The sequence below is a fragment of the Marinimicrobium agarilyticum DSM 16975 genome (assembly GCF_000423345.1).
Lineage (GTDB): Bacteria > Pseudomonadota > Gammaproteobacteria > Pseudomonadales > Cellvibrionaceae > Marinimicrobium > Marinimicrobium agarilyticum.
Genome location: NZ_AUHU01000009.1, coordinates 123275 through 180858, shown reverse-complemented (window position 1 = coordinate 180858; position 57584 = coordinate 123275). Strand labels below are relative to the sequence as shown.

The following is a 57584-nucleotide window of genomic DNA, read 5'->3' as shown; positions in this document are numbered from 1 at the left end:
TCTTCCGGCTGGTCAACCGGCGCTACGAGCGGGCCAGTATCATCCTGACCTCCAACAAGAGCTTTACCGACTGGGGTGAGGTGTTCGGGGATCAGGTCATTGCCACCGCGATACTGGACCGGCTACTGCACCACTCGACGACCTTGAACATCAAAGGAGAAAGCTACCGGCTGAAGGACAAGCGAAAGGCCGGACTGATCGCGGCCAATACCGCGAAAGTGAATACCGACAACCCCAACCCAGAGGAGGAAACTGTTGCCATCAACTGACGCTGAAATCGTTAAAAACCGGACAATCTAAACCGGTAAAATGCGGACAAAGTGCGCCGGTGTTGACAAGTAACTCCCCCTCCCTGTTTTGGTCCTTCACTGAGATTCTCTCGCGATGCCAATAAGGCGAAACGCCGCCTGGATGTTGCTGCGTCAATTTTAATTATAATGATCGAAAAAGGACGATACCTATGCTCAAAAAACCTCTTTTTTTGGCCGCGCTTCTGTTTCCTCCAGCCGCCTTCTCTGACGACGTTAAGCCCCCGGTCTTTATTGATGTAAAAGACAAAGGGAAGTTCGATCTGTTGTTCGACCGTGCCAAGTCGACGGCTACGGGGGCGGCGGTAGGCGGCCTTATTGGCGCTGGAGTTGAGGCGGCGGTCCGTAGCGGCAACGATGAGGAAAAACTGGAACAGTTGCGGCCGTTTTTATCGGTTGAGACCTGTGAGACTGAATTGCTGTCGGCGTTTGAAGAGAAGCTAAGTGGTCGAGGCTACACCGTTGAAAATGAAGCCCCTTCAAAATCCAATGCATTGACTGTTGAGCTCGAAATAAAGGAGTGCGGCTTCAAAGTAGTGAATTCACAAACTCTGGCAATGGCCGCATTTATCAATTTTGAGACGCGCTCCGACGATACGGCGCTGCTTTCCTTAAACGATGAGACCTTTCATTTCTATGGGAAGGAGCGCTATCAATTCGCTGAACTGGTCGATATGGAGGGCGATATCAACAGCGCGCATAAGAAAGTATTCCAAAAAGCGGGCGTCCGCTTGGCCAATAAAATCATATACCGATAAATCAAGAGGATAGCACTATGAAAAAATTGATCGCACTGGCGTTCGCCGCACTGATTCAAGCCTGCGCTTTTACGGATGCGACGCTGGACGTACAGCACGACCCGTCAATAAGCTTTGAAGGTCCCATCTCTGAGGCGCCCAGCACCCGCTTTCTTCCGGCCACCCTTGAGGACAATCGCTCTGACAAGGCGCGCATTGGATGGAAGAAAAATGGTTTCGGGCAGAATACCGCGGATATGACCACGGCGGAGCCAGTCACAACCATCATTTCAGACGCCATTGAGACAGGCTTGTCCCAGAATGGGCATCATATCGTCGAGGACGGTCGCGTCAAAATTGAGGGTTCGGTCGACCGCTTTTGGTTTGAGACAGATCAGAACTTCTGGACCATTGAGTTTATTGGGGATGTTCAGTGTAGCCTGGCGTTCATCGATACACGAACGGGTGAGGTTTTCTATCAGTCCACCTATTCGGGTTCCCATTCCGAGAAAAAAGGGGGTGGGTTAAGTGGAACCTGGGAGGCGATCATGAGCCAAGCGGTTAATAAGCTTATTGAGGACATTACCTTCGATGAAGACCTTATGATGGCGCTTGAGGCGTTGCATGAGGGCGGATAATCGCGAACGGTCAATGATAAGTGGGGTTGAGCTTTGGCTTCAACCCCAAATCCCATAAATCACCACCGTCCTAGGCGATCGGCATGAGGCAATTTACGAGAATGATGCAGATCGTGATGAGTTCATAGGCGTGCTCGAAGAGGTTTGCAAGACCTGAAGTTGGGTGTGTCATGCCTATTGCCTGATGGGCAATTACCATCATCCTCTGATCGAGCCTCCGAAGGCAAATCTCTTTAAAGGTATGCGCCACCGTAACGGGATGTATACGAAGAGGTTCAATCGATCACACGGTTTAGTGGGGCATGTTTTTCAGGGAAGTTATAGTGAAACTTCAACAGGTGAAATTTAGAGTCGATGGTTTAAGTTGGAAATTTATGGTTTTTAGAACGATTTCGCTGAGCCTGGCGATTTTGCTAGTGTCCTCTTGCACAACTGGTCATAAAAAGCTGTCGGATGCTCAACGCTCCTCAATCGAAACCGTTGATGTGTATTTGTTGGTTGTTCAGGATGAGGTTTTCCCCATTATCGATGAACGAAACATTATGGCGGAATCTGGGAACGGGCTGTTTCCTTCAGTACTGGAGGGGGACATCGATGCCAAATCCAATCGAAAAGCTCACCAAAGCTTAAAACCGCTGTACGAGCAAATAGGACATCTAGACGCTCGGCGCATGTTCGCCTCTGATGTTAAACACTTCGTGCCTGAAACTTGGGAAGTTAACGGAATAGATCATATTGCAAATGCAGTTATTATGGATAAGGAGGAGATTAAGAAGCGAATTTTATCGCTTGGCGATCGAGAGCATTTTATTTACGCTGAATTGACTTACCACTTTTCAGAAAACTACCGGTATATGCTCGTGGAACTGGATGCAGGTTTGTATGATGAAAATATACCGCGGTACAAACTCAGTAAAGAGTATAAAGACGCCGAACCCATTTACCACGTGCGGTCGACGTATCAGTCAGATCGCGCTGTTGGATCAGAAAGCGAATTGATTGATTATTGGGTCCATGACAACGGAGCAGCATATGAGCAAGCGCTGGTGTCTGGAATCGAAGAGGTATCCAGAATGATGGTCTGGAGCATATTGGGTAAGTTTTCGGAGAAGTCGTGTTATCGCTCCGTCATGGGGCCAGTGGGCGACTCTCCCGCGAACGCAATTAAGGGCTGGCTGATAGAGGGAGATCATACTGGCCGACATATCATGCAAGACCATAGCGGATTTTTCTATTCAAAAAAAGGACGAGTTGTCTATCGCTTAAAAGGCCACAAGGGGAGCTGCAGTGAAGAACCGGATCTGTAACGTTTACGCTTGGTTGATCTGCTTAAGTGGGGTGTATTTCGCCTCAGGGGCGGGCATTGCGATGGCCGATGATGGGGGCGTATTGCCGACACTGAACTATTTTCCGGAGGCTTATCAGCCTCAAAAAAAGATGACGTTTCATCGAAAGAAGCAGTACGTTAAGGAAATGCGGAGATACATCGATGCTTTAGAAGGCTGTGAGGTCGCGCTTAAGCCAATCGAAGATAAAAGACAAAATACGATTACGGTGGGTGTTCATCGTGGGCGGTCGATAAGAGTTTCGGGCGTGGGGTCCTGGCTTGAAGATGTGTATTCTCACGAACTGACCAAACCCATCTATGAGCCGGAATTGGCAAGTCCTGATTTTACGCTGGAACCCTCTCTTACTCGTCTGTACACCTACGAAGCTGGTGGCGGCTATGAGGCTGTATCGGCTCTGAATGTGACAATTATCGACAATCAAAGAGTGGTTGAAACGCTCCATTACAGGGGCTTTGCTGCCCGTCTTCCGGTGTTTGGTAGGGAAGAAACTCAGCTAAACAGTCTCAGTCAATCGATGTGGCAATCGTTGAAGAACCTGGAGCTAGACCTGGACCGCCTCTGCGACCGTTATTCTGGTTAAACCTATAATCCCTCTCGGGCTAATAGATCCACTAACCCCAAATCCCATAAATCACCACCGTCGCGCTGGCTCCGGTCAGCGCGAACGCCAACAGTGCCAAGACTCCATCCCGCGCGATCAGCGCCAGGCCAAAACAGGTCAGCACGGCGCCGGCCAGGTTGGCGCTGAACGGAATGAACTCCATCGGGGGCATCATCAGCGCAATGGTCATGCTCGCCAGGGCGACGCAGCGGGTGGGGATATAGCCGCGGATCAGGTACGTCAGCCGTGGCTTGACCAGCCGATCGATAAAACGCGCGGGCTTGCGGGAGAGTTTTACGGCTTTATGAAGGCTTCGGGTTTTGACGGAGCGTCTGAGCATCCACTGGGGCAGCCAGAAGTGCTCCCGGTGCAGCATCAGTTGAATGGAAAACGAGAACACCATAATGGCGCACAGGGTGGGTACGCCGGGAATGTCGCCAATCAGGGGCGCCAGAACGATCAGCCCCACCAGCAAAAGCACCGGGCCGAACGACCGCTGGCCAATGGCATTGAGAATGTCGTCCACGGAAATGGTTTCACGCTCGTGAGCCGCCTCAACGACACGGTCCATCACTTCTTCAAGGTTGGCGACCTGCTCTTCGTTCTCCAATTGGTTGAACCTCCGTTCAGGGGTGTTAGTCTGTATTCATAATACACAGCCTGCCTGACAGCCACTATCTGCAAAGGTTTCCGGTCGCGGTTTTTGGCACGTCTCGGCGCCATACGCCTCTTCTGGCGTGGAACTGGCGCGTTGGTTGGTAGTGGCAGCCGTCTCTAGTCTATGCTGTATTCATTGAGTCAAAGGAGCGTTTCTATGCATTACGCGATTTCCACCACTTGGGGCCCCACCGACACCACTCGGGCGGCCATTCCCTTTATATTTGCCGCCACCGCACTGGAAGCCGGTGATTCGGTGACCCTCATGCTGTTCCACGATGCGGTGTCGCTCGCGGTGCCCGGCGTCTATGAGAATGTGGTCCCCTGCGGGCCGCCGGCAAAATTCTCCGAGGTGTTTTCACACCCCAATGCCGAGATCATTGTCTGCAAACCCTGCGCGCAGGTGCGCGGTATCCTGGCGGATAACCTGCGCGAACCCAGCCGCATGGGCGGTATGGGCGAGTTTTACCAGAAGGTTGCCCAGAGCGATTGCAAACCGGTGGCCTTCTAGCCTATGGCGTTACCGGAATCCAGCGAGACCGCCCCCGTCAGAAGTTGGAAGCGCTCGCCCCTGGTGGGCATGCTGGCCAGCCTGGCGTTTGTGGCGTTGGTACTCGCGGTGCTTTATAGCTTGGGCATTCACGAGGAAGTGGTGCGTTTGCTGGAATGGTTTGAGCGCCAGGGTGCGTGGGCCGGGGTGTTGTTTATTCTGGTCATGGCATTAGTCATGATCTTTCTGCTGCCCGGCGTTCTGTTCACCACGGGTGCCGGTTTTGTCTTCGGGTTGTTTGAGGGCACGGTTTATGTGGTGGCAGGCACAGTGCTCGGTGGTGCCCTGGCGTTTCTGATGGCGCGCTACCTGTTTGGGGAACGGGCCCGGGCTTTCATAACCTCGCGCTCCAAGCTGAGCCTGGTCAATGAGGAGCTGGCGCCCCATGGCTGGAAGGTTGTCCTGCTGACCCGGTTGATTCCGTTTTTCCCCAGCAAGCTGTCCAATTATCTGTTTGGCCTGACGAGTTTCTCTTTTTGGGGGTTTGTGGCCGGCTGCAGTATCGGTTATATCCCGTTTACACTGCACAACGTCTATCTGGGCTCTCTGGCCGCGGATCTGACGACCCTGGGGGTTCGCGAGTCCGGCCGAACCCCGCTGGAGTGGGCCATCTATGCCGCGGGCTTTATCGCCACGGTGGTGGCCGTGGTTTATCTCAATGTGCTGGCACGGCGTATTCTTCGTCAATACACCAAGGATCGCGAGTCTGTCGACGAAGCGATTGAGGAGGTAACGTGAGTTGGATGAAGTGGCTTCCCTGGCGCTATCTGGTGAAGCAGGCGGCGCGAAAGCACGGGTTCCTCGACCCCATCGCGCTGCTCGGGCGGGTGCATAGTTTTGCCCAGCCCTCGGAAGTGGGTGAGCCCATTGAGCTGTTGCGTGCCGGGGTGGTGTTTCACGCCCGTGGCCTGATCAACAGCCGGGTGATTCAGCACAACCTGGACTGGGTCTGGCCCTTCTGGATCGAGCGCCAGTTCAACCCGCTCGATCCGGCGTTTATTCCGCGCGCTTTTTCCATCACGCATATCAACCTCAGCCATCGCAACTGGACGGCGGTGGGCCATCCGGATGTGGACGAATTACCGGTGGTCGACCCGCGTGGGCTCCTGACCCCCTTCTTTGACAGCTGGTCCCTCGACGGTTGGCTGCTCGCGGAGGACGGCCGCTGCCTGCTGCCCTCTCGGGCAGAATGGGCGAAGCAGCGCCAGCAGCTGGCGTCTGGTCAGAGCGTTATTACCGAGTGCCGTCACGAGGGCCTGTACCTCAAAACCGAGGCGTGGGTGGAGTTGGATCACGGCCTGCCGGTGTGCAAGTTTCGGCTCAATGCCAAGGCGGACGCCGACGCGTCCCTGGTGTTGGCATTGCGACCGAGCAACCCCGAGGGCGTCAGCTTTATACACGAGGTAAAGCTCTCGGAGGATCGTCGAAGCTGGGTGGTGGATGACACCCGTGCGGTGAGTTTCAGTGAGCCGGCGAAACGCCACCACGTGTCCGACTACCGCCAGGGCGATGTCCATATCCATCTGAACGAGCGAGAGGATCAGACCGAGGGCCGCTGTGATGTCGGTATGGTGACCGCTGCCGCCCTCTTTCCGGTGAGCGCTGGGGAGGAGCGGGAGATGACCGCGACCATTCCTCTGTCGGATACGCCAGCCCAGCTGCCGGCAGACGCCTGGGAAACCGAGCGCAAACACGCGCGCCTGGAATGCCCGGAGCCGCGCTATACCGAACTGTATGAGGCGGCCGTTGCTTCTTTGATCCTGCATTCGCCCGATGATGTCTATCCGGGCCCATTTACTTACAAGCGCTTCTGGTTCCGGGATGCCGCCTTCATCATCGATTCTCTGTTGAGCGTTGGGCTGACCCAACGAGCCGAGCGCGCGCTTTCTCGCTTCCCTGCCCGCCAGACCCTCGGCGGTTACTTCCGCTCTCAGGAAGGCGAGTGGGATGCCAACGGCGAGGTGCTCTGGGTGCTTCAGCGGTACTGTCAGCTGACCGGTCGGCCGCCCGATCCCGAGTGGTGGGGGCCCATCGTCAAGGGGGCTCGCTGGATTCCGCGCAAGCGCCTGTCCGACGATCTTAACGAGCCCCATGCCGGGTTGTTGCCGGCCGGGTTCAGCGCTGAGCACCTGGGGCCCAACGATTATTACTACTGGGATGATTTCTGGGGTGTCGCCGGCCTTAAAGCGGCGGCTGAGCTGTTAAAAGACGAAGACCCGAAAGCCAGCGCCGAGTTTGCCGAGGAGGCCGAGAAGTTTCAGGCGGCGATTGACCGCACGCTGAAGCACTGCGAGCAGCGTCTGAAGCGGCCGGCCATACCCGCTTCCCCCCACCGCCGGATGGACGCCGGTGCCATCGGTTCTTTGGCGACAGGCTACCCGACTCGCCTGTCTGAGCCCAAAGATCCTCGCCTGCTGGACACCGTGGAGTTCCTGCTGGAGCGCTGCTTCGTTAAAGGCGCCTTTTATCAGGACATGATCCACTCGGGCCTGAATGCCTACCTGACGTTGCACGTGGCTCAGGTGTTGTTGCGGGCCGATGACCCGCGCTATCTGGAACTGGTGGATACCGTTGCGGATCTGGCCACCTCCACCGGCCAGTGGCCCGAGGCCATTCATCCGGCCACCGGCGGCGGCTGCATGGGCGATGGCCATCACGTCTGGGCCGCGGCCGAGTGGGCAATCATGATTCGCAACTGGTTTGTGCGCGAGGAAGGCGACGGCCTGATTCTGGCCAGTGGCGTTCCCGAGCGTTGGGTTGAGGGTGGGCAGCCCGTGCGCTTTGGGCCCGCACCGACGCCTTACGGTGCCATTACCGTCACTGCTCAAAAAACCGACACCGGGGTGAGCGTGCACTGGGAGGCGGATTGGCGAGATGCTCCCTCCAGGGTTGAAGTACGGGTTCCGGGCTACCAGGCTCAGACGGTGGAGGCTGAGCAGGCATCGGTGACACTTAAAGCTGTTTGAGGGAGCTTCTGTTGTTTGGATGAGCCTTTTGTCCAGAACAAAAAAAAGCCCGCAAATCCTTGCGGGCTTTTTTCGTGAAGTTGCATCTTCCTTGATCTGGGTACTCCGTCCTTGCCTGATCCACTCTCCTTAGTGGGCTACCCGGCGCCGGGCCAATCCCAAGCCAATCAATCCCAATCCCATCAGTATCAGAGCGCTCGACTCCGGTACGTCTACTACGGTCTTTCCAAAAATCGCGACATGTGAAATGGCGCCACCCGGTCCGGGGTAGAAATCTTGTAAGTCCAGACTGTCGGTGCCATTCCAGTCTGCCAGGCTGAACAGGTACTGAGGCAGGTTGCCATCTTTGACGATCAAGTAGCACTCGGGGCAAATAATGGACGGACCGCCTGTGAAGGTAATCAGTGCGTCATTGGGGTCGCCCCAGTACTCCGTTGAATAAGAGCCGGCGAAGCCTCCTTCATCTACACCTTGGTAATTCGATTTGTAAAACAGATCAAGGCTGGAGCTGGTGCCGACAATCGAGGCTACATTGCTGGCGTTAAGTGTGCCGTTTTGATCACTGGTCCAGTCGGCATCCGAGGGCATTAGCATCAATGCTTGCGCGTGGCCGGCGATCACCAATACCAGCGCGGCCATACCGTAGCGAAGTCCCTGCATTGAAATTTTCATGGAAGTTACCTGCGAATCAACGTACTGCGTCTCTTTAAAACCTCTTGCCGGTCTAACACCGGCATCGCCCAGAACAAAGCAGGTACTGTGCCAGATTCTCTAACTCCTTGTGTTGCATGCCGTTGCTTCGGCTCCGTGATTTTTTAAACGAGCAGTTTGTAAAGTTGGCCGACGCGAAAATCGACGGTTTGGCGGATTTATCGAGAGGTGGCCAGTGCGGACAGGCGTACATCCACCCCGAGTACTCGAGGCGTCCCACCAGGCATTGTCACCGGCACCGCGACGGTAAAGCAGAAGTCATCGGTGGCGTCTGAGCGGTAAACGTCGGTGATATGCGGTTTGCCGCTACTGAGAACGGCCTTGAACCAGTGACGCTCTCGCCAGTCTGTACCGCGGGCGACGGTACCATCGAGGTGGGAAAGCGCTTGGCAGAAAATGTTGTCGCTTAATTGTTGGCCGGCGCCGTCCACCAGATAGGCCAGCTCGAAGGTTTTGTCCCGACCCAGAGCCCGGCGCAGCGCGGCGTGAGTCTGGGGCAGGTCGTCCTGGCGCAGCGCGGGGTCCCGGGCCAGCTGTTCGACCTTCCGCTGAGCCTCTCGGTGTAGTTCCAGTTGAAAGCCGCCCAGGCCCTCAAGCAGTCGGTCACTCTGGTGGTGAACGGCATCGCCCAGCGTCCCCATTTGTTGGGCGCTGCTTCTGAGGTCGGCGGCGGCATGGGAAACGGTGTGAACCTGCTGATTCAGGTCGCCGATAGCCTGCCCGATTTGAGAAATGCCCGTGGCCATGCCGCTGACTTGGCCATCCAATTGATCCATGGCGCTGCGCACCGACCCCAGTTCGGTGCGCAGTTGAGTCACGCCCTGCTCCCCGTCGCAAACCGCTCCCTGCATCTGGTGGCCCGCCTCCGTCAACTGCGTCACTTCCTGACGGAAGCGATCAATGATCTGGGCGACCTCATCGGTGGCCTCTGTGGTGTGGTGGGCCAGGCGTCGTACTTCTTCCGCCACCACGGCAAAACCGGCGCCGTGAACGCCCGCACGGGCGGCTTCGATGGCGGCGTTCAGGGAGAGCAGGTTGGTCTGCTTGGAAATGTCTGCAATCACGCTGATGACATTGACCACACTCTCCAATTGGGCTTGAAGTTCTCCAATGGCACTGCCAAGTCTCTGTTCGCTGTGACTGATTGCCCGGATGTTTCCCAAAACGCTTTCGCTGCCAGCCTCGCATTGGCGCAGCGAGGTGGCCACCTGGGACGACAGCCGCGCTACCTCGGCGGCGCCGGGTACCAATTCGGCCTCAAGTGTGGCCGTGACCTCCTCGCTGGTGCTGGCGAAGGTACCGGCGGCCCCGGTCAGAGCCTGGCCGTTATCGTCTGCGCTTTCGGCGAGTTTGCGCAACCGCGGTGCTTCTCCGGCAATGGTGACGGCCGCCGAGACGCTGAGCTCGATTCGATGGTGCAGCTCCTGCACAAACTGATCAATGGCAAGACTGGAGGCATCTTGCCGGGCCAGTCGTCGGGTCAGATCCCGGGATTGCAGTAACTCGTAGAGAGGTTCCTCGGCATCGCCACGACCCCATGGCCAATTGATGGCTCCCATAACGCGCTCCAAAGGCAGGATAGGTAGGAAATGCCCCGGGGAATGGGGCTGCAAGGAAATCCAGCAAATAGAGTGCCATGTGGCGCTATAATCATTTTTTTTGGCCGGGCGTCAGCCGCGGCGGGGCGTTGAGCGAGGCGGAAAGCGTTGAAACCGCAGAGAGGAGCCGCCGTTGCGCACTGCAGTGGTGCACAACGGTCGGTCATTTACTCGCCGATGGTGTAAGACTTGACCCGGTAGCCCGCTTTCTCAAGTTGCTCCAGCAGGCTGTCCTCTCCTGCCAGATGCAGGGATCCGACCAGCACCAGTTCAACCGCCTCGTCCTCAAATAGCCCCTTGATCACGGGCAGCCAGTCCTTGTTTCGCTCCACCATCAGGGTCTGATACATCTCCGGCGCCTCTTCTTTCATGGGTTTACCCAGGTCCCGGTAGAGGGTGTCCATATCCCCGGCCTTCCACGCCGACACGGTGGTTTCCATCATCTGGTCAAAGCGGCGCAGGTCCCGCAATGTCGCTTTGATGATTTCGTCGCCATCATGTCCGGCCAGCGCTTTCATATAGCCGAGCACAGCTTGGGTGGATTCGAGCTGTCCGGTGGGCTTGTTGTCGGCTTTGGCCCGGTTGAAGTAGTGGGTATCCACGCCTTTGGTTATTCCCTTTTGCTGGGCGGTCATCACCGTCATCATCATGCTGACGAACGCCGGATCGAAACCGACGAACTGTTGGATGGGAAACTGATTCTGCTTGGAATAGCGCGCCAGTGACTCCCATACCTCGGCGCTGAGCTCGGTGCTGAGAGATTTTCCGGGCGGGTAGAGCATCAGCTGCATCATCTGTTGACTAAAGGCCGGATCCTGGATCTGGGCCATATCCGCTTCCAGATACAACGCGTCGGCCTCCTCGTAGGCGGCGTCGAATTCGGCGGGCAGAGGAAACTCAGTGGGATGCAATAGGTGGATGGTGCCGCCGAGTAATATCCTTTGCCCTCCCTTACTCACTTCGAAAAGCGTGGTCGAGGCGTGGGCCGAGAGCGTGAACAGCAGAGCCAGGGCGGCCCCGGTGGCGCGTAGAACAGTGGTCATGACGGGCAATCCTCTTGCGTTGTGGTTTGAGCTCTTTTTAGAGGGCGTAGAGCGCAGATCCTAAGGGTTGGTAAAGGCAAACGCAACGCCACTCGCGGGGGCGGTCAATCCGCCTGTCTTCTTCATAGAGTGGGCCGACGCCTGGCTTTCATAGTGCCAAGCAAAGCGGGCGAAATCGTGTCTCGCAAGATGTGGGAGATCGCTAACGCTTGACGCCCCCTGTGACTCTACACGGAAAGTGATACCATTCGGGCGAACTTGAACCGGAAATACCTATGCCAATCTGGGTTGATGCGGACGCCTGTCCCGTTGTTGTCAAAGAGATTCTGTGCCGCGCCGCCGAGCGCTGGAAAGTACCCACGACCTTTGTCGCCAACCGCGGCATCAACGTGCCGCCCTCCCCGTTTATCAAAACCCGTCAGGTGCGCGCCGGCTTTGATGTGGCGGACAATGAAATCGTGCGGTTGATGAACCCGGGGGATCTGGTCATTACCCAGGACATTCCGCTCGCGGCGGAGGTGGTGGACAAGGGTGGCGTGGCAATGAGTCCTCGGGGTCAGCCCTACACTGCAGAGACCATTCGTCAGCGCCTGGCCATGCGCAACCTGATGGAAGAGCTACGCAGTACCGGCGAGGTGACTGGCGGGCCCAGTGGCTTTTCCCAAACCGATCGAAAGCAGTTTGCCGACTACCTCGACCGATGGTTGCAGAAAAACGTGCGCCGCTGAAGCCGGTCCATCCCCCCTTCTGAGCGCCGAGGGTCATTTTAGTAACCGACTAGAACCACGCCCGCTGAAATTCCGTCACGTCCCCCATTAATCGGTCCCGTAGTGTTCGGGCGGTCGAGATCGGGAGGTAACCAATGGTGGTTGGCCCGTCCGTGGTCCATACCATCAGGTGGCTCAACCCCAGTTTGCGAAGAATCGGTGGCTCGTGCACGGCGATCTTTTGCAGCTTGCCGGTCGGCAGCCACTGCTCTTTTCGTCCGATAAAGCCATGGCGCACGGCCAGCCAATCGTTCTGAATGTCGTATCGGGTTTGCGACCACCGCCGCCAGAGTATCAGGACAAACGCCGGGTACCACAGCAGCGCCCAGCCAACGGCGGCTGACCAATGCTGACCGGTCGATAGCAGAATCGCCCCGGTGATGAGCGCAAAAAGCGTGGCGAACGTCAGGGTGTAATCGACAATGTACCAGGGGTGGATCGCTTTCCAGGCGGGCTTCGGGAGCGCGAACTGCTCCCGCAGTGCTTCCAGCCGCTCGGTGGTGAGCACCGGCACCACAAACCGCTGAGACAGCTGGGCGTTGCCTTGCTGGAAATGCCCGGCCTTGCTGATCAACAGGCTGTGGCGTCGCAGCAGCCGGGCGATCATGCCCTGGGTGATCTGCAGGCGCTGCATCTTGGGAAGGCGCAGCCCCCGTGTGCGCTGGGTGCCCAGGCCAAAGTGGGCCTGAAAGCGCTCGCCATGGCGCGCCAGCGAATAGTTGCCGTAGTACACCATGGCCACGATCATCGATACCGCAAACAGCAGCACGATACCCACAACGATAAACACCACGCCGGCCAAGAAAGCCGCCAAAAACGCCGACCAACCGGAATGGGTCAGTGTTTCCACCCAGGGCAGCGCTCGCAGCCAGGCGAGCCAGCTTTCCATGGCCGGGCCCATGTACTGGCCCAGGGGTGCCGCCAGCGGCGCCAGAAAGAGCAAGGCGTTGTGCATCAGGCCGTAGCGGGCGACTTCTTTGAAGGGCAGCCTCAACTCATAATCCGGAGCGTCATCTCCCTTCGAGTCGGAATCTTGAAACTGGGCCTGTGAGGTTGCGGAGGCTTTGCGGTCGAGAACCTGCTGGCGCAGTTGTTCTGCCACCGCCACGGGAATACCCGGGATGTTCACTTCCTGCTGTCCCGAGCCGGCACTTTCAAAACCGAGGGTGGCCAGCCCGAGGGGCCTAAAGTAGAAGGGATTGATAATGTCGGCCTGCTGAACCCGCTCGAAATCCAGGCTGAGGCGTTTGCGATGAAACAGACCCGAGCGAATCTGAATGCGGTCCTTCTCCACCTTAAAGCGAAAGACCCAATACTGCACCACCGCATTCAGCAGTAGCACGACCAGCACCAAGGGCACGCCATAAATGAACAATAGCTCGCGCCCTTTCTCACCGCCCGCCAGCGCGCCTGCCAGAAGGGGCCAGAGGTTGACCAGGTTGGGGATCGCCTTCAGAAAAAAGTAGACCGCGGAGACCGGCGAGACCCGCTGCCACTCACTCTCGCTCGGTGTCGACATGCCTGTCTCCCTCCGGGGTATCATTGATAGGGGCCGAGCTGGCTTCCTCTGTGGCACGTCGAGTGAGATGGGCTTTCAGTCGTTGGGCCAGATTGGTTTCCAGCCCCGGCACTTTGACATCCGACTTGAAGCCGCCGGCGGTGTACACCACCAGCTCGCTCAATCCATTGAAGCGTTCCAGCGGCCCCTGGGTGATTTCCACGTGTTGAATACGGTTGATCGCCACCGAGACGGTGCGGAACCACCAGCAGCCGGTGCGCAAATGCACGTCCCGCTCGCGCAACAGATACTGAGTGCGCCGCACTTTGCGCGGCACCCAGACCATCACCAAAAACAGCACTACCAACGCGCCAGCGATCGAAGGCCCCCAACTGAACGGCGTCACTGGCGTTGAGAAGAAAACCGGGAACCAGGGTCCGAGGGTAACGGCCAGGCCGATCAGGGCCAGCCGAAGTCGAAGCACGTTTCGGTAGCGAGGGTGAATGGGCTCCCAGGGTTCGGGCTCAAGCGGCGGTAACCGCCGGCTGTCGAGGGAGGGGTCTTCCAAGGTGGTCGCCATGGCGTATCCTTACTCTATTGTGATTATGAGGTGCCAAAGATTGTACCGCGTATGGGCCTTGTCGCAAGGGGATGGATAGTACCGTTACCCAAAGCCCTTGCCCGCTATAGGCACGTCAGGATCATAACCGGGTCACAGTAACGACGGTTGCGGGCGACTAGACTGAGAGGTACTCGATGACCCTCTCGATGGAGGCCTCCGATGCGCATCCTGGTGATCTGGTTACTGCTTTGCCTAATGTTGTCGGCCTGCGGCGGCTCTGGTGGGGAGGCAGGAAGCGATGCCTCCAGCTGGGCAGTTTCCTCCTCCACCCCTGCGACTTCCAGCGAATCGTCGGTTTCTTCTTCAACCAGCAATTCCAGTGTCGCCGTCAGTTCCAGTCGTGAGCAATCCTCCTCGGAAAGCATTGGATTGAATACGCGTCCGTCCAATGAGACTTGTCTGGCTGGTGCATCTCCGGATGGGAGCAGCGCCGTGTCGCTGGAACGAGCCTTTCCCGGAGTGAGTTTCAATCAACCCGTGGCGATGCTCCAGGCACCGGGGGATGACAGTCGGTGGTTTGTGGTGGAGCAGCCCGGCCGTATTCAGATGTTTGCCAACGACCCGGCCGTGAGTTCGACGAATGTGTTTGCCGACCTGCGCGAACGAGTGGATGACAGCGCCGCCGAGTCCGGACTGCTGTCCATGGCCTTTCACCCGGATTTTGCCGAGAACGGCGAGGTGTTTCTGTACTACCAGGTGTCGGAAGATACTACCCCGCCGATCGAGGACGATTGCTGCGTCAGCCAGCTGGTTCGCTACCAGACCAACGCCGATGGCACCGCTCTGGATGCCGACTCTGCCGAGGTGCTACTCCGCTACACGGCCCCTTACCGCTCAAAAAACCATTTCGGGGGGCGCTTGGGTTTTGATGACGACGGCTACCTGTATCTGAGCATTGGCGATGGCGGCGGGGCCGGGGACCCCGACAATCGAGCGCAGAACACCGCCAACCTTTGGGGCAGTCTGATCCGTATAGACGTCGACAGCGGCTCACCCTATGGCATTCCCGCCGACAACCCGTTTGCGGACCAGTCGGCTTTCCTGTGCGACTCGGATACCCAAATGCAGCAAAAGCAGGCCGCCGGGGGTGACTGTCCGGAGCTCTATGCCTGGGGGCTGCGCAACCCCTGGCGCTGGGCGTTTGATTCGGATACCGGCGTTCTATGGCTCGCGGATGTGGGCCAAGGCGCCTGGGAGGAAGTCAACCGCATTGAACGCGGCGGCAACTACGGCTGGGACATTCGCGAAGGGGCGCATTGCTACAGTGCCAGTAACTGCGACACCAGCGGGTTGATTGACCCGGTCGCCGAAGTCCCTCAGCCGGACTTCCGGTCCATTACCGGCGGTGTGGTTTACCGGGGCAGTGCCATTGCGTCACTGCAGGGGAAATACCTGTTCGGCGATTACGTCACCGGTCGGTTCTACGCATTGGCGGATAGCGACCCCGAGCAAGCGGGTTTGGAAATCGAAGTGCTGGACGACAGCACCGGCTTGGGTATCGCCTCCTTCGCGCAGGGTCCGGCGGGCGAGGTGTACCTGGTGGATTACGGTGGTGGCGTGCACCGTGTGGTCGCCAACGATCCGGAAAACGAGACCGGTGGGCCGCCGGCGCAGCTGTCCGATACCGGCTGCGTCAATCCCGATGCACCCTGGGAGCCGGCCGAGGGGCTGATTCCCTACCGGGTGAACGCGCCTTTCTGGTCCGACGGCGCCGACAAGCGTCGGTGGTTGGCGCTGCCGAATGATCAGACTATTGCGATCGATGAAACGGGTGATTGGCAACTGCCGCCCGGCAGCGTGGTCATGAAAAACTTTTATCGTCAGGAGGTGTTGATCGAAACCCGTTTGTTTATGCACCACACTGACGGTCGCTGGGCCGGTTACACCTACGCCTGGAATGACGATGGCACTGACGCCCAACGGGTCCACGGCGGCCGAGTGGAAACCCGACAGGGTCAAGCGTGGATCTACCCCACTGGCAGCGAATGCCTGCAGTGTCATACCGCGGCGGCGGGAAGGACGCTGGGCCTGGAAACCGCTCAGCTGAACGGGACCTTCCTCTATCCAGGTACGGGGCGCCGTGCCAATCAGTTAGTCACCCTCCATGCCATCGAAGTACTTGACTCTGAGCCTGGAACGGAACGATTGCCCGACCCCTATGCCGATCTTCAGGCCGACCGGTTAGCCGATCAGGCGCGCGCCTACCTGCATACCAACTGCGCCCAATGCCATCGCCCGCAGGGCCCGACCAACCTCAACATGGACCTGCGCTACAAAACGGCGTTGGGGGCGATGACTATTTGCAATGTGGCGCCGCAGAACGGCGGCTCGCCGGAGGAACGCCGGCTGCTTCCCGGCGATGCCAATGCCTCGGTGCTGGTGACTCGGATGAGCCTGCGCAATCATGCCGATCAGATGCCGCCCATTGGCAGTCATCGGGTGGATCAGGAAGGTGAAGCGCTGTTGCGGGAATGGATTAACGCCATGGCGTCCGACCGGTGTGACTGAGGGCTTTCCTGGCGTTTTCGAGGTGGTGCTCTCAATGCAATGCCGAAACGCCACATATCCTGCAGCCATAAAAAAGGAGCGGTGTCAGCCGCTCCCTTGGTGGGGTCACCCGGTGATCCGGTTACGCCGCTTTTTTCTGCTCAAACCAGTCTTTCGTGCCGCCTTCATAATCGAAGACACTGGTAAAACCGGCGTTCTCCAGCTTTTTGGCCGCCTGGGGTGAGGCGTCGCAATCAAAGTTCGCGCAGTAAACCACCACCTTGCGTTGTTTGTCACCGACGACTTTCTCAGTAACCTGCTCAAAGTCATCGTCATCCACCGGCACGTTGATGGATGTGCGAATGTGAGCGTCGTTGAATGCTTTGTTGGGAAGCACATTGATCAGCACAAAATCTTCGTGCTCGGCTTCATTCATGATCTTCAATTCATCGCGGCTAATGGCTTGCATAGGTACCTCCTGGTTGCTTCGTTCCAAAAATTGAGAGGCCGAGTGGCATCGGGCTGTTCTGAGTTCAGGCCGCTTTCGAGGCGATCGCCTCAGCCGTCTGTTCGGCCAAGTCGGTCTCGCGGCGGCGAAGAATATCGCCCAGGCTGATTACGCCTCTGAGCTGCTTCTCATCCTGATTGTTGAGCACCACCAACCGATAAATCTGTTGCTCTCGCATGCGTTTGGTGGCCGCCTCCAAGCTGTCGTTTTCAAAGCAATACAACACCTGATGGGTTTCCGCCCGTTCGACCGGTGTCTCGTCCGGGTTCCAGCCTTCGGCCAGCGCCCGAATCACCAAGTCTCGGTCGGTCACAACGCCCTCCAACCGGCCTTTGGCTTCGGTTCCGATGGCCAGAAAGCCACTGTCGAGGTCGCGCATCCGCCGAGCGGCATCGCTGATGCTGGTGTTGGGTGCAATAAACTCGCAGGACTGGGTCATCACGTCTCGAACTTGCATAACAACCTCCTTTCTTTTCCGTACCGACCGGCTAGAAATTCAGTTGTGCGACAAGGCCTACCGGCCGATAAAACAAGTGTCGAAAACGCCGACGTCAAAAAGGCACTCCGCGCTATGAGCGGAATTTTGCGTCGGCCCAAGCCGACTTCTCATTGCCTTGTGTTACTCATTGTAGACCCGGTTTGCCGCCTTGTGTTCCAGTTAGAATGAGACGGTTGCTCAAGCATCGCGAGTATGAAAATGCAGAATAAACGATGGCTCATCGAGAACGGTCCACTTACCGAGCGCGTGTGGATGCTGTGGTGCGTTTTCGAATGAGTTTAAAATACAGTTTGTTCGGTGTTGAAAGCGCCGGTACTTTTCCAACTGGAGCACATTCATGCAGTGTCCCAAATGCCAACATCCTCGTTCTGAAAGGCAGATGACCTGCACCCGGTGCGGCCTGGTGTTTCATAAATACGATGATTACCTGCGTCGGCGGGAACAGTTGACCCGGCCGGCTCGGCGATCCGGTTGGGGCGAGTGGCTGACCACCCTCAGGGCCTATCTTGCTGTACCGACGCCGTCCATGAAACGCTACTTGGGCGGGTATCTGGTGCTTTGGGGATTGTTTGTGGTGTGGGGCATGAGTTACCTAATACTGAGCGTGGAGGAGCTTGGCCGGGGGTTTCACTTTATGCATCAAGTGAACCTGCCGTTTCACGAGGCGGGGCATGTAATATTTGGCCTGTTCGGACAGTTTATCGGCTCCTTGGGGGGCACCCTGGGGCAACTGGCGATTCCGCTCATCTGTGCCATCGCACTGCTGAAAACCCGTCACGACACCTTTGGTGCGAGCCTTTGTATGTGGTGGTTTGGACAAAACTTTCTGGATATAGCGCCCTATATGGCGGATGCGCGGGCCGGGGAGTTGCCCCTGTTAGGCGGCAATTATGGCAAGTCGTCGCCCTACGGTGTTCACGATTGGGAGTATCTTCTCGGGGAGACCGGTCTGTTGGCGTACGATCAGACCCTGGCGGCGATCGTGCTGAACCTGGGCCGGCTGATCATGTTGGCCGCTATGCTGTGGGGCGGGTATTTGCTGTGGCGGGCCCACCGGGATAACAACCGTTGAGCCCGCCCGGCTTTACCAACTCGGGCGGGCCGGGTCGGATTATTTTTTCTTCATCGCTTCCTGTAGCAGCGCGCCCATGCTGCCTAGCGCTGCCCCCTGGTTGCCACCCTGACGGCTCTTTTGGCCACCCTGGTTTTTGGGCGCGCGGCGCGAGCCCCCCTTGGGGCCTTCGGTCTTCTCGCCGGGTTCGTCGTCCAGGCGCATGGACAGGCCGATGCGTTTGCGCGGCACATCCACTTCCATGACTTTCACTTTTACCACGTCCCCGGCTTTCACTACTTCCCGTGGGTCTTTTACGAAGGTGTTCGACAGGGCGGAGATGTGGACCAGACCGTCCTGGTGGACACCGATATCGATAAAGGCGCCGAAGTTGGTGACGTTGGTGACCGAACCCTCCAGGATCATGCCCGGCTCCAGGTCCTTGATGGTGTCCACGCCTTCCTGGAACTGGGCGGTTTTGAATTCCGGGCGCGGGTCGCGGCCGGGTTTGTCCAGTTCGCTGATAATGTCAGTGACGGTGGGCACGCCGAATTTTTCGTCGGTATAGTCACCCGCTTTCAAGCTGCGCAGAAACGCCGAGTCGCCGATCAGGCCTTTCAGCTCCCGAGCATTAATCTGCGCGATTTTTTCCACCACGCTGTAGGCTTCCGGGTGAACGCCCGAGGCATCGAGCGGATTATCGCTGCCGGCGATTCGCAAAAAGCCCGCTGCTTGCTCAAAGGTTTTGTCGCCCAGGCGCGGCACCTTTTTCAATTCGGTGCGTGAACGAATGACGCCGTTGGCGTTGCGAAACTCCACAATGTTGTTGGCCAGGGTCTGGTTCAAACCGGACACTCGAGCCAGCAATGGCGCCGAAGCGGTGTTCACTTCTACGCCCACGGCGTTTACACAGTCTTCCACCACCGCATCCAGTTCCCGCGCGAGTTGGGTCTGGGAGACGTCGTGCTGGTACTGGCCGACGCCGATGGATTTGGGATCGATTTTCACCAATTCCGCCAGAGGGTCCTGCAGGCGGCGGGCGATGGAGATGGCGCCGCGAATGGTTACATCCAGGTCCGGAAATTCCTTGGCGGCGAATTCCGAAGCGGAGTACACCGAAGCGCCGGACTCGTTCACCATCACGCTCTTGGCGTTGAGATCGCTGTGTTTTTTCAGCACGTCCTGCACGAACTTTTCGGTTTCCCGGGAGGCGGTACCGTTGCCGATGGCGATCAACGCCACGTCGTATTTCTTGCAGAGCTGAACGATCTTGGCTTCCGCCTCGGCCATTTTGAATTGCGGGGCTGTGGGGAAAATCGCGCCGTGATCGAGCACCTTGCCGGTGGCGTCCACAACGGCGACTTTCACACCAGTGCGCAGACCGGGGTCCAGGCCAATGGTGGCTTTCTGGCCGGCGGGAGCGGCCAGCAACAGGTCTTTCATGTTGGCGGCGAAGACCTTGATCGCCGCTTCTTCGGCTTTCTCGCGCAACTCACCGAGCAGGTCGGTTTCCAGGTGGGTGAGCAGCTTGACCCGCCAGGTCCAGCGCACCACCTCGCTCAGCCATTTGTCGCCGGCGCGGCCCTGGTCGCGAATGTCCCAGTGCTCGGCCACCATGCCCTCACAGGGGTGGGCGGCGGTGCGGTCTTCCTCCTTCCCCAGGGTAAGAGCAAGGTTGAGAATGCCTTCGTTGCGCCCCCGGAACATGGCCAGCGCCCGGTGGGAGGGGACGCTTTTGAGCGGTTCGTCATGCTCGAAATAGTCCCGGAATTTCTGCACTTCCTGGGATTGATCGCTGTCTTTGCCCGGGGCCACACGGGCGCTCAGTTGGGCTTCCTGGTACAGGAAGTGGCGCAGCTTACCGAGCAGCTCGGCGTCCTCACTGAAGCGCTCCATGAGAATAAACTTGGCGCCGTCCAGGGCCGCTTTGGTGTCCTCGATTTTGTGCTCGGGGTTGAGGAACTTGGCCGCTTCGGCTTCCGGGTCCAGCGTGGGGTCTGCCTGCAGGGCGTCGGCCAATGGTTCGAGGCCGGCTTCGATGGCGATCTGGCCCTTGGTGCGGCGCTTGGGTTTGTAGGGAAGGTAGAGGTCTTCCAGGCGGGTCTTGGTATCCGCGGCCCTGATGTCGCGCTCCAGCTCAGGCGTCAGCTTTTCCTGCTCGGCGATGCTCTTGAGAATGGTCTCGCGCCGGTCTTCCATCTCTCTCAGGTAGCGCAGCCGCTCCTCCAGAGTCCGCATTTGCGTGTCATCCAGGCCCCCGGTGACCTCTTTGCGGTAGCGGGAGATAAACGGCACGGTGGCGCCCTCGTCGAGCAGGGCGACGGCGGCGGCGACTTGTTGTTCCCGACAGCTGAGCTCGTCGGCGATACGCTGGGAGATGCTGGTCATAACGGCACCTGGGTTTCCATCAATTGAGTTACAGAAGCCGCTCATTATCCGCAAATGGGCGGCCCAGACCAGTCTTGTTTTTACGCCGTTTTTGTGAGAGCAAAAAACGCTTGCGCTTCCGATTTATGCTGTTATAGTTATGTATAACACCAGTTCACTGTAGGAGTGATTGTGACCGACCTCTGGAACGATGACCAGCCGATTTACCGCCAGCTGTACGAGCGGGTCGTGCGCCTGATCCTGCGGGGTGACTTTGCCGAGGGCGACGCCCTGCCCTCAGTGCGTCAGCTCTCGGCGGACTATCGCATCAACCACCTGACGGTCGCGAAGAGCTATCAGGCTCTCGTTGATGAGGGGCTGGTGGAGAAACGCCGCGGCCTGGGCATGTTCGTGCTGGAGGGGGCACGTGAGCGCTTACTCGCCCGTGAACGCCAGCTGTTTCTGGAAAAAGAGTTGCCCGAGCTCATACGTCGGGCGCGGGAATTGGGTATTGAACCGGCGGTTTTGCAGGACGCCGTGACGCAACAGTGTAAGGAGAAAAGCGAATGAATGCGGTGATCGAAGCTCGCGGGCTACGCAAGGCCTATGGCGATAAAACAGTACTGAAAGGCATTGATCTGACCCTGGAGCGGGGACGGATCATGGGCTTGATCGGCCCCAACGGGGCCGGCAAAACCACTTTGCTCAAAGGCATTCTGGGGCTGGCGCCGGTGGACGGTGACTTGAAGGTGCTGGGGCTGAATCCGCAGCGCCATCGCACCGCGCTGATGGAGCGTGTGTCCTTTATCGCCGATACCGCCATTTTGCCGGGCTGGCTGAAGGTCAGCGAAGCACTGGCCTATATGGAGGGGGTTCACCCCCGGTTCGACCGCGCCCGCGCGGAGGACTTCCTGTCCCGCACCGGCATCGAGCGGCGCAGCCGGGTGAAGGAGCTGTCCAAGGGCATGATCACCCAGTTGCACCTGGCGCTGATCATGGCCATCGACAGCCAACTGCTGGTGCTTGACGAGCCCACGCTCGGGCTCGACATTCTGTATCGCAAGCAGTTCTACACCAGCCTGCTGAATGATTACTTCGACGAACAGAAAACCATTCTGGTTACCACCCATCAGGTGGAGGAGATCGAGCACCTGCTCACCGACGTGGTGTTTATCGGTGACGGCGAGCTCAAGCTCAATAGCACGATGGAAGCGCTGGAGCGGGAGTATGTGGAATTGCAGGTGGCGCCCGAGCAGGTAGCGGAAGCGCGCCGGTTCGGGCCGATTCACGAACGCACCCTGCTCGGAGGCGTAAGCCTGATTTATGAAGGGGTCTCCGCCGAGGTGCTCTCGCCTCTGGGTGAGGTCAAAACACCGGGATTGGCGGACCTGTTTGTGGCCAAGCTACAAACCCCCGCCCAAAAAGGCGCCAGCCAAGGGAGGACAGCCTGATGAACCATTTACCCTTACCCATACAATTTCAGCGGGAGTTCTGGGAGAGTCGGGGCAGCTTTGTGCGCACGCCGATCTGGATTGCGCTGGTGCTGGCCGCCCTTCTGCTGATGGGCATGCTGACCTCGAGCTTTGAAATTGATTTGGCGTTGAACGAGTGGCGCCAGTCACCGGAGCAAATGAACGAGTTCGAAGAGGGTGCCGAGTTGCTGCAGGCGTTGATGCGGGGGGATTTGTTCAGTAGTCATCCGCAAGTGCTGCGCATGGCTCTGGCGGCGATATCGATTCCCTTTGTCTTCGCCCTGCTGCTGATCAGTCAGATGTATCTGTTGGGCTGCCTCTATGGCGACCGCAAAGACAAGAGTGTGCTGTTCTGGAAGTCTCTGCCGGTGTCGGAAACGCGCGTCGTGCTGACCAAACTGGTGTTCGGGGCCTTGCTGGGCCCGGCCATTTTCCTGGTGGCCTCCCTCGCCGTGGGTCTGCTACACCTGTTGATGATGTTGGGCTTCGCCTCGCTCAAGCTGGGGGTTGAGATGCCCGGGTTGGGGACCTTGCTGAGTACGTTTGTCGGCCACAGTCTGGGCCTCATGTCCGGGTGGTTGCTGTTTGCACTCTGGTTCGCCCCATTATTTGCCTGGCTGCTGCTGGCCTCGGCCTGGTCGCGCAAGTCACCGTTTCTGGTGGCCTTTGGGGTGCCGGTGGTATTGATGGTGGTGGAACTGTGGCTGCTGCGCAGCGTCAACCTCTGGAACGCCGTCTGGGTGCCGTCTCACGAGTCTTTCGAAGCGCTGGTTCAATCCCAGCTCCGCCCCTGGGCGCTGCTGGAGCATTGGGGGCATGCCCTATCGGCTCCGGCCTTCTGGCTCGGTGCGGTGGTGACGGCCGGCTTCACGGCAGGGGCGATCTGGTTGCGCAACTATCGGTATGAACTGTAAAAGCGGACGGTCAGGCTCGGTAAGCCGGGCTCCGGGCTGTATGGGGCTGCGCCCTAGTGTATGAGTAGACTGGCGCCAATGGTGGGGCTGGCAGAATAACGGAGGAGCGTTTTGAAAGCGTCTTATGGGGTACAACGCGTGCCGCTGGTATTGGTCATTATTGCAATCGGTGTGGTCGGGGTCGCGGCGCTGTTGATGTTGAAGCCCCGGCCGACGCCTCACCCCGAGGTGGACCCGCCCGAGCCGGTGGTACAGATTGTCCGGGTGAACCTGGAAGACCGCGCCTTGACAGTGGAAACCCAAGGCACGGTGGCGCCGCGGCGGAATATCCAGCTGATCAGTCAGGTGGGAGGGCAGATCGTAGAGGCGGCGCCGGAGTTTGTGGCCGGGGGGCGTTTCGACCAGGGCGACTGGCTGGTGCGCCTGGACCGGCGGGACTACCAGAATGCACTGGCACGGGCCGAATCCCAGTTGCGAGACGCCGAGCGGGTCCTGGCCGAAGAGCGCGGTCGGGCGCGGCAGGCCGAGCGTGAATGGCGGGATCTGGGCAACCAGCAGGCCAACGAGTTGTTCCTTCGCCGTCCCCAGATCGCCGCCGCCGAAGCCGCCGTGGAAGCGGCGCGGGCTGAGCGGAACCAGGCCCGGCTCGACCTGGAGCGTACGGAAATCCGCGCGCCTTTCAGCGGTCGTATTCGCCAGACCCAGGCCGATCTGGGCCAGTTCATCAGCCCCGGCAGCGCCATCGCGGAAATCTATGACGATGCGGTGGCTCAGGTCCGTCTGCCGCTGATGGATGATCAGGCCGCGTTGTTGGACTTGCCCCTGGGTACGGCCATCGAACCGTCGGAGCGCCCCGCAGTGACGTTCTCAGGTCGGGTGTTGGGCGAGCGCCATCAGTGGCAGGGGGCGGTGGTGCGCACCGAGGCCAGCCTGGATGCCCAGTCCCGCATGTTGCATGCGATTGCCGAGGTGCCGGAGCCGTTCAATACCGAGCGCCATCCGGCGCCACTGTTGATGGGCCTTTTTGTCCAGGCGGACATCGACGGTCGTGAGCTGGACGACATCACCTCGCTCCCCATTACCGCCGTGTTCGAGCGAGATCGGATTTACACCGTGAAGGAAACGGAAGCCGAAAGCGGTGAAGCCGGTGGGGAGAAAATCGTCCAGGAAAAGCGCGTTCGGGTGCTGAAGGTGGATGGCGACCGGATCTGGGTCAAAGGCCCGTTGACCGAGGGGGAGGCCGTGATTGTGGACCGCCAGGGGTATGTCAGCCCGGGCGTGGCGGTGCGGTTTCCCGAGGAGGAGGCCTCCTCCTCAGAAGCTTCCAGTGTTGAAGGTAAAACGGAGCACGCAGCCGATGCTGAGGAGACCCCCGAAACGCCCACCGAGCCTGGCGGAGCCGACGCATGAACCGGTTGATTCAATGGTTTGTGGAAAACCGGGTAGCGGCGAACCTGTTGATGGTTCTGATTTTCCTGGGAGCGTTGGCCAGCATCGGCAAGCTGGATAAAGAAGTCTTCCCGACCGTCTCGCTGAATTTTATCGAAGTCTCCATGAGCTACCCGGGGGCCGGCCCCTCGGAAGTGGAGGAGCAGGTGGTCATCCGAATCGAGGAGGCCATTGCGGATATCGACGGCATTGAGGAGATCACTTCCGTCGCCAACCAGGGCTACGGCACCGTTACCGCCGAAGTGGTCGAAGGCTACGACCCCCAGACCGTGCTTAACGACATCAAAACCCAGGTGGATGCCATCAACACCTTCCCGGGGGATGTGGAGCGGCCGGTCACCCGTCAGCGGGTGGGCCGCAGCTTCCTGATGAGCCTGGCGCTCTATGGCGAGGTGAGCGAAGCGGCTCTCAAGGAAACCGGCAATCGGGTGCGCAACGAACTGACCCTGCTGGACGGGGTGTCCCACGTCGAACTCAATGGTACCCGCCCCTACGAAATGGGCATCGAGGTGTCCGAGGAGAGTCTGCGCCGTTTTGGTTTGAGCTTTAATCAGGTGGCCCAGGCGATTTCCCAGTCGTCCTTGAACGTGCCGGCGGGAGTGATTCGGGCCCACAGCGGCGATATCCAGATTCAGACCCGCAATCAGGCCTACAGCGCGGAGGATTTCGGGCGGATTCCGGTGATCACCCAAGCCGACGGCACCCAAGTTCTGTTGCGCGATGTGGCACAGATTCGGGACGGGTTCGACGATTGGAGCGTCTTTGCGCAGTTCAATGGCAAGCCGGCGGTGTTTCTGGAGTTGTCGATCACCGAAAACCCGGACATCGTCGCCTCGGCCCGCGAGGTCAAATCTTATATCGAGCGCACCCAGGAGATACTCCCCGCCGGTTTGACCCTGCAAGTCTGGCGGGACATGTCGAAGCTCTATGAAGGTCGCCTCAATCTGCTGTTGGAGAACGCCGTCACCGGTCTGATTCTGGTGTTCATTGTGCTGATGCTGTTTCTGCGGCCGCTATTGGCGGTCTGGGTCTGCATCGGTATTGCCACGGCGTTCGCCGGTGCGGTCTGGTTGCTGCCCTACACCGGGGTCAGCGTCAATATGATCTCCCTGTTCGCGTTTCTGCTGGTTCTGGGGATTGTCGTTGATGACGCCATTATTGTGGGTGAGAGTATTTACACCCGCCATCAGCAGGGTCTCAAGGGCACGGCCAGTGCGGCCAGCGGTGCAAAACTGGTGGCCATACCGGTCTTTCTGGCGGTGATCAGCACCATCATCTTTTTCGCCCCCATGATGGTGATTCCAGGGGCCATGGGCACCATCACGTTTGCGATTCCGGTGGTGGTCATTTTGTGCCTGGCGTTCTCTTTGGTGGAAAGCCTGTACATCCTTCCCTCCCACCTTTCCCACCTGAAGCCTGAGCGTGAAAGCCGCTGGCAAGCGTTGCGCCACCTCTCTCATGCCCGCCAAAAAGTGGCCAACGGTCTGGACTGGTTCGCCGAGCGTGTTTACCTTCGGGGGCTGACCCGGTTCCTGGAGCACAAACTGGCGACGTTGGCCGGTTTTGCGGTGGCATTCTTTCTGTCTCTGGCCGTGTTTATTGGGGGCTGGTTGATCATCAGCTTTATGCCCATGGTGCCCTCGGATTACCTTGAAGCGAGAGTGACCCTGCCCGAGGGAACCCCCTTCCAGGAAACCCGCCGGATCATGCGTCAGGTAGAGTCGGCTGCGCTTAAGCTCGAGACGGATGAGCAACTGACCCGTGACGGTGGTGCGGATTTTATCGACGGTATTCAGACCTGGGCCTGGGAGAACAATATTTACGTTTCCGTCGGGCTGGTGGGCGCGGAGGAGCGGGAGGTCTCCAGCCCGAATGTCAGCCGACGCTGGCGGGAGCTGATCGGCGATATTCCGGAAGCCAAGGAATATCGGCTGGAGTACACCATCAACGCCGCGGGCGACGATATTAACCTGAACCTGAGTATCGCCGACAATGACCTGGAAGCCCAGCAGCGGGCGGCCGAGGCGGTCAGCGAGGCGCTCGGTACCTTCCCCGATGTGTACGAGGTGGAAAACACCATTGAGGAGGCCCGCCAGGAGATCGATATCAACCTGCGCCCGGGCGCCGAAGCCTTGGGGGTGACCTTGAGAGAGGTGGCCGAGCAGGTGCGTCAGGCCTTCTACGGGGCGGAAGTCCAGCGCATTCCGCGCGGCATTGAGGACGTTCGGGTGCTGGTGCGCTACCCCAGAGAGGAGCGCCGTCACGTTTCCCAGCTCGAGCGCATGCGCATCCGTCTGCCGGATGGCAGCCAGATCCCGCTCATGGAAGTGGCCGAGGTGGAATTCGTGCCGGGTTATTCATCCATCGAGCGGCGCGATCGCAAACGCACCATCGGCATCAGTGCAAGCGTCGAGGAAGGCGGCGATGCCAATGCGATTGTGCAGGAATTGCTACGCCGCAACCTGACTCAATGGCAGCAACAGTACCCGGGGCTGACTTTGGCGCCGGACGGCAATATGCAGGACCAGGCGGAGTTCATGAGCTCCCTGAGCAAGAACTTCCTACTCGCGGTGCTGATCATTTACGGCCTGATGGCGGTCAACTTCCGCTCCTATTGGCAGCCGGTGGTAATCCTGACGGCCATTCCTTTCGGCTTTATGGGGGCCGTCATCGGCCACCTGGTGATGGGGCGGGAGGTCAGTATGCTGTCCATGTTGGGCTTTCTGGCCTGTGCCGGCGTGGTGGTCAATGACAACCTGGTGCTGCTTGATCGAATCAATGCGCTTCGGCATCAGGGGCTGGCGGTGCTCGATGCGGTGTTGCGGGCCGGCCGCGACCGCTTCCGGGCTATTGTTCTGACCTCGGTGACCACGTTTATCGGACTGGTGCCCATTATGGCGGAGCAGAGTGTGCAGGCGCGCTTTCTGATTCCGATGGTCATTTCCCTGGCCTTTGGGGTACTCTTTGCCACCACCGTGACCCTGATCCTGGTGCCCACCCTCTACCTCTGCGCAGACCGGGTGGGTGAGCGTTGGCAGCGCTGGCGCCAGCGCAATGACCGGAAGGGCATTGACCCACTGACGACGACGGAGTCCTGAATGAATCAGCCCCCTGAACACGATGAAGAAACCTTCTGGAACCTGGTGGACCAGTTTATTGAGCAGGCGAACAACGCCGTGGATCAGGCCGGGGACCCGGCCCTGGTCAGCGCCGCTCTGCTTCAGGCCTGCTCGCGTTTCAACGCGTTTGTCGTGGCGGCGGCCTCCCTGGATCGCAAGGAATACACCGAGGAGATGCCCTCGGCCCTGTCGTTTCTGAGCGATCAGTTCCGGGAACAATTGGAAGCCGACCTGGAGGATTATCGCGAGCATTACAAGGTCTATATCGCCAAAGACCGCCCCGAGGATCCCCTCCATTAGCCGTTGGCTAAAAATTGACCCGCGGGGCCCAATGAGGCGTTGAAATGGGCCCCGAGCGCGTTTCAGGCGCCCATCAACCTTGCCATTACAGTTGTTAACATGGGTTATGGTGGGGGCATGCTACCCTTTTCTATAATATTTTGAGCAATCATCGATCGCTCTTTATTCCTCGTACTCATTGACAGTATTCACCGTCGGCGCCCTGGCTTAGTGCTGGAACGCTCCGACGCAGCCAGGAGTTGTGTCTATGCAAAAGCGTGTTGCCGCCTCGGCGATGCTGACCTTTTTTCTTTGTTGTGTGACGACAGCCAGGGCCGATGTTGACTGGTTTACCACCCTGTGGCACAACGACGTGTTCCTTGATAAAGATGGCGGTGGCTACACCAACGGCCTCTACTTTTCCTGGTTCGACCTCTCCGAAAGCAGCGATGAAGATTTCAAGCCGGCCTTGTTGACGCGCCCGCTGAACAGCTGGTTGATGCCGGAGTTCGACGGCCAGTTGCAGGTCAATGAATTCACCTTCGGCCAGGCGATGATGACTCCCAAAAACATCAAAAAAGCCGTTCCCGACGAGGATGATGCGCCTTACGGCGGGCTGCTGATGTTCCGTTCGGCCTATACCCTGGTGGATGAGCGTATCTCCGATACACTCGCCGTCACTGTGGGGATTGTCGGCCCTTCCTCCGGAGCCGAGGAGGCCCAACGGGCGATTCACAAGCTGGTGGGCGCCAATGAGCCCCAGGGCTGGGACTATCAAATCAAGGATGAGCCGGTGGGGCAGATTAAGCGCACCCGCGTCTGGCGCTACGGTGGCGGCGATCACGAAGGTGTGGGCAGCGATCTGCTGCTTATTGGCAGCGGTTCTCTGGGTAATCTCGGCAGCTCCCTGGGCGGTGCGGTGCTTGTGCGTTACGGTCGCGGCCTGGAGAGCAGTTTCGGGACGGCCGGTCAGGTCATCGGACGGGTCAGCAACCCCATGGCCATCGACAGTGGCTGGAACGTCTATACCGGGGTTGGTGCGGATTATGTCTACAATCAGATTTTCGTAAGCGGTGGCGGCCTGCGCTCGGGCCAGAGCGCGGACCTGCGCCACGACCAATATGCGTTCTACGCTGGCGCGTCCTACGCCTGGAAGCGGTTCAGCCTGACGCTAAGCTACGTCAATAATTCCAAGCTGGATAAGAATTCCAGCGCCCGGCAGGAATTTGGCGCCCTTAAACTGGGCTGGAAACTCTGATTTGACGGGCCGGACTCTGGTAACCTTGGCGGATGAAACACCTCGTTATTCTCGGCAGCGTCTGGCCCGAACCCCAATCCTCCGCCGCGGGCACACGCATGTGCCAGCTGATGGACCTGTTCCAGGACAGTGGCTGGAGCATTACGTTTGCCAGTGCGGCCCTACCCTCGGCCCACCGAATTGACCTGAAAGCCCGTTCGGTTCAAGAGGCGGAGATAGCACTCAATTCCGACGAGTTTGAGGTGTGGCTGGCCGAACAGCAGCCGGACGCCGTGCTGTTTGATCGTTTCATGACCGAGGAGCAGTTTGGCTGGCGGGTCAGCCGGACCTGTCCCGACGCGCTTCGCCTTCTGGATACCGAAGACCTTCACTGCCTGCGGGCGGCCCGGTGGGAAATAATGAAGGCCCGCTCGGGCGGTAATGCCCATACCGCAATTCCGGTCATTGATGACAGGCGGGCGCTGTATGAGCGCATGGTAGAGCTGGACATCACGCAAAGAGAATTGGCGTCCATTTATCGTTCGGATTTGAGCCTGATGGTATCGTCTTTTGAGGTAGCGTTGCTGCGCGAAGAGTTTGGTGTCCCGGCGGCGTTGCTGCACACTCTTCCCATTTTTGCGAAACCTACGACGTCCCCCGGGTTTGAGCAGCGTCGGCACTTCATCAGCATCGGCAATTTCCGTCACGCCCCCAACTGGGATGCAGTGCTCTGGCTCAAGCAGGATTTATGGCCGCGTATTCGCGCCAGTCTTCCCGACGCTGAGTTGCACGTAGTCGGGGCCTACCCGCCCCCCAAAGCAACGGTGCTGGAGAATCGGCGCGAGGGCTTTCTGATAAAAGGCTGGGTCGAGGATGCGTTGGCAACAATGGCGCACAGCCGGGTTTGCCTGGCGCCGCTGCGCTTTGGCGCCGGTATCAAAGGCAAGCTTCTTGATGCAATGGCAACGGGCACGCCCAGTGTCACCACTGCCATCGGCGCGGAAGCCATGGCGTCGGTAGATCAATGGCCGGGCCGGGTGGAGAATACTTCGGAAGCAATTTGCGAGGCCGCTGTAAACCTGTATCAGAACGAGCGGGCGTGGCGTCTCGCCCAAGCAGGCGCGGCCCGTGTGTTGACTCACGGTTTCTCTCGAGAGCGTTATCAGTCCGCCTTTGCCCATCAAATCAGAGTGCTGGAAGAGGGCCTGAAAGCACACCGCAAGGCCAACTTCGTCGGCGCAATGCTGCGCCATCACCACCACCGCAGCACTCAGTACATGAGCCAGTGGATCGAAGCCAAAACCCGGCTTCAACAACATACCTCGACCGAAGGGATTGACCGTCGTTAATCCCGGCGAGCCAAAATGTTTCTTAATATAAAAAGTTTTCCAAATTTCAAATCCATCTAGTCAATGACGATTCTGACGCTAGTCTTTCCCGTCTATGCCTTGACTGATTTGAACTGCGAAGACGTTCTCATTTTTGAAAACCACCCCTGTGCTTGAATCCCGCTGTGAGAGAGGAGCAGTGTTAATAGGGAGACGTTTTTTGGCCTAAACCAAAACCATAACGTTAATCAAAAGGTTCAAGCACTATGAAAGCAATCAACCCAAACCGGACCTTGCGCCGGTTATCCGCTATTGTTTTATGTTCTTCAATGGTTCCTTTTGCCCACGCCCAACTGGGGTCAAACCTTGCGTTAAGTGGCGGCGCCGACGGCTCCAGCAAAGCCAGTGGCTCCAGCTACGGCAATGTGGTTGACGGTGACCTCAATTCCTTCTGGCAGCCGGAAGGCACCAGCGGCGAACGAGTCGGCGTGAAGAATTTCGAGGCGACGTTCGACACCGTGATCATTCGCGAACTGAATGGCGCAACCACCGGCTGGCGGCTGGAAAATCACGAAACCGGCGAAATCCTCGCCAGTGGTTCGAGCTTGGGCAGCGAGCAGGTGATCAGCGGTTTTGGCGAACGACAGATGTACAAAGTCAACCTGTTGATCGACAGCGCGAGCACTGCCCCCCAAATTGCCGAATTCGAACTCTACGACGCCGATGGCGACGGAGGTGGAAGCCAAAGCAGCTCCAGTAGTCAGAGCAGCTCCTCATCTTCAAGCGCGCCGAACCCGGGTGGGGAAACGGTTCGCTACGAGGGAGAGAACGCGTTGAACTACACGGGCGTGGTTGCCTCAAACCACTCCGGTTATAGTGGTAGCGGCTTTGTCGATCTGGAGAATCAGAGCAACAGCTACATCGAATGGGTGGTCAACCAGGCGGACTCCGGAAGCGCCACACTGGCGCTACGCTATGCCAATGGCACCACCAGCAATCGTCCCATGACGCTCAGCGTCAACGGCTCGGTGGTTGATAACAGTGTCGACTTCAATGGCACTGGCGGTTGGCCCAGTTGGAGCACGCAAACCGTCACGATCAATCTGGCTGCGGGCAGTAACGTGATTCGGCTCGATGCCAATGTGGGTGAAGGCGGTCCCAACTTTGACTGGATTGAGGTCAGTGGCGGCGATGCGTCCAGCAGTTCTTCGTCCAGCTCTGAGAGCTCTTCGTCTTCGAGCTCATCCAGCTCCATCCCTCCCGTTGAACCCGGTGAGGAGCTGTCTTGCCAGCAGGCCAATACCATTCAAGGCTTTGCATCCCTTGGCGGCGGTACTACCGGTGGCGCTGGCGGTGACGTGGTGACGGTCGCCACTGGCACCGAGCTGGCAGCGGCGCTTGATGCCAAAAAGGACAGTGCTACACCGCTGACTATCTATGTCGATGGCACCATCACACCCGGAAATTCCGATGTGAGCAAATTTGATGTCAAGGACATGAATGATGTCTCGATCATCGGTGTGGGTGACAATGCCCTGTTCGATGGTATCGGTATCAAAATCTGGCGGGCCAATAACGTCATCGTGCGCAATATCACCATGCGTTACGTCCGTATCGGGGACAAAGACCACATCACCATTGACGGCACGTCCAGCAACATCTGGATTGACCACAACACTTTCTATAACTCACTGGATGTGGGCAAGGATTATTATGATGAGCTGGTCAGCGGCAAGGGCGACATCGACAACATTACCGTCAGTTACAATGTTCTGCGCGACAGCTGGAAAACCTCTCTCTGGGGTAGCAGTGACGGGGATGACTCTCATCGCCGGGTGACCTTCTGGGGCAACTACTGGTTGAATGCCAACTCCCGCCTGCCGCTGTACCGCTTTGGCGAAGGTCATGTCGTCAATAATTATTATGACGGCGTCCTCAGCACCGGCGTCAATTCCCGCATGGGTGCCACCCTGCGCGTTGAAGGTAACGTCTTCGAAAACGCCCAGAATCCGATTGTGTCGTTCTACAGCGATGAAATCGGTTATTGGGATGTGGAAGACAACATCTTCACGAACGTGACCTGGGAGGAAGGCTCAGGTGGTGACGTTATCGCCGGGCCGAACGTGCAGTCCACGGTGAGCTATACCCCGCCTTATAGCTACAACCGACTATCCGCCGCCGATACCAAGGGCCACGTTTTGGCCAATGCCGGTGCCGGCGTCATCAGTGACTGTGTCAGCCCCTAAGGCTGGGCACTGAACATCTCTGGTTTAGGCCAAGGCTGCGGGCATCGCCTGCAGCCTTCTAATGATTTTTTTAAATATACACCGACCTTTTACATAGCAAAGTGATGTAGGAGGCATCTTTCCTTCGAGAATAATTGTGAGCCAGTTCTCGCTTTTGGCGGCAGACTTTATGATTGAATGCCACCGTGAGAGAAAAAGGAGCGGTGCTGAAAGGACGCGGACCATTACACTTATAACGTTAAACAAGGTTTAGCATCATGAAGATAATCAACCAACCTGGGCGTATCGGCCGATACGCCTCAGTGCTTTTCTGTGCCACTGCATTATCCTCGGCAATTGCCTACGCTCAAACGGGAACCAATCTGGCGCTCGGCGCGGGCGCTGATGGGTCGAGTAAAGGCAGCGGCTCCTATGGGAATGTCGTCGACGGTGACCTCGGTAGCTATTGGCAGCCGGAATCCTCCAGTGGCGAGCGTATCGGCGTCAAGAATATTGACAGTACGTTCAACACGGTTGTCATTCGCGAGTTGAATAACGCCACGACCAGTTGGCGTCTGGAAAACCATGAAACAGGCGAAGTGCTTGCAAGTGGCACCACATTGGGTGCGGAGCGTGTGATTTCCGGCTTTGGGGAGCAGAACCTCTACAAGGTCAACCTGGTAATAGAGACGGCGACTGAAGCGCCGCAGATCGCCGAATTCGAGGTTTATAACTCGTCGGAGCCGGTTAGTTCCAGTAGCTCCTCAGAGGCCTCTTCAAGCGAGCAGAGCAGCGAGTCCTCTGACGCTGCCAGCGAACCAGCCACCGGCCTCCAGTGCAATTGGTACGGCACCACTTATCCCCTCTGCGCGGATACCCAAAGCGGCTGGGGATGGGAAAACAGCGAAAGCTGCATTTCTCGCAGTACCTGCGAGTCCCAGCCCGACCCTTATGGCGTGGTTGGGGAAAACCAATCGAGCAGCGAAGCCTCAAGCGAGAGTTCGAGCGAAGCGTCCAGCCAAAGCTCGGAGGCAAACAGCTCAGAGATCAGCAGCTCTGCAAGTTCCTCAGAGTCCTCTTCCGAAAGCTCCTCAAGCAGCAGTTCCAGCGAAGCCAGCGGTAATCCGGGAGAGGAGCTCTCGTGCGAGCAGGCCAACACCGTTCAGGGCTTCGCGGCCATGGGCAATGGCACCACCGGCGGCCAGGGCGGAACCGAAATCACCGTCACCAACGGCGCCGATCTGGCGGCGGCCCTGGACAACAAAGGCAGCGAGCCGCTGACCATCTACGTCAACGGTACCATCACCGCGGATAACTCGGGCGTCAGCAAGTTTGAAATCAAGGACATGAACGATGTCTCGATCATCGGCGTGGGCGACAATGCCCTGTTCGATGGCATCGGCATCAAAATCTGGCGGGCCAACAATGTGATTGTGCGCAATATCACCATGCGATACGTGCGCATTGGGGATAAGGACCACATCACCCTGGACGGGCCTTCCAGCAATATCTGGATCGACCACAATACCTTCTACAATTCTCTGGATGTCGACAAGGACTACTACGACGAGCTGGTCAGTGGTAAGGGCGAGATCGACAACATCACTGTCAGTTACAACGTGCTGCGCGACAGCTGGAAGACGTCCCTGTGGGGCAGCAGCGATGGCGATGACTTCCACCGCCGGGTGACCTTCTGGGGCAACCACTGGGCGAACGCCAACTCTCGCCTGCCGTTGTTCCGCTTTGGCGAAGGCCACGTGGTCAACAACTATTACGACGGCGTGATCAGCACCGGGATCAACTCCCGAATGGGCGCGACCCTCCGGGTGGAGGGCAATGTCTTTGAGAATGCCCACAACCCGATCGTTTCTTTCTACAGCGACGATATCGGCTACTGGGATGTGGAAGACAATATCTTCACCAACGTAACCTGGGAGCAAGGCTCCGGTGGCGATATCATCGCCGGACCGGATGTGCAGTCCACCACCAGCTATGTGCCACCCTACGGCTACAGTCGCCTGTTCGCAAACGATGTCAAAGCGCACGTGCTGGCTAACGCCGGTGCCGATGTGGTCAGCGACTGTCTGGATGCTCCGGTTTCCGGCGGCGGTTCCGGTGAGAGTTCATCCAGCTCGAGCAGCGAAAGCAGTGAAGCGTCCAGCAGCGATGCTTCTTCGTCCGCCGACAATGGCAATCAGCAACCCGGCGAGCTGGGTAGCAACATGGCGCTTGGCGGTGGTGCGGATGGCAGCAGCAAAGGCGATGGCAGCAGCTTCGGTAACGTCAACGACGGCAACCTGGCGAGCTACTGGGCGCCGGAAGGCACCAGCGGTGAACGCGTCGGGGTGAAGAACTTCGGCGGTACGTTCAATACCGTGATTATTCGTGAGCTCAACGGTGCGACCACCGGTTGGCGTCTGGAAGATCACGAAACCAACGAAGTACTGGCGACCGGTTCCACTCTGGGCATCGAGCGTGTCATCACCGGCTTTGGTGATCGCGACCTGTACAAGGTCAACCTGATCATTGAAAGTGCCACCAGCGCGCCGCGCATTGGTGAATTCGAAATCTACAATGCCAGTGGCGATGTTTCCGGCGGCTCCTCTTCAAGCGCCAACAGCTCCGAAGACAGCTCGTCCAGCGATGGCGGTGGTGAAAGCAGCAGTTCCAGCGAATCGTCCTCGTCGTCCTCCAGCGACAGTTCCAGCAGCCAATCCAGCAGCAACGGTGGTACTCCGCCGGACTACTCCGGTCCGATCAGCAACGGCTGTATTGAATTGGTGACTGATCCGAACGTCGACTGGCGGGAAGGCGCGTTGCAGAGTGATCAGGAAATTGTCGAGTGCCTCTCCCAGACCCTGGGTCGCCCGGTGGGTTACGGTGAAAACGCTCTCGGGGGTTATGACCCCAACGGCAACAGCACCCTGACCGTGATTACCAAAAACGGCAGCACCTCCGTGGAGCAGCAGTTGTTCGACGCGATCACCTCTGACGAACACCACTGGGTGGTCTTCGACAAGTCCGACTTTGCGGACGCGTCCGAAGTGGCCATGTACCGTCTGCAGTGCGACAACGCCGACGTGCAGAACGCCATCGGTGGCAGTGAAGCCGAATGCGTGGACTATCGTCAGTGGTGTGACAACAACGGCTATGGTGATAACGCCTCTTGTATGGACGAGTTTTTCAACAACCGACTGAACGACAACGATCTGCCCATTCGGAATATCGTCCTTGGCGGCAACACCACTATCGATGGACGCATGAGCAATGCCTACTTCCGGTTCAACGGTTTTGCCATCGGTAGCGACAGCTCCGGTCAGCCCGTTAAGACCTCCAACAATGTGATCCTGACCCACTTGAGCTTCCTGGGTGCGGGCCACACTGAGGACCATGGTCTGGATCCGGATATGATTCGCGCCACCGGTGCGTCCCACGATATCTGGATTCACAAAAACACTTTTGATACGACCGGTGACTCCGCGTTTGATGTGAAGGTGGGTGCCTACGATATCACCATGTCCTTCAACGAAGTGCGCAATGTAAAACGCGCTTCGCTGCATGGCTCCAGCGACAGTCGTGAGATCAACGCGCAGATTCGCACCACCATGCACAACAATGCGTTTGTGACCGATGACAACCACTACGACAGCTTGGGTAACACCGGCCGTCGGGTTCCGCTGATCCGCCGCGGCACCTCCCACATGTTCAACAACGTCTTCGTGAACTATCGCAAAGATATTCTGAGCGTGCGTGTGGGCGCCGATCTGTTGTGGGAAGACAATATGGTGGTGGTCAATCAGATCCATCAGGAGAAGGATGACGTCAATGACGCCTTGGGCGAGTTGTCTGAAAACCTGACCCGGGATGTGGACGGCGGCAATTACCGCGCGGATGGAGTCTACCTGTGGTTTGCCGATGGCGCCTGCGAACTGAATGCCAGCACGCAAACGCCGCTGACGGATGCTTCGGGCAGCGTGGGCGACCTGGCGCAGGATTACTCCGGTGCGTCACAGTCGACCATCAATGACTTCCGCCTGGATGCCGGTCAGGATCTGGTGGATTACGTCAGCGCCACGGCGGGCAAATACGGCGAGCTGCCTTTTACTTCACCGCTGGCCGGTGACATCTACTACGTACTGAGCTTGGGCAAGGTGCCCTGCCAGTAGTGCCTTATTAAAAGAGTCTATGATCTCGGCGCGTAGGGCAGGTAAGGCGTTAGCCGCCACCTGCCAATAATGTTTATGATTGGGGTTGTGTTTGACCTTTTTGGTAGGTGGCGGCTAACGCCTTACCTACCCTACGTCTGAGCTTGGGCAAAGTCCCTTGCCAGTAACGCGTTAGCGAGTCCCCTCGCGTTTTTGGGCCGGCTTCAAGCCGGCCTTTTTTGTGCGAGGCTCAAGCATCCAGTCCGGTTTACAGCGGGGTGCTTATTCAGAAGGTTCTTCAAACCAGGGACGTTTACCATCTTTGCGGCCAACGGGAAGCGTCTTCACCGTCGACTCAATCCACTCCTTGACCTCTTCGGTCAGCTGCTTGCGGTCTTTCCCTTCGCTAGGAATGGGTTCGCCAATCACCATTGTGATGGTGCCCGGGTACTTTAAATAATCCTTATGGGGCCAGCATTCGGCGCCATTATGGGCCACCGGAATCACCGGACAGCCGGCCGTGCAGGCGATATCGGCGCCGCTGCGGGCGTAAGGCACCACCTGACCGGGATGGGTGCGGGTGCCCTCCGGGAAAATCAACACATTATTGCCGTCCTTGATGGCCTGAACCCCTTTCTTTTTTACATCGCGCAACGCCTGGGTTTTATTACGCCGATCAATAGCAATGGGCTTCATGGCCGCCAACCCCCAGCCAAAAAAAGGAATGCGTAACAGTTCCTTTTTCAGAATGGTGGAAATGGGCTGGAAAAAAAGCTGCAAAAAGAGCGTTTCCCAAACCCCCTGGTGTTTGGACATCACCACATAGGGCTGGAGGTCCTTGCGAATATCACCTTTGACCTCAATACGGATGTTGCAGCAAAACCACAGCCAGAACATGACAAAGCGATTCCACTGATTGATCAGCCGGTAACGCCAGTGGTAAGGAAGAAAAGGCCAGATCAGCGTGCTGAGGGTTCCGAAGACGATGCCCGAGCCATAGTAGCCGATATCAAAAACGGTGGTGCGAACGTAGAGAAAGGCTTTATACAACACGGTGAACACTATCCTTCGCGGTGAGTTTCAGCGTCGACGGACAGCTCGTGGTCCGCGACCGCCTTCAGGTCATCGAATACGGTAATCCGGGCGCACTCTTCCGGGCTGAGCTCGGAAGCCAGCGCCGCTTCGGTAATGTGCCCGCGACCGGAGCGTACCAGAACAAGCCGACAGCCCTTGACCAAACCGGCCTGCAAATCCTTGAGACGGTCCCCCACGAAACAGGCATCCTGCACCGAAGTGTTGAATTCTGCTTCGATGGCATCGAGCATGCCGGTTCGGGGTTTGCGGCATTTGCAGCCATCGTCCGGATGATGCGGGCAGTAAAAAATCGCTTCGAGTTTACCGCCGTGTTCTTCCACCAAACCGGTGAGCTTGGCATGCATGGCCTCCAGATCATCCAGATCAAACAACCCTCGGGCGAGGCCAGATTGGTTGGTGGCCACCACCAGCGTGAAGCCAGCCCGACTCAGTCGGGCAATGGCTTCAATGCTGCCGGGAATGGGCTCCCATTCGTCGGCGGATTTGATGTAGTCACCGGCGTCTTCATTGATCACGCCGTCCCGGTCCAGAATGATCAGCTTCATAATCAGCCCTTCGCTGGCGCGAGTAGGGAAATGTCGGCCACGGCCAGAAACAGGTCGCCCAACTGCTGCAAGAGGGCGAGCCGGTTGGTGCGCAGCTTCTCGTCGTCGGCCATGACCATGACCTGGTCAAAGAAACGGTCCACCGGCTCCTGCAAGTCCGCCAGTACTGTCAGAGCGCGCGTATACTCGCGCTCCCTGAACAGCGGCGTCACCTGCTGTGCTTTGGTGGAGACCGCATTGGCGAGGGCCAGCTCGGCCTCTTCCTGCAGGAGGGTTTCGTCCAGTGCAGCCCCGGGTGCGCCGGATTTGCTCAATATATTGGACACCCGCTTATTGGCGGCGGCCAGGGCCTGGGCCTGAGGCAACTGGTAGAACTCATGCACGGCCTTGACCCGCAGATCAATATCCAGCGGGCAGGTTACCCCGCGGGCGCTCACGGCCTGGAACACTTCCACCGGAATGCCTGCGTCCTCGTACCAGGCACGGAAGCGCTCCAGCATGTAATTCACAATGCGATCCACCAGGCCGTCGGTGTCGGTCAAGCCGCTGTGTTGGGCAACCGCCTGCTCCAACAGTTGGCGCAGGTCCAGGTCCAGTTCCTTCTCTACAAGCAGGCGCAATACACCGAGACTGGCGCGACGCAGAGCAAACGGGTCCTTGGAGCCAGTAGGCTGTTGGCCGATGCCAAAAATCCCGCTGATGGTATCGAGCCGGTCCGCCAGGGCAATGATGGCGCCGGTGGTGGTTTCCGGTAACGCATCGCCGGCGAATTTGGGCAGGTACTGCTCCATCATCGCCCGGGCGACGTCTTCGTTCTCGCCGTCATTGCGAGCGTAGTAGTAGCCCGCAATGCCCTGCATATTGTCGAACTCCAGCACCATTTCGGTCACCAGGTCCGACTTGCACAGCTGACCGGCGCGTTCCGCCAGTGCCTGGTCGGCATTGAGGTCGCCCGCAATGGTTTTTGCCAGGGCGGCGATGCGTTCGGTTTTTTCGAACACACTGCCCAGCTGCTTCTGGAAAACAATGGGCTTGAGTGCCTCGCGACGGCTTTCGAGTGAGTGCTTGAGGTCCGTATCAAAAAAGAAAGCGGCATCGGACAGGCGCGGGCGGATCACCCGCTCATTGCCGTCGATGACCTGGGCCGGATCCTCGCTTTCGATGTTCGCAACCGTAATGAAGTGCGGCATCAGCTCGCCTTTGGCGTCCACCAGGTGAAAATATTTCTGGTGCTCTTTCATGGAGGCGATCAGCGCCTCGGCGGGAACATTGAGAAACCGCTTTTCAAAGTTACCCAGCAAGGCCACGGGCCACTCCACTAGCGCGGTGACTTCGTCCAGCAGATCATCATCAATGACCGCCGTGCCATTAACCTTTTTCGCTTCGGCCTCGACCTGTTCGCGAATCAAGTCGCGGCGGGCGTTCATATCGGCCATGACGTAGCCGGTGGAGGCGAGTTTTTCCAGATAGTCACCGGGGCTGAACAGATCCAGCTCGTGGTTGTAGTGGAAACGGTGGCCGCGGGTGCAGCGATTGGCGCGCAGGCCCAGGACTTCGGCGTCGACAATTTCGTCGCCGTAAAGCATCACCAGCCAGTGGGCGGGCCGAACAAACTCGGTGCGGCTCGCCCCCCAGCGCATTCGCTTGGCGATGGGCAGTTTGGCCAATGCGTCGTTGACGATATCGCCCAGCAACTCCATCACCGGCTGGCCGCCGGCCTTGGCGCGTGCGACCAGTTTGTCGGCCTTGCCGTCGTTCTCCGTGGTCAGTTCGGCCACGCTCAGATTGTTTTTGCTGGCGAAGGCTTCGGCGGCCTTGGTGGGGTTGCCGTCGCCGTCAAAGGCGATCTTGGCGGGCGGCCCCCAGGTGACCACTTCCTTCACCGGGGTCTGTTCCGCCAGGTCTTTGACCAGCACCGCCAGGCGGCGTGGGCTGGCGTAGGCGTGCAGGGCGTCGTAGCCCAGATCCTGGGCCTTCAGGCCTTGTTGGACACCGTCGCGCAAGGCGTTCATCAGGGTTTTCAGGGCTTTGGGGGGCAGCTCTTCGGTGCCCAGTTCAAACAGAAAGTCGGCACTCATGATTCGTTTCCCTCCGCGGCCAGCAGTTCGTGGCGCAGTGATTCGGGGGCCATCGGAAAACCGAGGGTTTTGCGCGCGTCAAAATACGCCTGCGCCACCGCGCGAGCCAGGCTGCGCACCCGCAGAATAAAGCGTTGACGCTCAGTGACGGAAATGGCGTGGCGGGCGTCCAGCAGGTTAAACGCGTGTGAGGCCTTCATGACCATTTCGTAGGCGGGTAGTGGCAAGCCCTGCTCGATCAGACGCTCACTTTCGCGCTCGCAGACATCGAAGCTGTGGAACAGGAACTCGGTATCGGCCTGTTCAAAGTTGTAGCGGGACATTTCCACTTCGTTCTGGTGGAACACATCGCCGTAAGTGACTTTCTCCCCGGCGGGGTTGATGGTCCAGACGAGGTCGAAAATCGAGTCGACCCCCTGCAGGTACATGGCAATCCGCTCGAGACCGTAGGTGATCTCCCCGGTGACCGGGTAGCACTCCAGGCCCCCCACTTGTTGGAAGTAGGTGAACTGGGTCACCTCCATGCCGTTGAGCCAGACTTCCCAGCCCAGGCCCCAGGCGCCGAGCGTGGGAGACTCCCAGTTGTCCTCCACAAACCGGATATCGTGGACCAGTGGGTCGATGCCGAGCTCTCGCAGGGAGCCCAGGTAGAGCTCCTGGATATTGTCAGGATTGGGCTTCAGGGCGACCTGGAACTGGTAATAATGTTGCAGCCGGTTGGGGTTTTCCCCGTAGCGCCCGTCGGTGGGCCGACGGCAGGGCTGAACGTAGGCGGCGTTCCAGGTTTCGGGGCCTATGGCCCGCAGAAAGGTGGCCGGGTGGAAGGTGCCGGCGCCCACTTCCATATCCAGCGGCTGCAGAATCACGCAGCCCTGGCGGGCCCAGTAGGACTGCAGGGCCAGGATCAGGCCCTGAAAGGTCCCGATATCGGGTTTATCGGCGGTCTGACTGTCGGTCACGGGTAAGCTGCCTCCGAGCATGAGGTCGAGAAAAGTGGCTGCACCCGGAAGTGCATAAAACCGGCGATTATAGCGGTAGTTGGGGGGTGATTGGTACGGCACAGAGGGTGATATCCGGGCTTTTCGTTCAGTTGGGCCCAATTTTCCCGTAAACTGCGGGCCGTTTCCTGTTTATAAGACGTTGAGTGGTTCATGAAAGAAACGCTGGCTCTGTGGTTATTAAAAGGGCTCGGCCGTCTGCCGTTGTCGGTGGGCCGGGGTATCGGCGGCTTCATCGGCTGGCTGATGTGGTTGAGTGGCGGCCGGTCGGCCCGGATTACCCGCGAAAATCTGGCGGCCTGCCAGCCCCATATTACGGGGCGGGCGCGGGAGCGACTGGTGCGCCGGAGTCTCACCGAGACGGGCAAAACCGTGGCGGAGGCCGCCGCTGTCTGGGCGCGTTCCTGGGCGTGGCTGCAGCGCCATATTGTGGCCGTAGAAGGTGACGAGACCATGAAGGCGGCGCTGGCATCGGGGGCGGGGGTGTTGGTACTGGCGCCACATCTGGGCAACTGGGAGGTGGTCGCCCCGTTTCTGGCCAGTTACGCCCGCTTGACGGCGCTCTATCAACCGCCCCGGCAGGCGGGGTTGGACCAGTTGATTCTGGCCGGTCGCAGCAAAGACAATATCGATATGGCTCCCACCAATCGGCGCGGTGTCAGCCAGTTGCTAAAAGCGCTGAAGCGGGGCGAAATCGTGGGCATTCTGCCCGATCAGGTCCCGGAACCCGGCAACGGGGGCGAGGTGGCGCCCTTTTTTGGCCGCCCGGCACTGACCATGACACTGGTACACAGCCTGGTTCAACGCACGGGCTGTCGCGTCGTCAGTGTGTTTGCCCAGCGGGTGCCGAAGGGTTTCAAGATGGTGGTACTGCCAGCGGATGAGCGCATTTACTCCGAGGATGTGACTGAGTCGGTGACCGGACTCAACCTCAGTGTGGAGACCTGTGTTTTGCGCGCGCCCACTCAGTACCAGTGGGAATACCGGCGTTTTCGCCGCGCGCCCACCGAAGTGTAGCTCGTTATAACGAATCACCACGCTGATTTATTTACACCGTTTAACCCATGAAATTTTTGAGTATCCGTCGCAGCCGCGGCACGCTGCGGTACACTATGGCGGCTCGATCAATCATCGGAAGAGAACAATGAGTCACTGCTTGTGGAAATCCCTGCTGCCGATCGCTGTGCTGTCTATGTTGACCGCCTGTAGCTCCAACTACGCGCTGGTGAAAAAGTCCGATGTCAGTGCGGCGGAACAGTGCCTGTTGGAGCAGCAGAACCAACGAGAAACGATCGCCCGACAGCAGCAACAACTGTCCGAAGCGTTGAGCCTGCTCCGCCAGACCGTTGAATTGCAACAGCAGGGTGACACCGCTTTACGAAACTTCATGGAAGCGGCGCGGCTCGGCCCGGAAGACAAGCCCGCGCCGGAATGCAAGCCGGCGCCCCGCCCCCGGGCGAGTTCGTCCAACGCAGTGCTGGACAAGAAGGTGGTTGGCGGCGCTGAGCGCGTCCTGTTGACCGATCTGGGCGCCATCCTCCAGGCGCGGGTGGATACCGGTGAAGCAGTATCGCAGCTCGACGCCCGGAACATAGAGTTTTTTGAGCGCAACGGCGAAGAGTGGGTGCGTTTCGATGTGATTGATCCCGACACGGGAAAGCCGGTCGAGGTGGAACGTCCCCGGCTTCGGGGCTCCCGCGCTGCTCCGGAAGAGGGGGCGCGCCGACCGGTGGTGGAGCTGCGAATCACCATGGGCTCCCTGACGCAAATGGCGGAATTGGCCCTGTCAGACCGTCAGTCAAACGAGTTTCCGTTGGTGATTGGACGCAATGTCCTGCGCGATCTGATGCTGGTGGATGTGGCTCGCAAAAACATTACCGAGCCCCAGAAGCCTGAACCTTCCGGCAAAGCGGTGGATGCGACTGAATGACCCAGTCCCGTGTTCCTTTTTACTTGATTGTGGCCGGCCTGGTGATCGCCGGTCTGGCGACCGCCTGGGCGCGGCATGTCGAAATGGAGTTGCCCTTTTTCCCCGGGGAGCGCCGCCCGGTGTGGCTGGTGGAAGCGCGGGTAGATTTCCAGGCTCTGAACGATGAAGTTCTGGTGAGCCTCGATCTGCCGGATAATCCTCCGGGGTTTCGAATTCACACCGAGCACGCCACCTCCCCCGGCTACGGCTTCTCCATCATTGAGCAGGATGGTGACCGGCGCGGGGAGTGGTCCAAGCGTCGGGCCGATGGACCCCAAACGCTGTACTACAAAGTGCAGTTGATCGGCGGCGTGCCTGAATCCAAGTCCGGGCCCGCCGAGACGGAGGAGGCTTCGCCCCCGACGGCTCGTTCGATTTTCTGGGAAGAACCTCAGGAAACGGCCGCGAGCCAACTGCTGGCCCAAGCTCTGTCCACCTCCAGCACCCCCGAGAGTCTGACACGGGAACTGATCAAGCGTCTGAACCGGCCCTCATCGGACCAGAACGCCTCGCTGCTGCTGGAGTCGGTGGGAAGTCGCTCCCGCTTGCTGGAGCGGCTGCTGAACCAGGCCAATATTCCGGCCCGGCAGGTCATGGGCCTGTTTCTGGAAGACGCCCGCCGGCGGCAGACCCTCACGCCCATGGTGGAAGCCTACAGCGGCGAAGAGTGGGTATTGTTCAACCCCGACACCGGCGAGCAGGGCGTGCCGGATCACTTGCTGCTCTGGCACCGCGGAGGGGAATCCCTGATTGATGTCACCGGCGGCAGTAATTCGGGCGTGAGCTTCTCGATGATTCGACAGAGCGTCCCCGCCGAGGAACTGGCGGTGGCTCAGTTCACCAGCAGCGCCTTTGCATTGCTGGGCGTTCAACAACTGCCGATTGAAGAGCAGAGCATGTTCAAAATGCTCTTTCTCCTGCCCTTGGGAGCCTTGGTGGTGGTGTTTATGCGCATCATCGTCGGCCTGAAAACCTCAGGTACCTTCATGCCGGTGCTGATTTCCCTCGCGTTTTTGCAGACGTCCCTGTTCCCCGGTCTGATCAGTTTCATTGTGGTGGTCTCCCTCGGGTTGATGCTGCGCAGCTACCTCTCGCACCTGAACCTGCTACTGGTGGCCCGCATTGCGACTCTGGTGGTGCTTGTGATTTTCCTGATCTCCATGCTGAGCCTGGTGGGCTATCAGTTGGGGTTCAGCGCCGGCATGACCATTACCTTCTTCCCGATGATTATTATCGCCTGGACCATTGAGCGCATGTCCATTCTGTGGGAAGAAGAAGGCCCACGAGAAGTGGTGATTCAGGGGGGCGGTAGCCTGCTGGTGGCGGTCATGGCCTACCTGTTGATGAAGCTGCCCCTTGCCAACCACTTGAGCTTCAATTTCCCCGAGCTCAACCTGGTGATTCTGGCCCTGATTATGGTCATGGGGCAGTACACGGGTTACAAACTCTCCGAACTGCGCCGCTTTCGGGCCATGGCCCTTGAGCAGGAGGCCGCTTCGGAGGCCAACAAACCATGAAATGGATCAGCCCCTGGCGGCTCAAGAAGCTGGGTATTCTGGGGATGAACGCCCGCAACCGGGACTTTATCGGCCGCTACAACGCCCGACATCTGTACCCGCTGGTGGATAACAAGCTCAAAACCAAGCTACTGACGGAAGAGTACGGGCTGGCCACGCCGGCGCTGCGGTTGGTGGTGTCCGAGCAACACGCCATCAGCCATATCGAACAGCAGCTGTACGATCTCGACGGCTTTGCCATCAAGCCTGCCAAGGGCTCCGGTGGCAAAGGCATTCTGGTGATTACCGGCCGACACGGCGACAAGTTCGTCAAGTCTTCCGGCGCGGAGATCGGTATCGAAGAGATCCGTCGGCACATGTCCAACACCCTGGCCGGGCTCTACTCATTGGGGGGCAAGCCGGATGTGGTGATCGTCGAGGATCTGATCGAATTCGACAACATCTTTGACGGCTACTCCCACGAAGGCGTACCGGACATTCGCGTCGTCGTGTTCAAGGGCTACCCGGTCATGGCCATGTTGCGCCTGGCGACCCACGCCTCGGATGGGAAAGCCAATCTGCATCAGGGCGCGGTCGGCGTCGGGTTGGATATTGCGACTGGCCGCTGCCTCAAGGCGGTTCAGTTTGGGTTGGGGGTGACCCTGCACCCGGACACCAAAAAACCCCTGAACGAAATCAAGGTGCCTGACTGGCGGGATATGCTGGTGCTCGCCTCCCGCTGTTACGAGATGACAGGCTTGGGCTATATCGGTACGGACATCGTGCTCGACAAGAGCCGCGGGCCTCAGCTGTTGGAGCTCAACGCCCGTCCGGGGTTGTCCATTCAGGTCGCCAACGGAATGGGGCTGGTGCCCCGACTGCGCCAGCTTGAGAAGCTCAAACCCCGCCAGCATAAAACTCCGGAGGCCCGGGTGGATTACGTGATGAAGGCGTTTGCTGAACCATTGCCGGACGACCCCGCGATCGGAGTGGCGGCAAAAACCGCCTGAACCCTTCGGTTTACGTCCTTCCTGCCGATAGGCTAAGGTAGAAAGACGGTCAGACTCTCGATTCACTCCACGAACGGAAAGGCCATGAACGGTAAGGCCCAACACACCCAGAAGCTCCTGCTTTTTAAATTGACGCCCACCCAGAGTTTTGCCATGGGCACACTCAAGGTGCGGGAGATTATCCCCTATACCCGGTTTAACCGGCTGCTCCAGGACCATCCGGCGGTATTGGGCGCGACCACCGTGCGGGGCAAGACCATCCCGGTCATCGATATGGCGGCGGCGGTCGGCTACAAGCCTCTCAGCGAAGAGGAAATGAAACGTGGTTCGATCATCATCACCGACTGCCAGCGCAAGGACATCGGGTTCCTGGTTCGGGGCATCGACCGGATTGTCGACGCCGACTGGAAATCGGTCAAGCCGCCGCCGGAGATGCTGGGAAAGCGGGCATTTGTGACCGGGCTGTGCATGGTCGAGGACCAGGCGGTTCAGCTGATTGACCTGGAGCTGCTGTTCTCCCAGGTCTACCCCGAACCCCCGGACCGACGCCGGGCGGTGCTGACCGATATCCAGCGAGAGCAGCTCAAACCCCTGAACATTCTGCTGGTGGATGACTCCCACGTGGCACGAAAACAGCTACAGGACGCGCTGGATAGCATCAGTATTCCCTACCAGGTGTTGACCAACGGTGAGCAGGCGCTAGAGCGTATGCGCGAGGCGGCCAAGGACAACAACGCCATCGACATTCTGGTGAGTGATATTGAAATGCCGGGGCTCGATGGTTACGAACTGGCGTTCAGTGTGCGGGACGATAGCGCGGTGAAACACGCCTATATCATTCTGCACACCTCGCTGAACAGTGAAATGAGCGTCAGCTACGCCCACCAAGTTGGGGCCAACGAGGCACTGACCAAATTCGACGCCGAAGAGCTGGTTCATGCCATGCTGCGGGGCGCGAAGGCGCTCACCGGGGTCTAAGCCCCGGTGAGGTGGTCTATTTACTGACAGATGTCGCCTTTGACGGTTGGATCGGTCAAATCTCTGCTATCGCTGCGACCAATAAACCGGATCTGCCGTCGTTCGCCGGCGGCCAGCGGTGTTTCCAGCCCCAGCCATCGATAAGGGTTACGACCGGACAGGGCGCCGTCGGAAACATAGATGTTTGTGCCCTCTGGGTACTGCCAGTCCACGGCCCAGCCTTCGAGTCGCTCTTCGCTCTGATTGTGCACGGTAACCCGCGCGATGAAGGTCCGGCCGAACTGGGCAATCAGTTCGTGTTCGCACAGTGCGGGCGGCGGTGCCGGTTGGTAGGGTTCGTAGCTCGCGGAGAGCTGGCCGTCGACCACATCGGTGTAGGCGCGCACCAGAACATGATATCGCCCGGCTTCGGCCACCTCAAACAGGCAGCTTTCCACTTCGCCTTCGCCCCGGTAAGGGCGGCAGTCGTAGGCCTTTTCTGAGGCCGCCTCTCCCTGGCGAATATACAGATCCGGATCGCCGGTCGGGGCGGTCAACTGAAACTGGAGGTTGGAAGCCCGCTCGTCCAGGTCGAGATAAAACGACAACGCTGTGTCTTGGGCAAGGGAAATACCGTTGACCGTCTGATGGTTCTTCAACGCCTTCAAGGTGTAGTCACCCCGTAGAGTGACATCCGCAAAGCGGGTAAAACCCTCGACGATCACCGTGTAGACGCCGGCGGGCGCGTCGGTAAAGGTGCACTGCTCATCGTTACCGGCCGCAGCGGGGTAGCACACTTCGTTCAGACTGTTGGCGAACTCCCCGTAGTGAACTCGAAGATCCGCGTCTCCCGTGCCGCCATTGATAGCCAAGTGCAGATAGGCGGCGGACTCGGGCACGACAAAATGAAACTGTAAGCGCTCGGTAATCTTGCCCGACAACCCCTCGATGGGCGTGCCGTTACCCAGTTTGGTCACCTCGGGTAGCGGTGAGCCCATCGCCTGCTCGATCCAGTCGAGGTGGGTGGCCGTGCGGGCATAGACGCCATAATAGCCGGGCAAGGCACACTGTTGATGCCCCCAACTAACCACCCCAATGCTGTAATCCCGCCCATCGACGGTCAGCGTCAGCGGGCCCCCGCTGTCTCCGAAACAGGAGTCCTTTCCCCCTTCAGGATAACCGGCGCACAGCATGTTGTCGGTGACCGCGTCCGGCCCGTACAGCTCCAGGTAGCTTTCCTGGCACTGTGTATGGCCGATCAATGGCACATCCACCTGCTGCAGATCGATGGGGAACTCGCCGTCGTTGTTAAGCGCGCCCCAACCAGACACTCGAACCAGATCGCCCGGTCGAGTGGCGGCCATGATCGCGGGAGAGGCCAGGGAAAGAGGCTCAAGGGTTTGAGGAGCCGCCTGAGCCAGGCGTACCAATGCCAGGTCGTGATCTAGGGTGGCCGGATCGAACTCGGGGTGCACAATTACTTGCGCTACGGGGATCCAGAAGCCGCCATCCCCCCAGAGTTGGGTGCTGTTGAGAAACACATCGAACGACTGTTGAACGCAGTGGGCCGCGGTCAGAACCCACTGGCTGTCGATCAGGGCACCACCACAAAAGTGACCGTTTTCCGGGTCCTGCAAGGAGACCTGATAGCGTCGTTCACCTTCCGGCGTCGGTTCCCCACCGACAATTTTGGGGGTGATGGTCGATGTTCGGCCGGTGGAAGTATCGCGTTTCTCTCGGTTGGAGAAACGAAGGCCACGGGCGTTCAATGTTCGTTCCAGTCGAGTTAACGACAGGGGCGCGGCGCCCGGGCGAGTATGTTGCTCGATTTGAGGTTGTTCGCTGAGTTCGACAAGAGTCGAGGCGTCTTGGCTGTGGGCGAAGCTGGCGAAGGCCGTCAGCAAGCCGACGCAAAGCAGTCTCGACGACGAAATCCGAAGGGTCATGGTCGTTCCTTATACCGTTAGAGGGTGTGATCAGTGCGAACGAAGCCCGCTCCTCTGCCGACTCCATTTGAGCCATCAGTATAAAAGTGACCCCTGAGGGTTGGGTAGAAATTTGGATGCCACAATACCCTCTTTTCTAAATATGAGAACTGCTTCAGACTCTCATGGGGAAGACGTCGAAGAGGACGTTTTGCGACCGTCAGATGACTTTACAGTTTCTTCCGATCAGCGTTTAGTGGTGGCGCCAAGTGATTGAAAATATTGAAAAAATATTACTGGCACAGAATCTGCGTAGGTGCTGAGGGCAAGGTTATTTGCCCTTTATTCTGTTGGGTCGTCAATGCTGCTCCTAGGTGCTGTCGACGACGCAAAATCACGCAAGGACTAGGGAGAAACTTATGATGAAACTCAAAGCCTCACTTTTGGGCGCGGCAAGCATTCTGTTAACGGCGCCGTTCTCGGCAAGCGCCGGACCCGTTACCTACGATGGTATTACTTTCCCGGATGGCGATGTCTCATTCGCCGATGCCTACCTCGATATTGAACTCGGTACACCCGAACCGACCGCTGGCAATTTCGATCCCGCCGCCTCTTTAGGGGCCCCCGACAACGGTGCCTATTCGTTGGGGCAAGGTGGGTTTATGACTCTGCGGTTCACGGATAATTCGTTGACCGGCAGTGGCGACAGTACGCCCGACCTGCATATCTTTGAGGTGGGCCCGTTGGTTGAGGACACCTTCGTTTGGATCAGTCAGGACAACGAAAGCTTTCTCAGCCTCGGCAAGGTGTTTGGTGCTACCTCAAGCATCGATATTGACGCTTATTTGGGGGCTGCGGGAATCGACCCCTTCACACGGTTTTCTTATGTCCGATTACAGGACGATCCAAATGAAAATACGAGTAACGTAACCTACGCTGGCGCGGACATCGACGCGGTGGGCGCGATTACTTCGGCGTCTCCGGTTTCGGTGCCCGGCCCGGGCACGCTGGGATTGTTGTTTGGAGGATTGGTAGCGCTGGGAGCCCGGCGGAGGCTCTCCGCCTAAGTTTACCCTTGTCTTTTACAGGAGCCGGACGGCGTTCCGGCGAGCTCAGTGTCGCTCCTGGCGTTCTATCGGGACTCGGGAGCGGACGCTGTTCAGGTGGTTGCGCATCTGGCCGATGTGTTGCTTGAGATACTCCGAATAGGAATGGATGCCACCGAGCGTGGCCGGGTCGATGCAGTCGTTGCGCTGCAGGATGGAGACCACCGCGTCGCACAAAAAGGCGCACCGGTCGCTGAGCTCCGCCAGGTCGTCATCGAAATTCAGCAGTTCCAGTCCGACGCTGCCGTTTTCGGCGAGACGATTGCGTTGAATGATGTCCGACACGGTGACTCCTCCGTTAGCCCGATCTGGTGGTTCACGCCCTCTCTCCCTTGGATCCTCCCGAAAAGACCCCTTCAATCCGTCTTTGCGGAAAATTGAAAGGCGGCGAGAGCGGGAATTGACGTGAAATACCTTTAATCGTGTACATGAATAATAATTACAACAATAGTGTTGATGTCAGAATCATAGCGGCTCGCTAGCATACCCGTCAAGCGTGTAAAGTATGTTGAATAACCCGCCAAAGAGATTCTACCGGTATGCCGAAACCGCTCGTTCACGAACTTGACCGTCACTTGGGAGCGAGACTGCGAAAGCGTCGACAGCAGCAAGGCGTCAGCGCGGCGGTCCTCGCGGAGGCGGTGGGGTTGACCCAACAGCAGGTCTCGCGCTACGAAAACGGCGAGAACAAGCTGGCGGCGGTTCAGCTATACCGGATGGCCAGTTGTCTGAACACCCCGTTGGCGTGGTTCTTTCAGGGGGCCGAACAGATTGAGGAAGCGCCGGCCATTCGTGACCGGCGAGGGGTCTATCGGGTGGAATCGGCCCCTGCCGAGGCCGCCTTGGAGGAGGAGCTATCGATTCTTCAGGCGGTTTGGCCCGCGCTGGCTGCCGAGCGACGGGCCGCCCTGTTACAGCTGTTGGATACCCTTTCGGACAAAACCTAGGTCGGCGCCGGGCTACAGCACCATGACCCCTTCGGCCTCGAACAGCGCCCCCTTGGGCAACTGGCTGATGCCCACTGCGGCGCGCGCGGGGAAAGGTTCGCGGAAATAACGGGTCATCACGTCGTTCACCACCGCGAAGTTTTCCAGGTCGGTCAGGTAGAGGTTCAGTTTAACGATATGATTCAGGCTGCCGTTGGCCGCTTCACAGACCGCTGACAGGTTTTTGAACACTTGCTCCGCCTGGGCTTCGAATCCGCCCTCCACCAGCGTCATGGTCTCGGGATTGAGAGGGATCTGACCGGACAGGTAAACGGTGTTGTCCACTTTGACCGCTTGGGAATAGGTGCCGATGGCGTCCGGCGCCTGCTTGCTATGAATCACGGCGCGATTGGTCATAACGGGATCCTTGCATCGTTCAGTTGAGGAAAACCATCAAGTATAGAGGAACCAGGCCCCCGGGAGCCACCCACCGGGGGGGGGGGGGCGCGCACGCTGCAGAGCGCCTTTTATGCGAATCCTGTACAATGCCGGCCTTTGTGGTAACCACCACCATAAGCCGCTTTCCCCTAACAACAAAAACCCGCCCCCGTCCACTGGCCGTGACAGTGTGACCGGGGTGGGTTTTGCCCGACTTTTGGATCCGTGAATGACAGCCGTTTCCCCCGCCACCAGCCCCAAACTCACCAAGGCCCAGATGTGGCTCATCGAAATCGCCCTGGCGGTGGGTGGTTTCGGGATTGGAACCGGCGAGTTTGCCACCATGGGGCTGATGCCCGGCATTGCCGAGGGGCTGGGCGTGACCGAGCCCCAGGTGGGCCATGTGATCAGCGCCTATGCGCTGGGGGTTGTGGTCGGTGCGCCCCTGTTGGCGGTCTTTGGCGCCCGGTTGTTTCGCCGGCACTTGCTGATCGGGTTGATGGGCTTTTACACCCTCGCCAATATTGCCAGTGCCCTGGCTCCCAGTTACGAGTCTCTGCTTGCCTACCGGTTTATTGCCGGGCTGCCCCACGGCACCTATTTCGGGGTCGCGGCGTTGGTGGTGGCGAGCCTGGCGCCACCGGCTGACCGGGGCAAAGCGGTTAGCCGCGTGATGATTGGTCTGACCCTGGCAGTGCTCATCGGTAACCCCCTGGCGACCTGGTTGGGGCAGTCCATCAGTTGGCGCTATGCCTTTGGAATGGTCTCGGTGATTTCGTTGCTCACCGTGGTGCTGATCGTAATCTACCTCCCGCTGGATCGCCAACAGCCGCGCAATCGCCCCATGGCAGAACTGAAGGCCTTTGGGCGACCGCAAGTCTGGCTGGCTCTGATGATCGGTGCCACCGGCTTTGCCGGGGTGTTCTGCGTTTTCAGTTATCTGGCACCCACTTTGCTGTACGTCACCGAGGTGGAAAAAGGCTGGATTCCCATCGCCATGGCCACTTTCGGGGCCGGCGGCTTTCTCGGGAATATTGTCGGCGGCTGGCTGTTCGATAAATTCCAGTTCAAGGCCGTGGGCGGCGCCCTGCTTTGGAGCCTCGTGGTCTACCTGATCTTCCCCTCGGCGACCCACGAACTGTGGAGCATCTTGCTGATGACCTTCTTGGTGGGCACGGTCGCGGCGGTCTCCCCGCCCCTGCAGACGCATCTGATGGATGTGGCGGTGGGCGCTCAGACGCTGGCGGCGGCGTCCCATCACGCCGCCTTCAACACCGCCAATGCCATTGGACCCATGCTGGGTGGGCTGGCCATTTCCGCTGGGCTGGGGTGGAGTGTCACCGGCTATGTGGGGGCGGCCACCGCCGTATCGGGGCTGATCTTTTTCGCGCTGGCGTGGCGGTTGGAGCGATCGATTGCCGAATAAAAGCCTATAAATCATATTTATTATAGATTCCGGGCTCGGGGTTGCGTAAACTGGCGCCTGTCGATCACGCTGATGTTGGATTGCCAGAGGAACGCTGACCATGACCGCCCCGTTTGACCCTACCGAGCACCCGCACCGTCGTTTCAACCCGTTGACCGGCGACTGGGTATTGGTCTCGCCGCACCGCGCCAAGCGCCCCTGGCAAGGCCAGTCCGAAACGCCTGATCAGGAACAGCGGCCCACCTACGATCCTGACTGCTACCTGTGCCCCGGCAATACCCGCGTCAATGGCGAGAAAAACCCCCGGTACGATGCCACCTTCGTATTCGGCAATGACTTCGCCGCTCTGCAGCCGGATACGCCGAGCGTAAAGAGCGAGGACCCGCTATTCCGTATGGCCGCCGAGCAGGGCTGCAGCCGGGTCATCTGTTTTTCGCCCGACCACAGCAAGACGCTGCCGGAACTGTCTCAGTCAGAGGTGGAGTCGGTCGTGCGCTGCTGGCGGGAGCAGAGCGCGGACCTGGGGAAAACCTATCAATGGGTTCAGGTCTTTGAAAATAAAGGCGCCATGATGGGCTGTTCCAACCCCCACCCACACGGTCAGATTTGGGCCCAGACGCAGCTGCCGACCCTGGCCCAACGCAAAGCGGAGCGCTTTGCCGAGTATCGCCAGCGCGAGGGCCGCTCTCTGCTGGAAGATTATGCCTCCCGCGAGTTGGAGGCAGAGGAACGGGTGGTTTGTCAGAATGCGGACTGGTTGGTGGTGGTGCCCTACTGGGCCGCCTGGCCCTTCGAGACGCTGCTTCTGCCCCGGTTTGCCGTCGCCCGCCTGCCGGAGCTGACCGAGGCTCAAAGCGCGAGCCTCGCCGACATCATGCGCCAGATAACCGCCCGCTACGACAATCTGTTTCAGGTCTCCTTCCCCTACTCCATGGGTTGGCATGGCGCGCCGTTTGATGGTGAGGCGCACCCGGAATGGACCCTCCACGCGCAGTTTTTTCCACCCCTGCTGCGCTCGGCCACGGTGCGTAAATTTATGGTGGGTTATGAAATGCTGGCCGAAGCCCAGCGCGACCTGACCCCGGAGCAGGCGGCGGAGCGCCTGAGGGCGTTGCCGGCAACGCATTACAAACTGGGCGAAGCAGGCTAGTTTTTGCTGCGGTTGATCCGCAATACAAAACTCAGGTTACGGACCCGGCGCATGATGTTGGCCAGGTGCACCCGGTTGTGCACCCCGATGCACAGGTTGATGACGCTGTTGTGGGCATCCCGTTCGTTGACCTTGATGTGCTCGATGCTGCCGCCCTGTTCGGTCACCCGGGTGGCGAGGGTGGCGATAATGCCCCGCTCGGATTCCACTTCCACCCGAACATCCACGAGGAACTCCCCCGAAACCGTGGGCGCCCAGTTCACATAGCTGATCTTCTCCGGCTTGTGACGCAGCTCGGTGATATTGCGGCAGGTGTCCTGGTGTACCACCAGGCCCTTGCCGGAACTGATATGACCGATGATCGGGTCGCCGGGAATGGGTCGACAGCAACGGGCGAAGGTGATCATCATGCCCTCGGCCGAGTCGATGGTCAGGGGCGAGTAGATACTCCCGCTGGGCGGGTTCACGTCCGCATCGGGCTGCAGCAGTTTGGCCACCGCTTGGGCGACACGGTTGCCAAGCCCGATATCCTCAAGCAGATCTTCCATCGACTTCATCTGGGTGACCGCGAGCAACTGCCTTTCCTGTTCCTCGGTGAGCTTGTCCAACTGCAGGCTGACCTCGCTCAGGGCGCGACCGAGCAGTCGCTTGCCCAGGGCCACCGACTGATGGTGACGCTGATGCTTGAGGAAGTGGCGGATGGCGCTGCGGGCCTTACCCGAGATGGCGAAGTTGAGCCAGTTGGGGTTGGGTTGCGCCCCCTGGGAGGTAATGATGCTGACCTTCTGGCCGCTTTGCAGCGGCTGGGACAGCGGCGCCAGCCGGCCGTTGACCCGGCAGGCGACGCAGTTGTGGCCAATGTCGGTGTGCACCGCATAGGCAAAATCGATGGGGGTGGCACCGTGGGGCAGCTCGACGATCTCGCCTTTGGGGGTGAAGACATAGACCTCGTCGGGGAAGAGGTCGATCTTTACGTTCTCGATGAATTCCAGCGAGTCGCCAGCCCGGCGCTGCATTTCCAGTAGCCCCTGGACCCACTGACGGGCGCGATTGTGGCTGATGCTCTCATCCGCGCCGCTGTTCTTGTACAGGAAGTGGGCCGCAATGCCATTGTTGGCCATTTCGTCCATTTCCTTGGTGCGGATCTGGACCTCAATGGGTACGCCGTGCATCCCCAGCAACACTGTGTGCAGGGACTGGTAGCCGTTGGCCTTGGGGATGGCGATATAGTCCTTGAACTCCCCCGCCACCGGCTTGTAGAGGTTATGCACCACACCCAGCACCCGGTAACAGGTGTCTACGCTGTCCACGATGATGCGGAAGGCGTAGACGTCCATGATCTCTTTGAAGTATTTCTTCTTCTGCCGCATCTTCTCGTAGATGCTGTACAGGTGTTTCTCCCGGCCGATCACCAGGGCGGTGAGGTTTTCCCGATCCAGCCGTTTTTCAATGGCGGTCTGGATCTGTTCGACCAGCTCTTTGCGGTTGCCCCGGGCGGTTTTCAGGGCCGCCTGCAGGCGGCTGGCGCGCAGCGGATGCATGGCGTAGAAGCCCCGGTCCTCGAACTCCAGGCGCATGTCGTTCATACCCAGGCGGTGGGCGATGGGGGCGTAGATTTCCAGGGTTTCTTTCGCGATGCGCCGCTTCTTGTGCGGCGGCATGGCTCCGAGGGTGCGCATGTTGTGCAGGCGGTCGGCGAGTTTCACCAGGATGACCCGCAGGTCGTTGGCCATCGCCAGCGCCATTTTCTGGAAGTTCTCCGCCTGCTTCTCGGCGTGGGATTCGAACTCGATCTGAGTGAGCTTGCTCACCCCGTCCACCAGCTCTGCGACGGTTTCGCCGAATTGTTTGGAGATGGCTTTTTTGCTGATGCCGGTGTCTTCAATCACGTCGTGCAGCATGGCGGCCATCAGGCTCTGATGGTCCATGTGCATGCTGGCGAGGATGTCGGCGACCGCGAGGGGGTGGGTAATGTAGGCTTCGCCGCTGCGCCGCCGTTGCCCGTCGTGGGCTTGTTCCGCGTAGAAGTAGGCCCGCTTCACCAAATTGATTTGGCTGTACTCGAGGTAAGATGAAAGCCTGTGACTCAAGGCTTCGATCGTTTGCAAGGCCGTCCTCCAAATAGGGCCGGGCAGGAGCCCGGCCGGGCGTTCAGGCGAGGCGTTTACTCGTTGCCGGGCTGGGCCTCAGTCTCCTGAATGTGCTCGTGCGAGGGCGCTTCGTGGCGCACTGGCTCATCCGCTTCGAGCAGAATGCTGGCGTCAATGAGGCCTTGCTCGATTTCGCGCAGGGCGATCACGGTAGGCTTGTCGTTTTCTTCCGCCACCAGGGCGTCCTTTCCGCCGACAGCGAGCTGACGAGCCCGCTTGGCGCTGACCATCACCAGTTCGAAACGGTTATCAACGTGGTCCAGACAATCTTCAACAGTAATACGTGCCATAGAGTTACTTGCTCACAGTGTTAATGTGGCGGCGGGTGGGTCGGCGTTCAAGCCGGCACCCTCCCATCGCGGGGGAAATCGAACCAAGTATTGTACACAATTTGCGCGTCGGGCGTCAGCTCCATCGCGGCGATTCAGGCCAATAGCTCCTCCAGCATCGCATGGTGAACCTGTTCCTGCCGATCGCGTCTGAGGTGTTGGCTGGTAATCAGTGCCTGGAACTGGGCCAAGGCTGTGGTGAAATCGTCGTTGACGATCAGGTAGTCCGTTTCCCGATAGTGGGAAATTTCGCTGATTGCCTCGTTCATGCGGGCTTCGATGACCTCGGTGTTGTCTTGTCCCCGTCCGGTCAGCCGTTGGCGCAGGGCGGCCAGCGAAGGCGGCAGAATGAACAGACTGACGGTGTCGGGCAACAATTTGCGCACCTGGCGGGCACCCTGCCAGTCGATTTCGAGGATCACGTCCATGCCCTCAGAGAGGGTTTGTTCCACCCAGTGGCGAGAGGTGCCATAGAGATTACTGAACACTTGCGCGTGCTCGAGAAAGGCGCCCTCGGCGAGCATCGCTTCGAAGCGGGCGTGGTCCACAAAATGGTAGTTGACCCCGTCAACTTCCCCGGGCCGTATGGGTCGGGTGGTGTGAGAGACGGATACACAGACTTCCGGGTTGGACTCTACCAGGGCGTTCACCAGACTGGTTTTACCGGCGCCCGAGGGGGCAGAGACGGTGTAAAGGATGCCTTTGCTGGTCATGGGGTGCTCTTCGTTTTAGGGTGCGGCCTGCAGAGGGCAAGGGGCACGAACAGGACTTTGACGCTAAAAAAAGGCATTATGACACAGCTTTTGCCGGGCTTCATTGTCAGAATAGTCCGACCAACATTCCCCGATTGAGGTGGCGAGT

General features: G+C 58.8%; 49 protein-coding genes. 30 read left to right on the top strand and 19 right to left on the bottom strand.

Features of this window, described 5'->3' with window-relative positions; all coding sequences use genetic code 11:
• The 5 genes from G547_RS21145 to G547_RS0111310 all read left to right on the top strand — a co-directional run.
• The coding region (locus G547_RS21145) for an ATP-binding protein (protein WP_211224543.1) at window positions 1-269 on the top strand (269 nt) is incomplete at its 5' end.
• A gap of 191 nt (window positions 270-460) precedes the next feature.
• A complete protein-coding gene (locus tag G547_RS0111330; RefSeq protein WP_027329954.1) occupies window positions 461-1066 on the top strand; it encodes a hypothetical protein in 606 nt (201 codons plus the stop codon).
• Window positions 1067-1083: 17 nt separating this feature from the next.
• Window positions 1084-1683, top strand: a complete 600-nt coding sequence (locus G547_RS0111325) for a YajG family lipoprotein (protein ID WP_027329953.1) — start codon at window positions 1084-1086, stop codon at window positions 1681-1683.
• Between the two features lie 323 nt (window positions 1684-2006).
• Window positions 2007-2990 carry a hypothetical protein gene (locus G547_RS0111315; protein WP_157209844.1) on the top strand — a complete coding sequence of 328 codons (984 nt, stop codon included), beginning with the start codon at window positions 2007-2009 and terminating at the stop codon, window positions 2988-2990.
• Entirely contained in the window at window positions 2971-3612 is a 642-nt protein-coding gene (locus G547_RS0111310; RefSeq protein WP_027329951.1) for a hypothetical protein, read from the top strand. The genes G547_RS0111315 and G547_RS0111310 overlap by 20 nt, the downstream gene beginning before the upstream one ends.
• Window positions 3613-3643: 31 nt before the next feature.
• Here G547_RS0111310 and G547_RS0111305 read toward each other — a convergent pair whose 3' ends face one another.
• On the bottom strand, window positions 3644-4243 hold the full coding sequence (locus G547_RS0111305; protein WP_027329950.1) for an exopolysaccharide biosynthesis protein: 600 nt from the start codon (window positions 4241-4243) through the stop codon (window positions 3644-3646).
• A 204-nt stretch (window positions 4244-4447) separates the two neighbouring features.
• Between G547_RS0111305 and G547_RS0111300 the strand changes: the two genes are divergently transcribed.
• From G547_RS0111300 to G547_RS0111290, 3 genes are read left to right on the top strand one after another with little or no spacing between them, the layout of a single operon-like run.
• Window positions 4448-4801, top strand: coding sequence for a DsrE family protein (locus G547_RS0111300; RefSeq protein WP_027329949.1), 354 nt, complete (start codon window positions 4448-4450; stop codon window positions 4799-4801).
• Window positions 4802-4804: 3 nt separating this feature from the next.
• Entirely contained in the window at window positions 4805-5578 is a 774-nt protein-coding gene (locus tag G547_RS0111295; RefSeq protein ID WP_027329948.1) for a TVP38/TMEM64 family protein, read from the top strand.
• 5 nt (window positions 5579-5583) lie between these two features.
• Window positions 5584-7806, top strand: a complete 2223-nt coding sequence (locus G547_RS0111290; RefSeq protein WP_245573469.1) for a hypothetical protein — start codon at window positions 5584-5586, stop codon at window positions 7804-7806.
• A gap of 129 nt (window positions 7807-7935) precedes the next feature.
• Here G547_RS0111290 and G547_RS0111285 read toward each other — a convergent pair whose 3' ends face one another.
• From G547_RS0111285 to G547_RS0111275, 3 genes are all read right to left on the bottom strand, one after another.
• Complete coding sequence (locus tag G547_RS0111285; protein WP_027329946.1) at window positions 7936-8478, bottom strand: PEP-CTERM sorting domain-containing protein; 543 nt, start codon at window positions 8476-8478, stop codon at window positions 7936-7938.
• 197 nt (window positions 8479-8675) lie between these two features.
• Window positions 8676-10076, bottom strand: coding sequence for a methyl-accepting chemotaxis protein (locus G547_RS21140; protein ID WP_084645929.1), 1401 nt, complete (start codon window positions 10074-10076; stop codon window positions 8676-8678).
• Window positions 10077-10282: 206 nt separating this feature from the next.
• Entirely contained in the window at window positions 10283-11158 is an 876-nt protein-coding gene (locus tag G547_RS0111275) for a TraB/GumN family protein (protein WP_027329945.1), read from the bottom strand.
• 275 nt (window positions 11159-11433) lie between these two features.
• On the opposite strand from G547_RS0111275, the gene G547_RS0111270 reads away from it, so the two are divergent.
• On the top strand, window positions 11434-11886 hold the full coding sequence (locus tag G547_RS0111270; RefSeq protein WP_027329944.1) for a YaiI/YqxD family protein: 453 nt from the start codon (window positions 11434-11436) through the stop codon (window positions 11884-11886).
• A 49-nt stretch (window positions 11887-11935) separates the two neighbouring features.
• Here G547_RS0111270 and G547_RS0111265 read toward each other — a convergent pair whose 3' ends face one another.
• Window positions 11936-13444 (bottom strand): PH domain-containing protein, encoded by a 1509-nt coding sequence (locus G547_RS0111265; protein ID WP_027329943.1) that lies wholly within the window; start codon window positions 13442-13444, stop codon window positions 11936-11938.
• Complete coding sequence (locus G547_RS0111260; RefSeq protein WP_027329942.1) at window positions 13422-14003, bottom strand: PH domain-containing protein; 582 nt, start codon at window positions 14001-14003, stop codon at window positions 13422-13424. Before G547_RS0111260 ends, G547_RS0111265 begins: the two co-directional genes overlap by 23 nt.
• Window positions 14004-14477: 474 nt before the next feature.
• Between G547_RS0111260 and G547_RS21135 the strand changes: the two genes are divergently transcribed.
• Entirely contained in the window at window positions 14478-16553 is a 2076-nt protein-coding gene (locus tag G547_RS21135) for a PQQ-dependent sugar dehydrogenase (protein ID WP_051235291.1), read from the top strand.
• Window positions 16554-16674: 121 nt separating this feature from the next.
• On the opposite strand, the gene G547_RS0111250 is transcribed toward G547_RS21135, so the two are convergent.
• Both G547_RS0111250 and G547_RS0111245 read right to left on the bottom strand, forming a co-directional pair.
• Window positions 16675-17001 (bottom strand): rhodanese-like domain-containing protein, encoded by a 327-nt coding sequence (locus G547_RS0111250; RefSeq protein ID WP_027329941.1) that lies wholly within the window; start codon window positions 16999-17001, stop codon window positions 16675-16677.
• 64 nt (window positions 17002-17065) lie between these two features.
• Window positions 17066-17497 carry a CBS domain-containing protein gene (locus G547_RS0111245; RefSeq protein WP_027329940.1) on the bottom strand — a complete coding sequence of 144 codons (432 nt, stop codon included), beginning with the start codon at window positions 17495-17497 and terminating at the stop codon, window positions 17066-17068.
• A 421-nt stretch (window positions 17498-17918) separates the two neighbouring features.
• Between G547_RS0111245 and G547_RS0111240 the strand changes: the two genes are divergently transcribed.
• Complete coding sequence (locus G547_RS0111240) at window positions 17919-18611, top strand: hypothetical protein (RefSeq protein WP_051235289.1); 693 nt, start codon at window positions 17919-17921, stop codon at window positions 18609-18611.
• 39 nt (window positions 18612-18650) lie between these two features.
• Here the strand turns inward: G547_RS0111240 and G547_RS0111235 are convergent, their stop codons facing one another.
• A complete protein-coding gene (locus G547_RS0111235; protein ID WP_027329938.1) occupies window positions 18651-20978 on the bottom strand; it encodes a Tex family protein in 2328 nt (775 codons plus the stop codon).
• 171 nt (window positions 20979-21149) lie between these two features.
• Between G547_RS0111235 and G547_RS0111230 the strand changes: the two genes are divergently transcribed.
• The 10 genes from G547_RS0111230 (at window position 21150) to G547_RS23830 (ending at window position 37146) form a co-directional block, all read left to right on the top strand.
• Window positions 21150-21527, top strand: coding sequence for a GntR family transcriptional regulator (locus G547_RS0111230; RefSeq protein WP_027329937.1), 378 nt, complete (start codon window positions 21150-21152; stop codon window positions 21525-21527).
• Window positions 21524-22408 (top strand): ABC transporter ATP-binding protein, encoded by an 885-nt coding sequence (locus tag G547_RS0111225; RefSeq protein WP_027329936.1) that lies wholly within the window; start codon window positions 21524-21526, stop codon window positions 22406-22408. The genes G547_RS0111230 and G547_RS0111225 overlap by 4 nt, the downstream gene beginning before the upstream one ends.
• A complete protein-coding gene (locus tag G547_RS22700; RefSeq protein ID WP_027329935.1) occupies window positions 22408-23343 on the top strand; it encodes a hypothetical protein in 936 nt (311 codons plus the stop codon). The genes G547_RS0111225 and G547_RS22700 overlap by 1 nt, the downstream gene beginning before the upstream one ends.
• 111 nt (window positions 23344-23454) lie before the next feature.
• Window positions 23455-24753 (top strand): efflux RND transporter periplasmic adaptor subunit, encoded by a 1299-nt coding sequence (locus G547_RS21125; protein ID WP_051235286.1) that lies wholly within the window; start codon window positions 23455-23457, stop codon window positions 24751-24753.
• Entirely contained in the window at window positions 24750-27890 is a 3141-nt protein-coding gene (locus G547_RS21120; protein WP_051235284.1) for an efflux RND transporter permease subunit, read from the top strand. The genes G547_RS21125 and G547_RS21120 overlap by 4 nt, the downstream gene beginning before the upstream one ends.
• Window positions 27891-28211 (top strand): DUF3144 domain-containing protein, encoded by a 321-nt coding sequence (locus G547_RS0111205; RefSeq protein WP_027329934.1) that lies wholly within the window; start codon window positions 27891-27893, stop codon window positions 28209-28211.
• A 247-nt stretch (window positions 28212-28458) separates the two neighbouring features.
• The gene (locus tag G547_RS0111200; protein ID WP_027329933.1) at window positions 28459-29448 is read left to right on the top strand and encodes a lipid A deacylase LpxR family protein; all 990 of its coding nucleotides are present in this window, start codon (window positions 28459-28461) and stop codon (window positions 29446-29448) included.
• A gap of 32 nt (window positions 29449-29480) precedes the next feature.
• On the top strand, window positions 29481-30776 hold the full coding sequence (locus G547_RS0111195; protein ID WP_027329932.1) for a glycosyltransferase: 1296 nt from the start codon (window positions 29481-29483) through the stop codon (window positions 30774-30776).
• Between the two features lie 245 nt (window positions 30777-31021).
• The gene (locus tag G547_RS23835) at window positions 31022-33001 is read left to right on the top strand and encodes a pectate lyase family protein (RefSeq protein ID WP_245573468.1); all 1980 of its coding nucleotides are present in this window, start codon (window positions 31022-31024) and stop codon (window positions 32999-33001) included.
• Window positions 33002-33258: 257 nt separating this feature from the next.
• On the top strand, window positions 33259-37146 hold the full coding sequence (locus G547_RS23830) for a pectate lyase family protein (protein WP_245573467.1): 3888 nt from the start codon (window positions 33259-33261) through the stop codon (window positions 37144-37146).
• Between the two features lie 261 nt (window positions 37147-37407).
• Here the strand turns inward: G547_RS23830 and G547_RS21105 are convergent, their stop codons facing one another.
• Genes G547_RS21105 through glyQ form a run of 4 tightly spaced genes read right to left on the bottom strand, consistent with a single transcriptional unit; the run spans window position 37408 to window position 41802 of the window.
• Window positions 37408-38178, bottom strand: a complete 771-nt coding sequence (locus G547_RS21105) for a lysophospholipid acyltransferase family protein (protein WP_245573466.1) — start codon at window positions 38176-38178, stop codon at window positions 37408-37410.
• 8 nt (window positions 38179-38186) lie between these two features.
• The gene (gene gmhB / locus G547_RS0111175; RefSeq protein ID WP_027329930.1) at window positions 38187-38765 is read right to left on the bottom strand and encodes a D-glycero-beta-D-manno-heptose 1,7-bisphosphate 7-phosphatase; all 579 of its coding nucleotides are present in this window, start codon (window positions 38763-38765) and stop codon (window positions 38187-38189) included.
• A gap of 2 nt (window positions 38766-38767) precedes the next feature.
• A complete protein-coding gene (gene glyS, locus G547_RS0111170; RefSeq protein WP_027329929.1) occupies window positions 38768-40843 on the bottom strand; it encodes a glycine--tRNA ligase subunit beta in 2076 nt (691 codons plus the stop codon).
• Complete coding sequence (gene glyQ, locus G547_RS0111165) at window positions 40840-41802, bottom strand: glycine--tRNA ligase subunit alpha (protein ID WP_027329928.1); 963 nt, start codon at window positions 41800-41802, stop codon at window positions 40840-40842. The genes glyS and glyQ overlap by 4 nt, the downstream gene beginning before the upstream one ends.
• A 192-nt stretch (window positions 41803-41994) precedes the next feature.
• On the opposite strand from glyQ, the gene G547_RS0111160 reads away from it, so the two are divergent.
• The 5 genes from G547_RS0111160 to G547_RS0111140 all read left to right on the top strand — a co-directional run bounded on the left by G547_RS0111160 (window position 41995) and on the right by G547_RS0111140 (window position 47294).
• Window positions 41995-42858: a lysophospholipid acyltransferase family protein gene (locus G547_RS0111160; RefSeq protein WP_027329927.1), complete on the top strand. Its 864-nt coding sequence runs from the start codon at window positions 41995-41997 to the stop codon at window positions 42856-42858.
• 127 nt (window positions 42859-42985) lie between these two features.
• Entirely contained in the window at window positions 42986-43771 is a 786-nt protein-coding gene (locus G547_RS21100) for a putative ATP-dependent zinc protease (RefSeq protein WP_084645921.1), read from the top strand.
• Complete coding sequence (locus tag G547_RS0111150; protein WP_027329926.1) at window positions 43768-45327, top strand: inactive transglutaminase family protein; 1560 nt, start codon at window positions 43768-43770, stop codon at window positions 45325-45327. Before G547_RS21100 ends, G547_RS0111150 begins: the two co-directional genes overlap by 4 nt.
• Entirely contained in the window at window positions 45324-46316 is a 993-nt protein-coding gene (locus G547_RS0111145; protein WP_027329925.1) for an alpha-L-glutamate ligase-like protein, read from the top strand. Before G547_RS0111150 ends, G547_RS0111145 begins: the two co-directional genes overlap by 4 nt.
• An 84-nt stretch (window positions 46317-46400) precedes the next feature.
• Complete coding sequence (locus G547_RS0111140) at window positions 46401-47294, top strand: chemotaxis protein (protein ID WP_027329924.1); 894 nt, start codon at window positions 46401-46403, stop codon at window positions 47292-47294.
• Between the two features lie 20 nt (window positions 47295-47314).
• On the opposite strand, the gene G547_RS22695 is transcribed toward G547_RS0111140, so the two are convergent.
• Entirely contained in the window at window positions 47315-49219 is a 1905-nt protein-coding gene (locus G547_RS22695; RefSeq protein WP_051235280.1) for a trypsin-like serine protease, read from the bottom strand.
• A 398-nt stretch (window positions 49220-49617) separates the two neighbouring features.
• On the opposite strand from G547_RS22695, the gene G547_RS21090 reads away from it, so the two are divergent.
• Window positions 49618-50265, top strand: a complete 648-nt coding sequence (locus G547_RS21090) for a hypothetical protein (protein WP_051235278.1) — start codon at window positions 49618-49620, stop codon at window positions 50263-50265.
• 45 nt (window positions 50266-50310) lie between these two features.
• Here G547_RS21090 and G547_RS0111125 read toward each other — a convergent pair whose 3' ends face one another.
• A complete protein-coding gene (locus tag G547_RS0111125; RefSeq protein WP_027329923.1) occupies window positions 50311-50589 on the bottom strand; it encodes a hypothetical protein in 279 nt (92 codons plus the stop codon).
• Window positions 50590-50843: 254 nt separating this feature from the next.
• Here G547_RS0111125 and G547_RS22690 point away from each other — a divergent pair, with 254 nt between their 5' ends.
• Complete coding sequence (locus G547_RS22690) at window positions 50844-51251, top strand: helix-turn-helix domain-containing protein (protein ID WP_051235276.1); 408 nt, start codon at window positions 50844-50846, stop codon at window positions 51249-51251.
• A 12-nt stretch (window positions 51252-51263) separates the two neighbouring features.
• Here G547_RS22690 and G547_RS0111115 read toward each other — a convergent pair whose 3' ends face one another.
• The gene (locus tag G547_RS0111115) at window positions 51264-51647 is read right to left on the bottom strand and encodes a RidA family protein (RefSeq protein ID WP_027329922.1); all 384 of its coding nucleotides are present in this window, start codon (window positions 51645-51647) and stop codon (window positions 51264-51266) included.
• 250 nt (window positions 51648-51897) lie between these two features.
• On the opposite strand from G547_RS0111115, the gene G547_RS0111110 reads away from it, so the two are divergent.
• Both G547_RS0111110 and G547_RS0111105 read left to right on the top strand, forming a co-directional pair.
• Window positions 51898-53094: an MFS transporter gene (locus tag G547_RS0111110; protein WP_027329921.1), complete on the top strand. Its 1197-nt coding sequence runs from the start codon at window positions 51898-51900 to the stop codon at window positions 53092-53094.
• A 100-nt stretch (window positions 53095-53194) separates the two neighbouring features.
• Window positions 53195-54244, top strand: a complete 1050-nt coding sequence (locus G547_RS0111105) for a UDP-glucose--hexose-1-phosphate uridylyltransferase (protein WP_027329920.1) — start codon at window positions 53195-53197, stop codon at window positions 54242-54244.
• Here the strand turns inward: G547_RS0111105 and spoT are convergent.
• From spoT to gmk, 3 genes are all read right to left on the bottom strand, one after another.
• The gene (spoT, locus tag G547_RS0111100; RefSeq protein WP_027329919.1) at window positions 54241-56352 is read right to left on the bottom strand and encodes a bifunctional GTP diphosphokinase/guanosine-3',5'-bis pyrophosphate 3'-pyrophosphohydrolase; all 2112 of its coding nucleotides are present in this window, start codon (window positions 56350-56352) and stop codon (window positions 54241-54243) included. The two genes, G547_RS0111105 and spoT, sit on opposite strands and share 4 nt — an antisense overlap.
• 56 nt (window positions 56353-56408) lie before the next feature.
• Entirely contained in the window at window positions 56409-56684 is a 276-nt protein-coding gene (rpoZ, locus tag G547_RS0111095; RefSeq protein WP_027329918.1) for a DNA-directed RNA polymerase subunit omega, read from the bottom strand.
• A 134-nt stretch (window positions 56685-56818) separates the two neighbouring features.
• Window positions 56819-57436 (bottom strand): guanylate kinase, encoded by a 618-nt coding sequence (gene gmk / locus G547_RS0111090; RefSeq protein ID WP_027329917.1) that lies wholly within the window; start codon window positions 57434-57436, stop codon window positions 56819-56821.
• Between the last annotated feature and the right edge of the window lie 148 nt (window positions 57437-57584).

What these genes read in the sequence shown, in the direction of transcription:
- G547_RS0111330 (WP_027329954.1), top strand. Translation starts at nt 461, where the DNA reads ATGCTCAAAAAACCTCTTTTTTTGGCCGCGCTTCTGTTTCCTCCAGCC.
- G547_RS0111325 (WP_027329953.1), top strand. Translation starts at nt 1,084, where the DNA reads ATGAAAAAATTGATCGCACTGGCGTTCGCCGCACTGATTCAAGCCTGC.
- G547_RS0111300 (WP_027329949.1), top strand. Translation starts at nt 4,448, where the DNA reads ATGCATTACGCGATTTCCACCACTTGGGGCCCCACCGACACCACTCGG.
- G547_RS0111295 (WP_027329948.1), top strand. Translation starts at nt 4,805, where the DNA reads ATGGCGTTACCGGAATCCAGCGAGACCGCCCCCGTCAGAAGTTGGAAG.
- G547_RS0111290 (WP_245573469.1), top strand. Translation starts at nt 5,584, where the DNA reads ATGAAGTGGCTTCCCTGGCGCTATCTGGTGAAGCAGGCGGCGCGAAAG.
- G547_RS0111285 (WP_027329946.1), bottom strand. Translation starts at nt 8,478, where the DNA reads ATGAAAATTTCAATGCAGGGACTTCGCTACGGTATGGCCGCGCTGGTA.
- G547_RS21140 (WP_084645929.1), bottom strand. Translation starts at nt 10,076, where the DNA reads ATGGGAGCCATCAATTGGCCATGGGGTCGTGGCGATGCCGAGGAACCT.
- G547_RS0111275 (WP_027329945.1), bottom strand. Translation starts at nt 11,158, where the DNA reads ATGACCACTGTTCTACGCGCCACCGGGGCCGCCCTGGCTCTGCTGTTC.
- G547_RS0111270 (WP_027329944.1), top strand. Translation starts at nt 11,434, where the DNA reads ATGCCAATCTGGGTTGATGCGGACGCCTGTCCCGTTGTTGTCAAAGAG.
- G547_RS0111265 (WP_027329943.1), bottom strand. Translation starts at nt 13,444, where the DNA reads ATGTCGACACCGAGCGAGAGTGAGTGGCAGCGGGTCTCGCCGGTCTCC.
- G547_RS0111260 (WP_027329942.1), bottom strand. Translation starts at nt 14,003, where the DNA reads ATGGCGACCACCTTGGAAGACCCCTCCCTCGACAGCCGGCGGTTACCG.
- G547_RS0111250 (WP_027329941.1), bottom strand. Translation starts at nt 17,001, where the DNA reads ATGCAAGCCATTAGCCGCGATGAATTGAAGATCATGAATGAAGCCGAG.
- G547_RS0111245 (WP_027329940.1), bottom strand. Translation starts at nt 17,497, where the DNA reads ATGCAAGTTCGAGACGTGATGACCCAGTCCTGCGAGTTTATTGCACCC.
- G547_RS0111240 (WP_051235289.1), top strand. Translation starts at nt 17,919, where the DNA reads ATGACCTGCACCCGGTGCGGCCTGGTGTTTCATAAATACGATGATTAC.
- G547_RS0111235 (WP_027329938.1), bottom strand. Translation starts at nt 20,978, where the DNA reads ATGACCAGCATCTCCCAGCGTATCGCCGACGAGCTCAGCTGTCGGGAA.
- G547_RS0111225 (WP_027329936.1), top strand. Translation starts at nt 21,524, where the DNA reads ATGAATGCGGTGATCGAAGCTCGCGGGCTACGCAAGGCCTATGGCGAT.
- G547_RS22700 (WP_027329935.1), top strand. Translation starts at nt 22,408, where the DNA reads ATGAACCATTTACCCTTACCCATACAATTTCAGCGGGAGTTCTGGGAG.
- G547_RS21120 (WP_051235284.1), top strand. Translation starts at nt 24,750, where the DNA reads ATGAACCGGTTGATTCAATGGTTTGTGGAAAACCGGGTAGCGGCGAAC.
- G547_RS0111205 (WP_027329934.1), top strand. Translation starts at nt 27,891, where the DNA reads ATGAATCAGCCCCCTGAACACGATGAAGAAACCTTCTGGAACCTGGTG.
- G547_RS0111200 (WP_027329933.1), top strand. Translation starts at nt 28,459, where the DNA reads ATGCAAAAGCGTGTTGCCGCCTCGGCGATGCTGACCTTTTTTCTTTGT.
- G547_RS0111195 (WP_027329932.1), top strand. Translation starts at nt 29,481, where the DNA reads ATGAAACACCTCGTTATTCTCGGCAGCGTCTGGCCCGAACCCCAATCC.
- G547_RS23835 (WP_245573468.1), top strand. Translation starts at nt 31,022, where the DNA reads ATGAAAGCAATCAACCCAAACCGGACCTTGCGCCGGTTATCCGCTATT.
- G547_RS23830 (WP_245573467.1), top strand. Translation starts at nt 33,259, where the DNA reads ATGAAGATAATCAACCAACCTGGGCGTATCGGCCGATACGCCTCAGTG.
- gmhB (WP_027329930.1), bottom strand. Translation starts at nt 38,765, where the DNA reads ATGAAGCTGATCATTCTGGACCGGGACGGCGTGATCAATGAAGACGCC.
- glyS (WP_027329929.1), bottom strand. Translation starts at nt 40,843, where the DNA reads ATGAGTGCCGACTTTCTGTTTGAACTGGGCACCGAAGAGCTGCCCCCC.
- G547_RS0111160 (WP_027329927.1), top strand. Translation starts at nt 41,995, where the DNA reads ATGAAAGAAACGCTGGCTCTGTGGTTATTAAAAGGGCTCGGCCGTCTG.
- G547_RS21100 (WP_084645921.1), top strand. Translation starts at nt 42,986, where the DNA reads ATGAGTCACTGCTTGTGGAAATCCCTGCTGCCGATCGCTGTGCTGTCT.
- G547_RS0111150 (WP_027329926.1), top strand. Translation starts at nt 43,768, where the DNA reads ATGACCCAGTCCCGTGTTCCTTTTTACTTGATTGTGGCCGGCCTGGTG.
- G547_RS0111145 (WP_027329925.1), top strand. Translation starts at nt 45,324, where the DNA reads ATGAAATGGATCAGCCCCTGGCGGCTCAAGAAGCTGGGTATTCTGGGG.
- G547_RS0111140 (WP_027329924.1), top strand. Translation starts at nt 46,401, where the DNA reads ATGAACGGTAAGGCCCAACACACCCAGAAGCTCCTGCTTTTTAAATTG.
- G547_RS22695 (WP_051235280.1), bottom strand. Translation starts at nt 49,219, where the DNA reads ATGACCCTTCGGATTTCGTCGTCGAGACTGCTTTGCGTCGGCTTGCTG.
- G547_RS21090 (WP_051235278.1), top strand. Translation starts at nt 49,618, where the DNA reads ATGATGAAACTCAAAGCCTCACTTTTGGGCGCGGCAAGCATTCTGTTA.
- G547_RS22690 (WP_051235276.1), top strand. Translation starts at nt 50,844, where the DNA reads ATGCCGAAACCGCTCGTTCACGAACTTGACCGTCACTTGGGAGCGAGA.
- G547_RS0111115 (WP_027329922.1), bottom strand. Translation starts at nt 51,647, where the DNA reads ATGACCAATCGCGCCGTGATTCATAGCAAGCAGGCGCCGGACGCCATC.
- G547_RS0111110 (WP_027329921.1), top strand. Translation starts at nt 51,898, where the DNA reads ATGACAGCCGTTTCCCCCGCCACCAGCCCCAAACTCACCAAGGCCCAG.
- G547_RS0111105 (WP_027329920.1), top strand. Translation starts at nt 53,195, where the DNA reads ATGACCGCCCCGTTTGACCCTACCGAGCACCCGCACCGTCGTTTCAAC.
- rpoZ (WP_027329918.1), bottom strand. Translation starts at nt 56,684, where the DNA reads ATGGCACGTATTACTGTTGAAGATTGTCTGGACCACGTTGATAACCGT.
- gmk (WP_027329917.1), bottom strand. Translation starts at nt 57,436, where the DNA reads ATGACCAGCAAAGGCATCCTTTACACCGTCTCTGCCCCCTCGGGCGCC.